The 56,931-nt window shown below is 68.7% G+C and carries 57 protein-coding genes (2 of these 57 only partly in view); 26 read left to right on the top strand and 31 right to left on the bottom strand.

The annotated features are described in order from the left end of the window. The 3 genes in view from CA951_RS05365 to CA951_RS05355 are tightly spaced (each overlapping or abutting the next) and all read left to right on the top strand, a layout consistent with a single transcriptional unit that may run on beyond the window. Positions 1-149, top strand: partial view of an ATP-binding cassette domain-containing protein gene (locus CA951_RS05365; RefSeq protein WP_087555850.1) — the 3' portion only. Its footprint begins 811 nt before the window's first position; only the last 149 of its 960 coding nucleotides appear in the window; its start codon lies off the left edge, out of view; it ends in the stop codon at positions 147-149. Next, entirely contained in the window at positions 146-985 is an 840-nt protein-coding gene (locus tag CA951_RS05360; protein WP_087555849.1) for an ABC transporter permease, read from the top strand. The genes CA951_RS05365 and CA951_RS05360 overlap by 4 nt, the downstream gene beginning before the upstream one ends. Continuing rightward, positions 982-1,644, top strand: coding sequence for an SIMPL domain-containing protein (locus CA951_RS05355; RefSeq protein ID WP_087555848.1), 663 nt, complete (start codon positions 982-984; stop codon positions 1,642-1,644). Before CA951_RS05360 ends, CA951_RS05355 begins: the two co-directional genes overlap by 4 nt. Here CA951_RS05355 and CA951_RS05350 read toward each other — a convergent pair. The 3 genes from CA951_RS05350 to CA951_RS05340 form a co-directional block, all read right to left on the bottom strand. After that, on the bottom strand, positions 1,641-2,099 hold the full coding sequence (locus tag CA951_RS05350; RefSeq protein ID WP_087555847.1) for a MarR family winged helix-turn-helix transcriptional regulator: 459 nt from the start codon (positions 2,097-2,099) through the stop codon (positions 1,641-1,643). The two genes, CA951_RS05355 and CA951_RS05350, sit on opposite strands and share 4 nt — an antisense overlap. 73 nt (positions 2,100-2,172) lie before the next feature. Beyond that, positions 2,173-3,441 (bottom strand): class I SAM-dependent RNA methyltransferase, encoded by a 1,269-nt coding sequence (locus tag CA951_RS05345; RefSeq protein WP_087555846.1) that lies wholly within the window; start codon positions 3,439-3,441, stop codon positions 2,173-2,175. Between the two features lie 13 nt (positions 3,442-3,454). Continuing rightward, the gene (locus tag CA951_RS05340) at positions 3,455-5,449 is read right to left on the bottom strand and encodes an APC family permease (protein ID WP_087555845.1); all 1,995 of its coding nucleotides are present in this window, start codon (positions 5,447-5,449) and stop codon (positions 3,455-3,457) included. Between the two features lie 162 nt (positions 5,450-5,611). Here CA951_RS05340 and CA951_RS05335 point away from each other — a divergent pair, with 162 nt between their 5' ends. Beyond that, complete coding sequence (locus tag CA951_RS05335; protein ID WP_087555844.1) at positions 5,612-6,277, top strand: TrkA family potassium uptake protein; 666 nt, start codon at positions 5,612-5,614, stop codon at positions 6,275-6,277. Between the two features lie 64 nt (positions 6,278-6,341). Further along, on the top strand, positions 6,342-7,001 hold the full coding sequence (locus CA951_RS05330; protein WP_087555843.1) for a TrkA family potassium uptake protein: 660 nt from the start codon (positions 6,342-6,344) through the stop codon (positions 6,999-7,001). A 76-nt stretch (positions 7,002-7,077) separates the two neighbouring features. On the opposite strand, the gene CA951_RS05325 is transcribed toward CA951_RS05330, so the two are convergent. Together CA951_RS05325 and CA951_RS05320 are read right to left on the bottom strand one after the other, a co-directional pair. Continuing rightward, positions 7,078-7,758, bottom strand: a complete 681-nt coding sequence (locus CA951_RS05325; protein WP_087555842.1) for a DUF3159 domain-containing protein — start codon at positions 7,756-7,758, stop codon at positions 7,078-7,080. 28 nt (positions 7,759-7,786) lie between these two features. Next, positions 7,787-8,164, bottom strand: a complete 378-nt coding sequence (locus tag CA951_RS05320; protein WP_043825920.1) for an OB-fold nucleic acid binding domain-containing protein — start codon at positions 8,162-8,164, stop codon at positions 7,787-7,789. 136 nt (positions 8,165-8,300) lie between these two features. Between CA951_RS05320 and CA951_RS05315 the strand changes: the two genes are divergently transcribed. Further along, complete coding sequence (locus tag CA951_RS05315) at positions 8,301-9,014, top strand: alpha/beta fold hydrolase (protein ID WP_087555841.1); 714 nt, start codon at positions 8,301-8,303, stop codon at positions 9,012-9,014. Between the two features lie 30 nt (positions 9,015-9,044). Here CA951_RS05315 and CA951_RS05310 read toward each other — a convergent pair whose 3' ends face one another. Further along, positions 9,045-9,908: a DUF3710 domain-containing protein gene (locus tag CA951_RS05310; protein WP_087555840.1), complete on the bottom strand. Its 864-nt coding sequence runs from the start codon at positions 9,906-9,908 to the stop codon at positions 9,045-9,047. A gap of 2 nt (positions 9,909-9,910) precedes the next feature. Beyond that, positions 9,911-10,432, bottom strand: a complete 522-nt coding sequence (dut, locus tag CA951_RS05305) for a dUTP diphosphatase (protein WP_179220117.1) — start codon at positions 10,430-10,432, stop codon at positions 9,911-9,913. A gap of 86 nt (positions 10,433-10,518) precedes the next feature. Here dut and CA951_RS05300 point away from each other — a divergent pair, with 86 nt between their 5' ends. Further along, on the top strand, positions 10,519-10,989 hold the full coding sequence (locus CA951_RS05300; protein WP_087555839.1) for a DUF3093 domain-containing protein: 471 nt from the start codon (positions 10,519-10,521) through the stop codon (positions 10,987-10,989). A 46-nt stretch (positions 10,990-11,035) separates the two neighbouring features. Here CA951_RS05300 and CA951_RS05295 read toward each other — a convergent pair whose 3' ends face one another. Further along, complete coding sequence (locus CA951_RS05295; RefSeq protein ID WP_087555838.1) at positions 11,036-11,338, bottom strand: DUF4193 domain-containing protein; 303 nt, start codon at positions 11,336-11,338, stop codon at positions 11,036-11,038. A gap of 482 nt (positions 11,339-11,820) precedes the next feature. Here CA951_RS05295 and cei point away from each other — a divergent pair, with 482 nt between their 5' ends. Then, a complete protein-coding gene (gene cei, locus CA951_RS05290; protein WP_087555837.1) occupies positions 11,821-12,510 on the top strand; it encodes an envelope integrity protein Cei in 690 nt (229 codons plus the stop codon). A gap of 7 nt (positions 12,511-12,517) precedes the next feature. Here the strand turns inward: cei and CA951_RS05285 are convergent, their stop codons facing one another. Then, a complete protein-coding gene (locus tag CA951_RS05285; RefSeq protein ID WP_373413483.1) occupies positions 12,518-13,420 on the bottom strand; it encodes an inositol monophosphatase family protein in 903 nt (300 codons plus the stop codon). A gap of 178 nt (positions 13,421-13,598) precedes the next feature. Here CA951_RS05285 and ppgK point away from each other — a divergent pair, with 178 nt between their 5' ends. Next, entirely contained in the window at positions 13,599-14,351 is a 753-nt protein-coding gene (gene ppgK / locus CA951_RS05280) for a polyphosphate--glucose phosphotransferase (protein WP_087555836.1), read from the top strand. A 121-nt stretch (positions 14,352-14,472) separates the two neighbouring features. Continuing rightward, entirely contained in the window at positions 14,473-15,846 is a 1,374-nt protein-coding gene (locus CA951_RS05275) for an RNA polymerase sigma factor (RefSeq protein WP_087555835.1), read from the top strand. 81 nt (positions 15,847-15,927) lie between these two features. Here CA951_RS05275 and CA951_RS05270 read toward each other — a convergent pair whose 3' ends face one another. From CA951_RS05270 to CA951_RS05260, 3 genes are read right to left on the bottom strand one after another with little or no spacing between them, the layout of a single operon-like run. After that, positions 15,928-17,100, bottom strand: coding sequence for a cation:proton antiporter (locus tag CA951_RS05270; protein WP_087555834.1), 1,173 nt, complete (start codon positions 17,098-17,100; stop codon positions 15,928-15,930). 7 nt (positions 17,101-17,107) lie between these two features. Further along, a complete protein-coding gene (locus CA951_RS05265; RefSeq protein WP_005240833.1) occupies positions 17,108-17,590 on the bottom strand; it encodes a cation:proton antiporter regulatory subunit in 483 nt (160 codons plus the stop codon). Between the two features lie 47 nt (positions 17,591-17,637). Then, positions 17,638-17,991 carry a DUF952 domain-containing protein gene (locus tag CA951_RS05260; RefSeq protein WP_087555833.1) on the bottom strand — a complete coding sequence of 118 codons (354 nt, stop codon included), beginning with the start codon at positions 17,989-17,991 and terminating at the stop codon, positions 17,638-17,640. Between the two features lie 262 nt (positions 17,992-18,253). On the opposite strand from CA951_RS05260, the gene CA951_RS05255 reads away from it, so the two are divergent. Beyond that, positions 18,254-18,448, top strand: coding sequence for a hypothetical protein (locus CA951_RS05255; protein ID WP_005240831.1), 195 nt, complete (start codon positions 18,254-18,256; stop codon positions 18,446-18,448). Between the two features lie 113 nt (positions 18,449-18,561). On the opposite strand, the gene CA951_RS05250 is transcribed toward CA951_RS05255, so the two are convergent. After that, positions 18,562-20,319 carry a DEAD/DEAH box helicase gene (locus tag CA951_RS05250; RefSeq protein ID WP_087555832.1) on the bottom strand — a complete coding sequence of 586 codons (1,758 nt, stop codon included), beginning with the start codon at positions 20,317-20,319 and terminating at the stop codon, positions 18,562-18,564. Between the two features lie 253 nt (positions 20,320-20,572). Between CA951_RS05250 and CA951_RS05245 the strand changes: the two genes are divergently transcribed. Next, the gene (locus CA951_RS05245) at positions 20,573-21,745 is read left to right on the top strand and encodes a YihY/virulence factor BrkB family protein (protein ID WP_179220116.1); all 1,173 of its coding nucleotides are present in this window, start codon (positions 20,573-20,575) and stop codon (positions 21,743-21,745) included. Here CA951_RS05245 and CA951_RS05240 read toward each other — a convergent pair. Then, positions 21,718-21,954, bottom strand: a complete 237-nt coding sequence (locus CA951_RS05240) for a DUF3039 domain-containing protein (RefSeq protein WP_005240826.1) — start codon at positions 21,952-21,954, stop codon at positions 21,718-21,720. The two genes, CA951_RS05245 and CA951_RS05240, sit on opposite strands and share 28 nt — an antisense overlap. A gap of 77 nt (positions 21,955-22,031) precedes the next feature. Here CA951_RS05240 and CA951_RS05235 point away from each other — a divergent pair, with 77 nt between their 5' ends. The 3 genes from CA951_RS05235 to CA951_RS05225 all read left to right on the top strand — a co-directional run bounded on the left by CA951_RS05235 (position 22,032) and on the right by CA951_RS05225 (position 25,038). Next, complete coding sequence (locus CA951_RS05235; RefSeq protein ID WP_087555831.1) at positions 22,032-22,391, top strand: DUF3099 domain-containing protein; 360 nt, start codon at positions 22,032-22,034, stop codon at positions 22,389-22,391. A gap of 30 nt (positions 22,392-22,421) precedes the next feature. Next, positions 22,422-23,900: a methyltransferase gene (locus CA951_RS05230; protein ID WP_087555830.1), complete on the top strand. Its 1,479-nt coding sequence runs from the start codon at positions 22,422-22,424 to the stop codon at positions 23,898-23,900. 166 nt (positions 23,901-24,066) lie between these two features. Then, positions 24,067-25,038 carry a sigma-70 family RNA polymerase sigma factor gene (locus tag CA951_RS05225; protein ID WP_005240812.1) on the top strand — a complete coding sequence of 324 codons (972 nt, stop codon included), beginning with the start codon at positions 24,067-24,069 and terminating at the stop codon, positions 25,036-25,038. A 114-nt stretch (positions 25,039-25,152) separates the two neighbouring features. Here CA951_RS05225 and CA951_RS05220 read toward each other — a convergent pair whose 3' ends face one another. Both CA951_RS05220 and CA951_RS05215 read right to left on the bottom strand, forming a co-directional pair. Further along, positions 25,153-27,933, bottom strand: a complete 2,781-nt coding sequence (locus tag CA951_RS05220) for a GNAT family N-acetyltransferase (RefSeq protein WP_087555829.1) — start codon at positions 27,931-27,933, stop codon at positions 25,153-25,155. After that, entirely contained in the window at positions 27,926-29,197 is a 1,272-nt protein-coding gene (locus CA951_RS05215; RefSeq protein WP_087555828.1) for an acetoin utilization protein AcuC, read from the bottom strand. Before CA951_RS05215 ends, CA951_RS05220 begins: the two co-directional genes overlap by 8 nt. 133 nt (positions 29,198-29,330) lie before the next feature. Here CA951_RS05215 and CA951_RS05210 point away from each other — a divergent pair, with 133 nt between their 5' ends. Together CA951_RS05210 and galE are read left to right on the top strand one after the other, a co-directional pair. Next, the gene (locus CA951_RS05210; protein ID WP_087555827.1) at positions 29,331-30,023 is read left to right on the top strand and encodes a metal-dependent transcriptional regulator; all 693 of its coding nucleotides are present in this window, start codon (positions 29,331-29,333) and stop codon (positions 30,021-30,023) included. Between the two features lie 3 nt (positions 30,024-30,026). Next, entirely contained in the window at positions 30,027-31,019 is a 993-nt protein-coding gene (galE, locus tag CA951_RS05205; protein WP_087555826.1) for a UDP-glucose 4-epimerase GalE, read from the top strand. A 7-nt stretch (positions 31,020-31,026) separates the two neighbouring features. Here the strand turns inward: galE and CA951_RS05200 are convergent, their stop codons facing one another. The 3 genes from CA951_RS05200 to CA951_RS05190 form a co-directional block, all read right to left on the bottom strand. Then, positions 31,027-32,175 (bottom strand): DUF4192 domain-containing protein, encoded by a 1,149-nt coding sequence (locus CA951_RS05200; protein ID WP_087555825.1) that lies wholly within the window; start codon positions 32,173-32,175, stop codon positions 31,027-31,029. A gap of 160 nt (positions 32,176-32,335) precedes the next feature. Then, positions 32,336-33,001: a sensor domain-containing protein gene (locus tag CA951_RS05195; RefSeq protein WP_087555824.1), complete on the bottom strand. Its 666-nt coding sequence runs from the start codon at positions 32,999-33,001 to the stop codon at positions 32,336-32,338. A 117-nt stretch (positions 33,002-33,118) separates the two neighbouring features. Then, positions 33,119-33,745 carry an MBL fold metallo-hydrolase gene (locus CA951_RS05190; protein ID WP_087555823.1) on the bottom strand — a complete coding sequence of 209 codons (627 nt, stop codon included), beginning with the start codon at positions 33,743-33,745 and terminating at the stop codon, positions 33,119-33,121. Positions 33,746-34,030: 285 nt separating this feature from the next. Here CA951_RS05190 and CA951_RS05185 point away from each other — a divergent pair, with 285 nt between their 5' ends. The 3 genes from CA951_RS05185 to CA951_RS05175 all read left to right on the top strand — a co-directional run bounded on the left by CA951_RS05185 (position 34,031) and on the right by CA951_RS05175 (position 38,727). Then, positions 34,031-34,999, top strand: a complete 969-nt coding sequence (locus CA951_RS05185) for a proteasome assembly chaperone family protein (RefSeq protein ID WP_087555822.1) — start codon at positions 34,031-34,033, stop codon at positions 34,997-34,999. 145 nt (positions 35,000-35,144) lie between these two features. Next, positions 35,145-36,182 carry an alpha/beta fold hydrolase gene (locus CA951_RS05180; protein WP_015890471.1) on the top strand — a complete coding sequence of 346 codons (1,038 nt, stop codon included), beginning with the start codon at positions 35,145-35,147 and terminating at the stop codon, positions 36,180-36,182. A gap of 40 nt (positions 36,183-36,222) precedes the next feature. Further along, complete coding sequence (locus tag CA951_RS05175) at positions 36,223-38,727, top strand: RNA helicase (RefSeq protein ID WP_087555821.1); 2,505 nt, start codon at positions 36,223-36,225, stop codon at positions 38,725-38,727. Between the two features lie 3 nt (positions 38,728-38,730). On the opposite strand, the gene CA951_RS05170 is transcribed toward CA951_RS05175, so the two are convergent. Further along, a complete protein-coding gene (locus tag CA951_RS05170) occupies positions 38,731-39,135 on the bottom strand; it encodes a DUF5997 family protein (RefSeq protein ID WP_087555820.1) in 405 nt (134 codons plus the stop codon). A 58-nt stretch (positions 39,136-39,193) separates the two neighbouring features. Between CA951_RS05170 and CA951_RS05165 the strand changes: the two genes are divergently transcribed. Beyond that, positions 39,194-39,955: a LysR family substrate-binding domain-containing protein gene (locus CA951_RS05165; RefSeq protein ID WP_087555819.1), complete on the top strand. Its 762-nt coding sequence runs from the start codon at positions 39,194-39,196 to the stop codon at positions 39,953-39,955. A gap of 13 nt (positions 39,956-39,968) precedes the next feature. Here CA951_RS05165 and CA951_RS05160 read toward each other — a convergent pair whose 3' ends face one another. After that, positions 39,969-40,892, bottom strand: a complete 924-nt coding sequence (locus CA951_RS05160; protein WP_087555818.1) for a hydrogen peroxide-inducible genes activator — start codon at positions 40,890-40,892, stop codon at positions 39,969-39,971. 88 nt (positions 40,893-40,980) lie between these two features. On the opposite strand from CA951_RS05160, the gene CA951_RS05155 reads away from it, so the two are divergent. Further along, entirely contained in the window at positions 40,981-41,661 is a 681-nt protein-coding gene (locus CA951_RS05155) for a PhzF family phenazine biosynthesis protein (protein WP_087555817.1), read from the top strand. On the opposite strand, the gene CA951_RS05150 is transcribed toward CA951_RS05155, so the two are convergent. Continuing rightward, positions 41,647-42,363 carry a hypothetical protein gene (locus tag CA951_RS05150; protein ID WP_087555816.1) on the bottom strand — a complete coding sequence of 239 codons (717 nt, stop codon included), beginning with the start codon at positions 42,361-42,363 and terminating at the stop codon, positions 41,647-41,649. The genes CA951_RS05155 and CA951_RS05150 overlap by 15 nt on opposite strands. 18 nt (positions 42,364-42,381) lie before the next feature. On the opposite strand from CA951_RS05150, the gene CA951_RS05145 reads away from it, so the two are divergent. Further along, complete coding sequence (locus CA951_RS05145; RefSeq protein ID WP_087555815.1) at positions 42,382-42,693, top strand: hypothetical protein; 312 nt, start codon at positions 42,382-42,384, stop codon at positions 42,691-42,693. Here the strand turns inward: CA951_RS05145 and CA951_RS05140 are convergent. Further along, the gene (locus CA951_RS05140) at positions 42,648-43,874 is read right to left on the bottom strand and encodes an aspartate aminotransferase family protein (RefSeq protein ID WP_087555814.1); all 1,227 of its coding nucleotides are present in this window, start codon (positions 43,872-43,874) and stop codon (positions 42,648-42,650) included. The genes CA951_RS05145 and CA951_RS05140 overlap by 46 nt on opposite strands. A 68-nt stretch (positions 43,875-43,942) precedes the next feature. Next, positions 43,943-45,307, bottom strand: a complete 1,365-nt coding sequence (locus CA951_RS05135) for an MFS transporter (RefSeq protein ID WP_087555813.1) — start codon at positions 45,305-45,307, stop codon at positions 43,943-43,945. Between the two features lie 154 nt (positions 45,308-45,461). Between CA951_RS05135 and CA951_RS05130 the strand changes: the two genes are divergently transcribed. Then, on the top strand, positions 45,462-45,845 hold the full coding sequence (locus tag CA951_RS05130; RefSeq protein ID WP_087555996.1) for a VOC family protein: 384 nt from the start codon (positions 45,462-45,464) through the stop codon (positions 45,843-45,845). On the opposite strand, the gene CA951_RS05125 is transcribed toward CA951_RS05130, so the two are convergent. Together CA951_RS05125 and CA951_RS05120 are read right to left on the bottom strand one after the other, a co-directional pair. Then, entirely contained in the window at positions 45,807-46,886 is a 1,080-nt protein-coding gene (locus CA951_RS05125; RefSeq protein WP_087555812.1) for an alpha/beta fold hydrolase, read from the bottom strand. The two genes, CA951_RS05130 and CA951_RS05125, sit on opposite strands and share 39 nt — an antisense overlap. A gap of 233 nt (positions 46,887-47,119) precedes the next feature. Next, positions 47,120-47,344, bottom strand: coding sequence for a hypothetical protein (locus CA951_RS05120; protein WP_256973338.1), 225 nt, complete (start codon positions 47,342-47,344; stop codon positions 47,120-47,122). Between CA951_RS05120 and hrpA the strand changes: the two genes are divergently transcribed. Further along, positions 47,343-51,230, top strand: coding sequence for an ATP-dependent RNA helicase HrpA (gene hrpA, locus CA951_RS05115; protein WP_087555811.1), 3,888 nt, complete (start codon positions 47,343-47,345; stop codon positions 51,228-51,230). The genes CA951_RS05120 and hrpA overlap by 2 nt on opposite strands. Before the next feature lie 37 nt (positions 51,231-51,267). Here the strand turns inward: hrpA and nrdR are convergent, their stop codons facing one another. Together nrdR and CA951_RS05105 are read right to left on the bottom strand one after the other, a co-directional pair. Further along, entirely contained in the window at positions 51,268-51,732 is a 465-nt protein-coding gene (nrdR, locus tag CA951_RS05110; RefSeq protein WP_015890458.1) for a transcriptional regulator NrdR, read from the bottom strand. 180 nt (positions 51,733-51,912) lie between these two features. Then, positions 51,913-52,410 carry a LysM peptidoglycan-binding domain-containing protein gene (locus CA951_RS05105; protein ID WP_087555810.1) on the bottom strand — a complete coding sequence of 166 codons (498 nt, stop codon included), beginning with the start codon at positions 52,408-52,410 and terminating at the stop codon, positions 51,913-51,915. A 281-nt stretch (positions 52,411-52,691) separates the two neighbouring features. On the opposite strand from CA951_RS05105, the gene lexA reads away from it, so the two are divergent. Further along, complete coding sequence (gene lexA, locus CA951_RS05100) at positions 52,692-53,423, top strand: transcriptional repressor LexA (RefSeq protein WP_087555809.1); 732 nt, start codon at positions 52,692-52,694, stop codon at positions 53,421-53,423. Positions 53,424-53,556: 133 nt separating this feature from the next. Here lexA and CA951_RS05095 read toward each other — a convergent pair whose 3' ends face one another. The 3 genes from CA951_RS05095 to ptsP form a co-directional block, all read right to left on the bottom strand. After that, on the bottom strand, positions 53,557-54,699 hold the full coding sequence (locus tag CA951_RS05095; RefSeq protein ID WP_043825891.1) for an acyl-CoA dehydrogenase family protein: 1,143 nt from the start codon (positions 54,697-54,699) through the stop codon (positions 53,557-53,559). Between the two features lie 126 nt (positions 54,700-54,825). Next, a complete protein-coding gene (locus CA951_RS05090) occupies positions 54,826-56,163 on the bottom strand; it encodes a uracil-xanthine permease family protein (protein ID WP_256973337.1) in 1,338 nt (445 codons plus the stop codon). Positions 56,164-56,244: 81 nt separating this feature from the next. Continuing rightward, on the bottom strand, positions 56,245-56,931 hold the 3' portion of the coding sequence (ptsP, locus tag CA951_RS05085; RefSeq protein ID WP_087555808.1) for a phosphoenolpyruvate--protein phosphotransferase. 984 nt of this gene lie beyond the right edge of the window; 687 of the gene's 1,671 nt are visible here — the last part of the coding sequence; its start codon lies off the right edge, out of view; it ends in the stop codon at positions 56,245-56,247.

Raw genomic sequence — 56,931 nt, 5'->3', positions numbered from 1 at the left:
CCCGCATCGACGACCCGGCCCGGGTCTCGCGGGCGCTGCCCGCCCTCGACGACGCCGGAATCGCCGTCAGCACATTCGCATTGGGGCAGCCGAGCCTCGACGAAGTCTTCCTCTCTCTCACGGGCCGACCCACCGAGGAGCACGCATGACCTCCACCACCGACCGGACCGCCGACACCGCAACCGCTGTCGCCGACGTCCTGAAGATGCCCGGCCCGAGGCCCGCGCGACCCACCGCATTGTCGACGTCGCTGTCGTTCGGCTGGCGGGCCCTGCTCAAGATCAAACACGTCCCCGAGCAACTGTTCGACGTGACGATGTTCCCGATCATGTTCACGTTGATGTTCACGTATCTGTTCGGAGGTGCGCTGGCCGGATCGACCAGCGCCTACGTGCAGTTCCTGCTGCCGGGCATCCTCGTGCAGACGGTCGTCATGATCACCATGTACACCGGTCTGACGCTCAACAAGGACATCGAGAAGGGTGTCTTCGACCGGTTCCGCTCGCTCCCGATCTGGCGTCCGTCGCCTCTCGTCGGCGCGCTGCTCGGTGACGTCGTCCGCTACACGATCGCCTCGATCATCGTCCTGATCCTCGGGCTGGTCCTGGGGTTCCGTCCGGACGGCGGGCTCGTCGGTGTGGTGGCGTCGATCGGACTGCTGCTGCTGTTCTCGTTCAGCCTGTCGTGGATCTGGACGATGTTCGCGATGCTGATGCGCACCGAGCAGGCGGTCATGGGCGTGTCGATGTTCATCCTGTTCCCGCTGACGTTCGCCAGCAACATCTTCGTCGACCCCGCGACCATGCCGGGCTGGCTCCAGGCGTTCGTCGGTGTCAACCCGATCAGCAAGCTGGTGACGTCCATTCGCGGGCTCATGGCCGGGACGGTGGAGATGGCGGACCTCGCCGTCGTGTTCGGGTGGTGCGCCGGGTTCATCGTGATCTTCGGACCGCTGACGATGCGCCTGTACAACCGCAAGTCGTGACGGTGCCGGTGTCCGATCCCGCCGAGCGGGCGGTGACCGTGCGCGGATCGGGAATCGTCTCCGCGGTTCCGGATCTCGTCCGCGCCGCCGTCACCGTGACGGCGACGCGCCCCGCGGTGGCCGATGCGTTCGAGGCCGTCGCCCGGTCGACCACTGCCGTCACCGATACCCTGCGCGGGTACGGCGTCTCGGGGCCCGACCTCGCGACCACGGGGCTGTCCGTGCACTCCGAGACCACATGGGCCGAGGGCCGGGGCAGCGAGGTGACGGGCTACACCGCGGCGACGACGCTGCAGATCACGGTCCGTGCGGCCGGGGCGTCCGCCCCGTCGCCGGCGCAGGTGGTCGCCGCCTGCGTGGGTGCGGGTGGTGACGACATCCGCCTCGGCGGACTTGAATTCGACTTCTCCGATCCGGCCGCGCTGACGGCGACCGCGCGGGAAGGGGCGTGGGCCGATGCCCTCGCCAAGGCGGAGCAGTACGCCACGCTGTCGGGGCGCGCACTCGGCGAGGTCCTCGACATCGCGGAGGTCGACGTCGGTGACGTGTCCCCGCGCCCGCTCGCGAAGGCGTTCGCGGCGGCCGACTCCGCGATCGCGATCGAACGCGGCGAGAAGCCGACGCGGGTGGACGTGCGCGTGCGGTGGCGGCTGGTCTAGGGCCGGGGGCCGCGCTGCTGCACCGAGGCGGCGAACGTGTCGGTGAGCTGAGTCAACGACGTCACCGCCGCCAGTGCCTGTTCCTGCGACCAGTCCTCGAGCATGCCGCGCAGCCGTTCGGCGCGGCGCGCGGTCGTCTCGGCGAGAATGTCCATCCCGTTCGGCGACACCCGGATCCGAGAGGCCCGCTTGTCGTGGGGATCCGCGGCGCGAGAAACATATCCCGCGTCGACGAGTTCGGAAATCTGCCTGCTCAGTGAGGACTGACTCACGCACAGGTCGGCGGCCAGTTCGTTCTGGCGGCACTCCCCTCGCGCGGCGAGCACGAAGAGCACGCTCGTCAGTGCGGGCGCGATCGGGGTCTCGCCGGTCGCGGAGACGACCGCCCGCAACGACCGCCCGAGCGCGAACACCGCATCGACGAGCGCCTGCGCCGTATCTGCCTGTACCGACATCCTGTCCCCGTCCCGAACACCCACTACTTGCGGGCTCGACTATACGTATTGTTGCGTTCGGTAAGGAACTTCGTCACCGCGTCAGCAACGCGATGCACTCCACGTGGTGGGTGAGAGGGAACGCGTCGAACGCACGCAACTCGTCGACATGATATCCCTGCCCGAGGTACAGACCGATATCGCGGGCGAACGACGCCGGGTCGCACCCCACGTGCACCACCCGTTCCGCGCCCGCGGCGGCGACCGCCTCGATCACCTCACGCCCCGCGCCCGCGCGCGGCGGATCGAGCACCACGACCCGTGGCGGGGAGGCCAACCCGGCGATCGCGCGCTCGACCCGGTCTGCGTGGAAACGCACCTGCGGGAGGTCGGAGAGGGCGGACTTCCCGTCCGCCACGGCCTGGCGCGCGGACTCCACGGAATCCACGTGCCCCGACGACCCGGCGCCCACGGCCAGGGCGGCGGCGAACACCCCGACTCCCCCGTACAGATCCCATGCCGTCTCACCTGCGGTGAGCCCGGCCCATTCGGAGACCACCGTCGAATACGCCTCGGCGGCCCCGCGATGCGCCTGCCAGAACCCGGTGGCGGCCAGTTCCCATTCCCGGTCACGTACCCGCTCCACCGGGCGACCCGATCCCACTACCACCCGCTCCGCGCGCGGCGCACCGCCTGCGGCCCGCCGCGCCATCGCACCGCGCCGCCCGGGACTCGTGCGGCCGGTCCGCGACACCTTCGGCGGCGCGATCTCGACCACGTGCCGCTCCCCCGCGCCGTCGAGAACGATCTGCACCTCGCTGCCGGGCTTCCAATCGTGTTCGCCCACACCGTCGTAGGCGGCGGCCTCGATCTGCGGGCACGCGAGGTCCGTGACGATCCCGGAACTGCGGTGCCGGTGATAGCCGGGACGGCCGTCCGGGTCCACGGCCAGCCGCACCCGGGTGCGCCAGCCGGTGCCGTCACTCGTGCCGGGCAGTTCCTCGACGTCCACGTCCCGCTGCACCCGCGCGAGCCGCACCAGCTGCTCCGACACGACCTGCGACTTCATGTCCCGCTGCAGGTGCAGGCTCGCGTGCGAGAAGTCGCAGCATCCCGCGCCGCCCGGACCCGACACCGGGCACACCGGGGCGACCCGCTCCGGGGACGCGTCGAGGATCTCGATCGCGTCGGCCCGGCAGTAGGACCCGCCGCGGTCCTCGGTGACCCGGGCGATCACCCGCTCACCCGGCAGCCCGTGCCGGACGAAGACCACCCGTCCCTCGTGGCGGGCGACGACGAACCCGCCGTGCCCGGGATTTCCCAACCGCAGTTCGAGGTGGCGGTCCGACCAGTTCTCACTCAACGCGTCTCGTCCGTCACTTGTCGTCGGGTTCGTAGCCGCGGCGCGAGGCCCCGGCCGTGTATTCGATGTTCAGCGTCTTCGCCTTCTCGGACGAGTTCAGCTGCCACGGAACACTGGTGACCATCACGCCCGGCTGGAACAGCAGCCGGCTCTTGAGCCGCAGCGCACTCTGGTTGTGCAGGATCTGCTCCCACCAGTGCCCCACCACGTACTCGGGAATGAACACGGTGACGACGTCCCGCGGCGAGTCCTTGCGGACGCGGCGCACGTAGTCGAGCACGGGTTTGGTGATCTCGCGGTACGGCGACTCGATCACCTTGAGCGGCACCGCGATGTCACTCTTCTCCCATTGCCGCACGAGCGCCCGGGTGTCGGGTTCGTCGACGTTGACCGTGATCGCCTCGAGTGTGTCCGGTCGTGTCGCCCGGGCGTAGGCCAGCGCGCGCATCGTCGGCATGTGCAGCTTGGAGACGAGGACGATGGAGTGCGTGCGGCTGGGCAGCACCCCGTCCCATTCCTGTTCCTCGAGTTCCCGCGCGACGCTGTCGTAATGCTTCCGGATCATCTTCATCACGACGAAGATCGCGACCATGGCCACGATCGCGATCCAGGCGCCCGCCGCGAACTTCGTGATGAGCACAATGATCAGGACGGCGCCGGTCATGGCCAGGCCGATGGAGTTGATCACCCGGGAGCGCTGCATCCGCCGGCGCGAAGCGGGATCGTTCTCGTTCTTCAGGTGCCGGGTCCAGTGCCGGATCATGCCCGTCTGGCTGAGCACGAACGAGACGAACACGCCGACGATGTACAGCTGGATCAGCTTGGTCACCTCGGCGCCGAACAGGACGACGAACGCGATCGCCGCCCCGGACAGGAACAGGATGCCGTTGCTGAACGCCAGGCGATCGCCGCGGGTGTGCAGCTGACGGGGCAGGTAGCGGTCCTGCGCGAGGATCGAGCCGAGCACGGGAAATCCGTTGAACGCGGTGTTGGCGGCCAGCACCAGGATCAGCGCGGTCACGATGGCGATGAAGTAGAACCCGATGGGGAACCCGCCGAACACCGTCTCGGCGATCTGCGCGATCAGTGTCTTCTGGTGGTAGCCGGCCGGGGCGCCGATCAGCTGCTCGGCCGGGCTGTGCGCGTACACGATCCCGATCTTCTGAGCCAGGATGATGATGCCCATCAGCAACACGATCGCAATAGACCCGAGCAGCAGCAGCGTGGTCGCCGCATTGCGGGACTTGGGCTTCTGGAACGCGGGAACACCGTTGCTGATCGCCTCGACACCGGTCAGTGCCGCACACCCGGACGAGAAGGCCCGGGCGATCAGGAACGCGAACGCGATCCCGTACAGGTGGGAATCCTCGGCCTCGAGCTGGAAACCGGACGATTCGGCATGCAGGTCGTTGCCCAGCACGTAGATCTGGAAGAACCCCCACAGCAGCATCAGCGCCATACCGACGATGAACGCGTACGTCGGGATTGCGAAGGCGGCACCGGATTCGCGGATGCCCCGCAGGTTGATGGCGGTCAGCAGGACGATGGCCGCGACCGCGAACAGCACCTTGTGCTGCGCCACGAACGGGACCGCCGAACCGATGTTGGACGCCGCCGACGAGATGGAGACGGCCACCGTCAGCACGTAGTCCACCAGCAGGGCGCTGCCGACGGTCAGACCGGCGGTGGGACCGAGATTGACGGTCGCGACCTCGTAGTCGCCGCCGCCCGACGGGTAGGCGTGCACGTTCTGCCGGTAGCTGGCGACCACCACCGCCATCACGGCGGCGACGGCGAGTCCGATCCAGGGGGTGTAGGCGTAGGCGGAGATGCCCGCCACCGACAGCACGAGGAAGATTTCCTCGGGCGCATAGGCGACCGACGACATCGCGTCGGACGCGAAGACGGGGAGGGCGATCCTCTTGGGAAGCAGCGTGTGCCCGAGCTTGTCGCTCCGGAAGGGTCTGCCTAGCAGTAGCCGCTTTGTGGCGGTCGAGAGCTTTGACACTGCCAAAGCGTAAGCCGTCCGCAGAAAACCTGGACCCTCACCCACCAATGTGTCCGGATTGCGATCTCTGTCCCGGTTGCTCTTCCGTCCGGGCACTGTACGGTTCGATTCGGTACGCACGTACTCGAGACGTGAAACCAGAGCCCAGAAACGGAGTACAAGGTGTATGTGGTCATCATGGGATGCGGCCGGGTCGGCTCATCCCTCGCCGGCTCGCTGACCCGGATCGGCCACGAGGTCGCGGTCATCGATCGCGACCCCGCCGCGTTCCTGCGTCTCGAGCCCGACTTCCCCGGACACACCGTCGTCGGCATGGGTTTCGACCGTGACGTGCTGGTCAAGGCCGGTATCGAGCGCGCGGAGGCGTTCGCCGCCGTGTCGTCCGGAGACAACTCCAACATCATTTCCGCGCGGGTCGCCCGCGAGACGTTCGGTGTGGAACGCGTCGTCGCCCGGATCTACGACGCGAAGCGCGCCGCCGTGTACGAGCGGCTGGGGATCCCCACCGTCGCCACCGTCCCGTGGTCGACGGACCGGTTCCTGCACACCCTCACCCGCGACAGCCAGACCGCCAAGTGGCGCGACCCGTCCGGAACGGTCGCGGTCACCGAGTTGTCCCTGCACGAGGATTGGATCGGCAGGCCCGTCGCCGAACTGGAGGCGGCGACCAATTCACGGGTCGCGTTCATCATCCGCTTCGGCACCGGCGTCCTGCCCGACCGCAAGACGGTCTTCCAGTCGGACGACCAGGTGTACATCGCGGCCGTGTCGGGAACGGTGGCCGAGGCCGTCGCACTCGCGGGCAATCCCCCGCCTTCGGACAATTGAGACGGCAGCGAGCTGAGACGGCAGTGAGAATGTTCACGATCGACCACCCGAACGGAAGCAATCGATGAGAGTCGCAATCGCAGGAGCCGGCGCAGTCGGACGCTCGATCGCGCGCGAACTTGTCCGCAGCGAACACGACGTCATGCTGGTCGAGCGCAAACTCGAGCACGTCGAGCAGGAGTCGGTACCCGAGGCGACCTGGGTCCACGCCGACGCGTGCGAGCTGAGCAGCCTCGAGGCGGCCTCCCTGGAAACCTACGAGGTCGTGATCGCGGCCACCGGTGACGACAAGGCCAACCTGGTCCTCAGCCTCCTCGCGAAGACCGAGTTCGGGGTCAGCCGCGTCGTCGCCCGCGTCAACGATCCGCGCAACGAGTGGTTGTTCGACGAGTCCTGGGGCGTCGACGTCGCCGTGTCCACCCCCCGCATGCTCGCCTCGCTGGTGGAGGAGGCGGTGTCGGTCGGCGATCTGGTGCGGCTGATGACGCTGCGCCAGGGGCAGGCCAACCTCGTCGAGGTCACGCTGCCCGACAACACGCCCCTCGCCGGGAAACCCGTCCGCAAACTGCAATTGCCCCGCGACGCCGCTCTGGTCACCATCCTCCGCGGTGGACGAGTCATCGTGCCGCAGCAGGACGATCCGCTCGAGGGTGGTGACGAACTGCTGTTCGTCGCCGCGGTGGACGTCGAGGACGACCTGCGCGCGGCGGTCGGTCTCTCGTAGCCGCCGGCGACCGCGCCGAATTCGTCTCCGCCGCAACCGGTCAGCCCTCAGGCGGTCCCGGATCGGAGGGCCGCGCTCAGGGGCGGTCGGGTTCCTCTCGGGGGCCGCCCGCTTCCGTGTCGTCCGTCGGTACGCCCGTGTCCTCGGCCGGGCCCGGCTCGACGATCCGGTCGGCCCGGCGCACGGCCCAGATCGTCACCAGCAGAGCCAATCCGGCCAACGGCCAGCCCATCGCGATGCGGGCGAACGCGAGCCAGCCGGTCTGGTCCGCATCGTAGAGTTGCGACTGCACGAGGTACCGCGCCGCGAACACCAGCGCCCAGGCGGCGGTGGCCACGTCGTAGGCACGTACCGCGCCGCGATGGCGCCGCCAGAGGTTGCCGTGGCCGTTGAGGAAGCCCCAGATCAGGCCGACGAGCGGCCGGCGCACCAGAATCGAGATCACGAAAACCGCCCCGTACGCGAGGCTGGTGTAGATGCCGAACAGGAAGTACCCCTTGGCATCGCCCGTACGGTAGGCGATGAACGCGGAGATACCGACGCCGAAAAACCCGGACACCGCGGGCTGGATGGGGCTGTGGCGGATGAGACGCCAGACGAGAATGGCGACGGCGACGCCGAGGGCTGCCCAGATCGCCGGGCCCAGACCCCACACACCGTTGACCGGAACGAAGACCAGGATGGGCAGGGTCGAATAGATCAGCCCGCTGATACCACCGAGCTGGTCGAGTATGGATTGCTGCTTCGTTTCGGTCACTCAACGAGAGTGCCACACGAGACGGACCCTACGAGTCGCCGCGCAGCTCGTAATACGGGTTGAAGATCACCTTCTGTCCGTCGCGCTCACCGACGCGTCCACGCACGAGCAGGGTCTTGCCCGGCTCGATACCCGGGATGCGCCGACGCCCGATCCACACCAACTTGATCTGTTCCGTGCCGTCGAAGAATTCCGCCTCGATGCTGGCGTTTCCGGACTTGGGACAGGCTTCGACACTGCGGAGCCGTCCGAGCATGGTGACCTCTTCACCGCGGCTGCAGTCGCAGGCACGTTGTGCGCCGGACGCCTGAGACGTCTCGGCCATTTCCTCGGCGTCCAGCTGCTCGAGGTCCTCGGTGAGCCTTCGAGTCAGCCGACGAAAATATCCTGCCGTGGCGGGTGCCATTGCGCGCTCCTGGAGCATGTGCGACGCGAGATCTTCGCGCCGCTCGTAGGGCTGTGTATTCGCCACTGTAGACCCATTGGTTCCCCGCAACCACACCACCGGAAGGCCGCTGTGACACACCAGGCAGGATCGACTCATGCCCTCTGATGACCGGCCGTCCGTGGCCGTCGTGCTCCCCGGTACGGGGTCCGATGCGGACTTCGTCGCCCGTGCCTTCACCGAGCCCCTGACCAGCCGTGGAGTGCGTACGGTCGCAGTCGAACCCGATCCCCGGCGGGTCGTCGGCAGCTACCTCGACGCGCTCGAGAGCGCCGCCGCGCAGCACGGAAGAATCCTCGTCGGCGGGGTCTCCATCGGCGCTGCGGTGGCGTTGCAGTGGGCAGGATCACACCCCGATCGTGTCGCGGGGGTACTCGCGGCGCTGCCCGCGTGGACCGGGACCGCCGCGGACGCCCCCGCCGCCGCCAGCGCCCGGTTCACCGCCGCCCGGCTGCGGGCGGACGGCCTCGAACAGGTCACCGCCGACATGATCGCCTCCAGCCCGCCGTGGCTGGGCCGGGAACTGGCGAAATCCTGGCGATCCCAGTGGCCGCACCTCCCCGCGGCGCTGGACGAGGCGTCGGAGTACCACGCGCCCGGTCTCGACGACCTCGCGCGCATCACGGCGCCGGTGGGCATCGCCGCAGCCACCGACGACGCCGTGCATCCCCTCGAGGTCGCCCGCACCTGGTCCGAACGACTACCACACGCCGGTCTCGTCACGGTGACACTGGACGAGATCGGCGCCGACCCGGCGGTTCTCGGCTACACGTGCCTCAGCGCGCTGGACTCGGTCCTGCACACGGCCTGAATCCCCCCGCGATCCCCACCGGACGCGGGCTCAGCGACCGAGTTGCTGCATCGCCGAACCCGATTCGCCGCGACGCTGCTGCGGCTGGGCCGGGGCCTGCGCCTGCGGCGGCTGCTGCTCGCCCTGCGGACCCGGTTCCGGCTGCTGCGCCGGTTGCTGAGGTGCCGGCTGCTGCGGGGCGCCACCCTGCTGCTGCGCCAGCTGCTGCTGGTGGGCGGCGGCCAGCTGCTGCGCGAGGGCCTCGGGCAGCACCACCGGCAGCGGCGTCCGTACCGGGTTCGGCTCGTTGCCCCGCTTCACCACGGTGTCGCGCAGGATCGCCCTGGCGGACGCGACCAACTCCGAATCGGCCGTGTTGCCACCGCTCGGTCCCGCGACCACGCAGCGCACCATCCACCGGTAACCGTCGGCGCCGATGAAACGCAGGTCGGCGTTCGGGGTGACGGCGAATACCTCACGTCCCCACGGTCCGCTCTCGACGCTCACCGTCGCGTTGTCGTTGCGCAACGATTCGGCAAGGTCGCCCGCGACCTCACGCCACTGACCGGGCGACTTCGGGGCCGCATATGCGGCCACCGTGATGCGTCCGTGCTGGGTGACGAGGTGCACGGCCTGCGGCGAACCGTCGGGCGCCATCTCGACCTGTAACTGCGCACCCTGCGGCATCGGCACGAGGACCGAACCGAGGTCGAGGCGGGTCCCGACGTCGCCGACGGTGAGGTCGGCGCCCGACTCGAGGTCGTCGGCGTCGTACGGACCGCCGTCCACCTCGGTCACGGCGTCGTAGTCGTCCTCGTAGTCCGCCGCGTCGGCGTCGGCGTCATCCGCCTCGGCGTCCTCGAAGAAACCGGCCGGGTCGGCCTCGGCTTCCGCCTTCTTACGACGTCCGAACATGATCAGGCTCCTTCACTGGCATTGCCGACGAGGCTGGCATGGCCTCCGCTCGACCCGTGTCCGTCGCTGCCGCGGGTGGTGCCGTCGAGTGACTCGACCTCGACGAACGACACGAGTTCGACCCGCTGCACGAGCAGTTGGGCGATCCGGTCGCCCCGCCGGATCTCGATCGGGGTGTCGAGGTCGTGATTGATCAGGCACACCTTGATCTCGCCCCGGTACCCGGCATCGATGGTGCCGGGGGTGTTGACCACCGACAATCCCGATTTGGCGGCCAGCCCGGAGCGGGGGTGGATCAGTCCGACGGTGCCCAGGGGCAACGCGACCGCGATGCCGGTTCCGACGAGGACGCGGCGCCCCGGCTCGATGGTCACATCGGTGGTGCTGCAGAGGTCGACACCTGCGTCGCCGTCGTGCGCACGCTGCGGAACCGGAATGCCCGGGTCCAGCCGCTGGAGGGCGACGGGCGGAATGGTGGGGGTTCCGGCGGGAGAATGGCCGGGAGATAGGTCGCTCACGTGCACCGAGCCTACTCTCAGACACCGACTATCCTGGTCGGGTGTCAGAAACGTCCCGGCCCGAAGTCGCGCCCACCGATAACGCCTCGCCCGTGCTGTACTCCGAGCGCCTGTGGGTGCCCGTCTGGTGGTGGGCAGTGGGCCTGTTCGTCGCCGGGCTGCTCGCCGCGGAGGTGCACATGGGTGCGCCCGGCCTGCGCGCGTGGCTGCCGTACGTCCTGCTGCTGCCGCTGCCCGTGTGGGGGCTCGTCTGGCTCAGCCGCCTGCGCGTCGAGGTCGTCGAGGAACCGAGCGGCGTCCACCTCCGGGTCGGACAGGCGCACCTGCCGGTGGACGTCATCGCGCGGGTCGCCGAGGTTCCGGGTTCGGCGAAGAGTGCAGCTCTCGGCCGTCAGCTCGACCCCGCCGCCTTCGTGCAACACCGGGTCTGGGTCAAGCCGATGGCACTGATCGTGCTCGACGACCCCGAGGACCCGACCCCCTACTGGTTGATCAGCACGCGTCGGCCTGCGGAGTTGCTGGCCGCGCTCGATCGTGCGCGCCCGCAGGCGGACGGAGACTGATCGGACGGTGGGCCTCCCACCGTCCGCCACTCGTACTCGCCGCCGCTCAGGCTGCGCAGTCCCTGCACACCAGCACTCCGCCCGCCTCACTGGCGAGCCGGCTGCGGTGGTGCACCAGGAAACAGCTCGAACACGTGAATTCGTCGGCCTGCTTCGGCACGACCCGTACCGAGAGTTCTTCGCCGGACAGATCCGCGCCGGGCAGTTCGAACGACTCCGCGGTGTCGGACTCGTCGACGTCGACGACAGCCGACTGAGCCTCGTTGCGTCGCGCCTTCAGTTCCTCCAGCGAATCCTCCGAAACCTCGTCGGACTCTGTTCGCCGCGGTGCGTCGTAGTCAGTTGCCATGTCGCCTTCCCCTCATCTTCTTCCGTGTATCCCGGCCCGTGCGGCACGTCGGACCGATTGCCGGTCGACCGTCCACCCGAAAAACCGCCTCGGCGCAGATCACACCCTGCGACTGCAGGGCGCTGCAGCGGATGGATACGTGCCCGGACACCAGGCTCCGGAAACATGATCTACGCCTCTTTTGTCATCTTCTGCCGACCCTCGTTCTGCATGCTTTGAACGACTGGGGCCGCCAGACAGTAGCCGAAGGAAGTACAAAAGACGTAACCGAATCGGCCGATCGCGCAAATTGTCTGCTAATCGTCACCAACACCACAGCAAGCTGTGACATTCCACAACGGGGACGGGTTCGGGGTTATGACGCCGTAGGGATCTAAGGTAGGTGCCGAACCTGCGCCACGACGTGTGGCCGGGGCCTGTATCGGTGCGCTGGACGGGCGAAACGTTCGAAGCGCAGTTCGTAGGAGAGGTCGAGGCACACTGTGGTTTCACTGATCACCGAAGGCAGCCCGCTCGACGACAAGGGTCGTCCGTTCCGGCGGCGGCGGGCGATGCCGATCCTCGTGGTGTTCGCGGTCCTCGCTCTGCTCGGAGCCGTCGTGTGGATGGGCGTCCTCGGCGACGACGAGGATCTGGCCGCAACGGTCGACTGCAATTCTCCGCAGCCGGCCGCACAACCGGTCGATCCCGCGGCCCCGCCGCCGCAGGCGCTGGGCGAGAGGGTCGACGGTTCCACGTTGCGGGACGTGGAGCCCGCCGCGCTGTCCGCCACGAAGGTGCGCGTCTTCAACGCCAACGGCGAGCACGGCCAGGCGGCGCAGGTGGCCGCACAGCTGAGCGACTACGGGTTCGCGAGCGCACCCGACGTCCAGGCCGGCAACGACCCGATCTACGTCGACCAGAACATGCAGTGCCAGGGGCAGCTGCGGTTCGGCCCGAACGGCGCCGCCGCCGCGAGCGCGCTCTGGCTGGTGGCACCGTGCGCCGAACTCATCCAGGACACCCGCACCGACGACACGGTCGACCTCGCCCTCGGAACCTATTTCCGCAAGATCTCGCCGAACGCCGACGCCGAGGAGGTTCTGCGGTCGCTGAAGGACCCGCCGCCCGGGACCCAGCCCGCACCTCTCGACATCGACCTCCTGAAGGCGGCGCGCACCGCCCGCTGCTGACCGCCGGTCACCCCTCCGGGATCGGGGCGTCCGCCCCGGTCTCGGTGAACAGGGCGTCCAGCGCGTCGGCGATGCCGGGGGCAGCGGCGACCACCACCTCACCGTCCGCACTCGACGTGTGCGGCGACGGGATCCGCACGCGGGCGCCTGCCTCGGTCGCGATCAGCGAGCCCGCCGCCCAGTCCCACGGGCTCAGCCCGTGTTCGAAATGGGCGTCGACACGGCCTGCCGCGACCATGCACAGGTCGAGGGCCGCCGAACCGATCCGGCGGATGTCCCGCACCCTCGGCAGGATGTCGGCGATGAGGGCGCCCTGCACCTTGCGCCGGGCCGCGCCGTATCCGAATCCGGTGGCGAGCAACGCCATCGACACGTCGGTGACGGGATTGCACCTCAGTGCGCTGACCCGCCCGTCGGCGTCGGTGAGGGTCGCCCCGCCGCCGCGTGCCGCCGCGTACGTCGACCGGGCCGCCACGTCGACCACGACCCCGGCGACGGACACTCCGTCGATCTGGGCGGCCACGGAGACGGCGTACGCGGGCACCCCGTACAGAAAGTTGACGGTGCCGTCGATCGGGTCGACGATCCAGCGCACCCCCGCGACGGAATCACCCTCTCCCCCACCTTCTTCGCCGAGGATCGCGTCTTCTGGACGAAGCTCCGCGAGGCGGTCGCGGATGACCTGCTCGCTCTCGGTGTCGACGACGGTGACCGGGTCGGTGGGAGTGCTCTTCGACGCCACGGAGTCACCGGATTCCGCTCGCGTCCCGACGATTCCGAATACCTCGGGCCGCCGTGCCCGGACGTGGGCGGCGGCCTCCTCGGCCACCGCGACGGCGACCTCGAGCAGTCGTCCGGGATCGATGCCGGCGTGGCCTTGCGCGGTGTCTGAACTCTGGGGTGCATGCACTCACCCATCGGAACACACTTTCACTGCCTCACACCACCGCTGACGTTCACGGTCCCCTTCCGGCGGCGCAGCGTCCTCGAGTGTCATCACCCACCGAACCCACCTCGACGCACTAGTGTGACGGGCAGCAGAAGCGCGCCCGAGAACACGTCGTCGTCGACACGGAGGAGCACACGCCATGGCCAAAACGGGGTTCGGTGTCGACGTCGGAGGCAGCGGCGTCAAGGGTGGCGTCGTGGATCTCGAGACCGGCGAGCTGATCGGCGACCGCATCAAGCTCCTCACCCCCCAGCCGTCCACCCCGGAGGCGGTCGCGGAGACCGTCGCGGAGATCATCCGCCAGGCGGAATGGGACGGACCGGTCGGTATCACTCTGCCGAGCGTCGTCACCGGCGGAGTCGCACGATCCGCCGCGAACATCGACAAGGGGTGGATCGGGACGGACGCGCGCGCGCTGTTCTCGGGCGCACTCGGCGGCAGGCGCGTCACCGTCCTCAACGACGCCGACGCGGCGGGGATAGCGGAGGACGCGCTCGGCGCGGGCAGGGACGCGAAGGGGGTCCTCATCCTCCTCACGTTCGGCACGGGCATCGGCTCGGCGATCCTCCACGACGGCGTGCTGCTCCCCAACACCGAGTTCGGGCACATGGAGGTGCACGGCAAGGAGGCCGAACACCGGGCGGCCTCCTCGGTGAAGGAGAAGAAGGATCTCTCGTACAAGGAGTGGGCCGCCGAGGTCAGCCGGGTCCTCACCCGGTTCGAGGACCTCCTGTGGCCGGATCTGTTCATCGCCGGTGGCGGAATCAGCCGCAAACACGAGAAGTGGATCCCCCATCTGACCAACAGGACACCCGTCGTACCTGCTGCGCTGCTCAACACGGCGGGAATCGTCGGTGCTGCGCTCGCGGTCGAAACGGGCATCGCTCCGTAACTATTTCGGATGGGTCGTTACAATGGAAGAGCCCGGCTGCGCGCCGGCGAAACCAGTAGACCTCTCCGCCGGATGACCACTCTGGCGTGACGCCGCACGACACCGTCACGAAAGGGCGTACGTGGCAGCCACCGATACACGTCAGACTGCTGATTCGACTTCAGAGTCAGGACCGGAAGCACCAGTCGCAGCGGCAGCCACCGGCACCGCTCCGGCAGCCGAGGCAGCTCCCGCGAAGAAGGCAGCGGCGAAGAAGGCCCCCGCCAAGAAGGCAGCAGCGAAGAAGGCCCCCGCCAAGAAGGCGGCGGCGAAGAAGGCGGGCGGCAAGAAGGCCACGGCCGGTAAGGGTGCGGACGGCGAGGACCTCGACGAGGATTCCGCCGACATGGAAGACATCGACATCACCGAGGGCGACCTCGCCGAGGTCGAGTCCGACGTCGTGGAGGTCGTCGCAGTCGGCGAGGACGAGGAGACCGAGGAGCCGTCCGAGAAGGACAAGGCGTCCGGCGACTTCGTGTGGGACGAGGAGGAGTCCGAGGCGCTCCGCCAGGCCCGCAAGGACGCCGAGCTGACCGCGTCCGCAGACTCCGTCCGCGCCTACCTCAAGCAGATCGGCAAGGTCGCCCTCCTCAACGCCGAAGAGGAGGTCGAGCTCGCCAAGCGGATCGAGGCCGGGCTGTACGCGACCCAGATCATGCAGGAGCTGTCCGACTCCGGTGAGAAGCTCCCCGCCGCCCAGCGCCGGGACATGAGCTGGATCTGCCGCGACGGAAACCGCGCCAAGAACCACCTCCTCGAGGCCAACCTCCGCCTCGTGGTGTCGCTGGCCAAGCGCTACACCGGCCGCGGTATGGCGTTCCTCGACCTGATCCAGGAAGGCAACCTGGGCCTCATCCGTGCCGTCGAGAAGTTCGACTACACCAAGGGCTACAAGTTCTCGACGTACGCCACGTGGTGGATCCGTCAGGCCATCACCCGCGCGATGGCCGACCAGGCCCGCACCATCCGCATCCCGGTGCACATGGTGGAGGTCATCAACAAGCTCGGCCGCATCCAGCGTGAACTCCTGCAGGACCTGGGTCGTGAGCCCACGCCCGAAGAGCTCGCCAAGGAAATGGACATCACGCCCGAGAAGGTGCTGGAGATCCAGCAGTACGCGCGTGAGCCCATCTCCCTCGACCAGACCATCGGCGACGAAGGCGACAGCCAGCTCGGCGACTTCATCGAGGACTCCGAGGCCGTCGTGGCCGTCGACGCCGTGTCCTTCACCCTGCTGCAGGACCAGCTGCAGTCGGTGCTCGAGACGCTCTCCGAGCGTGAAGCGGGCGTCGTGCGCCTGCGCTTCGGCCTGACCGACGGACAGCCCCGCACGCTCGACGAGATCGGACAGGTCTACGGCGTCACGCGTGAGCGCATCCGCCAGATCGAGTCCAAGACCATGTCGAAGCTGCGCCACCCGTCGCGGTCGCAGGTACTGCGCGACTACCTGGACTGACGCCCAGACTGCGATGCCCCCGGACTCCGAGCGAGTCCGGGGGCATCGTCGTCCGTGGCCGCGGCATCCGGCGGCCGCCCGTCAGGCGGTGGTGCGAACCCGGATCCAGGCGCCCGCCACCGGTTCGACCACCCGGGCCGCCACCGGGCCGATGACGGCCATCAGGAGCACGTACGCGGTGGCGAGTGCCACCAGTTCGCTCTCCACGGCGCCCGCCGACAACGCCAGGCCGGCGATGACGATGGAGAACTCGCCGCGCGCGATCAACGCGACCCCGGCGCGGGCCCGGCCCAGTCGCCCGACCCCCTGCTGTTTCGCCGCCCACGCACCGGTGATCATCTTGGTCAGCGCGGTGACGACGGCGAGCAGCACGGCCCAACCGAGGACCGGCGGAATCGCCCGGGGATCGGTGTTGAGGCCGAACACCACGAAGAACATCGCCGCGAACAGATCGCGGAGCGGCTCGAGGACGCGGCTGGCGTTGTGGGCGGTCGTGCCGGAGATCGCGATCCCCAGCAGGAACGCCCCGACGGCGGCCGAGACCTGCATCGCCGAGCTGATCCCCGCCACGAGGAGCGCGGCACCGAGCAGCTTCAGCAGCAGGGTCTCGCTGTCCGGGCTGTCCAGCAGGGCGGACACGTAGCGGCCGTACCGCAGCGCGATCACGAGGACGACGGAGATCACGACGAGGGAGATGGCCACCGCCTCGAGTCCACCGGCGAAACTGACGCCGGCGAGCAGGGCCGTCAGGATGGGCAGGTACACGGCCATCGCGAGGTCCTCGAACACCAGGATCGACAGCACGACCGGCGTTTCGCGGTTACCGAGCCGTCCCAGGTCGCTCAGCACCTTCGCGATGATGCCCGAGGACGAGATGTAGGTGACACCGGCCATCACGACGGCACCGGTGGGACCCCACCCCAGCATCAGGGCGACGACCGCTCCGGGCGCGGCGTTGAGGACGGCGTCCACGACACCGGCCATCCACGACCGTCGCAGTCCGGTGACGAGTTCCGACGCGGTGTACTCGAGCCCCAGCAGAAGCAGGAGGAGCACCACCCCGATCTCGCTCGCCAGGTGGCTGAACTCGCTGATGTCGCCGAGGTTGACGAATCCGCCGCTGCCGAAACAGAGACCGCCGAGGAGATAGAACGGGATCGGCGACATCCCGAATTGAGCTGCCAGACGGCCCAGCAGACCGAGCGCGAAGAACACCGCGCCCAGTTCGATGAGCGCGAGCGTGGTGGTGTTCACGGGTCTGTCAGCCGTTGGCCAGGAGCTTGGCTGACGCGTCCAGTCCGTCTGTGGTTCCGACGGCGACCAGCAGGTCGCCGGAGGTGAGCAAGAAGTCGGGCTTCGGTGACGGGTACACCTGACCCGCCCGCATGACCGCGACGATCGAGACCCCGGTGCGCGTGCGCATCGCGGTGTCGCCGAGCGGGCGGCCGTCGAACCGGGAATCTTCCTTGATGTACAGCTGCTTGGTGCGGATGCCGGGCAGGTCCCGGTGTTCCTCCTCCAGCTGCGCCACCAGTTGCGGTGCTCCGAGCAGATTGCTGAGCACGGCCGCTTCCTCGGTGGTGAGCGGCACGGACGCGGCGCAGGCGTCGGGGTCGTCGGCCTTCGACACGATGAGGTCCGTGCGGCCGTCGCGGTGGGTGATGACACCGATGCGGCGACCGGCGGCGAGTTCGAAGTCCTTACGCACCCCGATACCGGGTAGTGGCGTCACTTCAACGTTCATGCCTCCACGGTAGTCCGACGGTGGTGACCAACCGCGGAAGGCTCGCGTCAGCGCCGGGCCGGGAACGTGCCGTCCGCGTCGGGGCGGTACTCCGCGACGGCGGTGACCGCCGTGACGGGCAGCGGCCCGTACAGGTGCGGGAAGAGCATCGACGCCGGATCGGCCGGCACGCCCGGCTCCCACTTCACCGGCGCACCGAGCGCGTCGGGGTCGAGTCTGAGCAGGACGAGGTCCGTGCGGCCGGCGAACAACCGGTTGGCGGGCAGGTGCACCTGGGCGGGGGTGGAGAGGTGCACGAATCCGTCCGCGGCGTACGTGGCGGGCACGCGAGCGCCTTCGCGTTCGGCGGTGCGCCATTCGTCGCGGCTGCAGATGTGAACGAGCTGGTCTTCGGATTTCACACGGCGAGACTAGCGTCACGCCCGAAATCGAATCAGCTGTCAGCGAACTCGGACCGATCGGTCTGTTCGCATCGGCGCTCGTCACGCCGCTGTCCGCACGTTTCGGGCCGGTTTCGTGTGTGATGCAACACTGAGAAACGCCGTCGGGAACAACGCGTAAACCCCAAACGTCTGACAGAGTAGATCCACCGCGCCACCCCCGACGCGGCGGACCAAGGCCCCAGGCACTCGGCATCAGTCGAAAAGCCAGTACGGAGGAGTCATGCCCGGAACACTGACCAGCCCCCCGTTGACCGCAGCCGACCGGTGCGACCGGTGCGGTGCGGGAGCCCGCGTTCGCGCGGTCCTTCCGACCGGAGGAGAGTTGCTCTTCTGCGGTCACCACGCCAACGAGCACGCAGACCGTCTTCGCGAGATGAACGCCACGATCGTGTCCGAAGCCGAAGCTGCAATCTGATACGTCAGCCCGGGTGACCCGTCCCAGGCTCACCTCTTTCAGCAACAAGAGACCGGCGAGTGCACTGCACTCGCCGGTCTCTTGTTTGCGTTCGCGTCACGCGGCGACGACGGTCACCACTGCCGCAGGGTGGAGATCCGCTCGGTGAGCTGCTCGACGGTGGCGATCGCCGTGGGCGGTCCCCCGCAGACCCGCCGGAGTTCGCCGTGGATGGTGCCGTGCGGCTTGCCCGTCCGGTGGTGGTGCATCGCGACGAGACTGTTCAGTTCGCGGCGCAGTTGCGCGAGCTGACCGGCGGCAGCCACCCGGTCCGCGACCTGCGGAACCGGCGTGTGCACGGGCGCGGCGGGCTCCTGCTTGTCCAGTTGCTCCGACTGACGCTGCCGCAGCAGGGCGCGCATCTGATCGGCGTCGAGCAGACCGGGCAGACCCAGGTAGTCGGCCTCCTCGTCGGATCCCGAGAACGTGGCCGTCCCGAAAGACGAGCCGTCGTAGATCACCTGGTCGAGCTCGGCATCGGCACCGAGCGAGGTGAACGCCTTCTCCTCCTCGCCGAGTTCGTCCTTCTGCTTGTTCGCGTCGGCGAGCAGGTCGTCGTCGAAGCCGTCCTTCTCCCGGTGCGGCTTGCCGAGCACGTGGTCGCGCTGCGCCTCCAGCTGGCTGGCCAGGTCGAGCAGCACCGGCACCGACGGGAGGAACACGCTCGCGGTCTCCCCCTTGCGGCGGGACCGCACGAAACGACCGATCGCCTGCGCGAAATAGAGCGGGGTGGATGCACTGGTGGCGTACACGCCGACGGCCAGGCGGGGGACGTCCACGCCTTCCGACACCATACGGACGGCGACCATCCACTTCTGGGTACTCGCGCCGAACTCGGCGATCCGCTTGGACGCCGTCGGGTCGTCGGAGAGGACCACGACCGGATCCTCGCCGGTGACCACCTTCAGGGTCTGCGCGTAGGCGCGGGCGACGGTCTGGTCGGTCGCGATCACCAGGCCGCCCGCGTCGGGCATGCCGCCGGTGCGCAACTGGCCGAGGCGGGTGTCGGCGGCGTGCAGGACCGCGGGAATCCAGTCGCCCGACGGGTCCAGGGCCGTGCGCCACGCGCGGGCCGTCTGTTCCGCGCTGAGCGGCTCGCCGAGCCGCGCGGAGAACTCCTCGCCCGCGTTGTTCCGCCAGCGTGCCTCGCCGGAGTACGCGAGGAACACGACGGGCCGGACGACGCCGTCCGCGAGCGCGTCCGAGTACCCGTAGGAGTGATCCGCCTTCGAGCGCATCAGACCCTCGCGGTCGGGTTCGTACGTCACGAACGGGATCGCGCTGTCGTCGCTGCGGAACGGCGTACCGGTCAGAGCGAGACGGCGGGTTGCGTCCCCGAACGCCTCCCGGATGGCGTCACCCCAGCTCTTCGCGTCGCCGCCGTGGTGGATCTCGTCGAGGATGACCAGCGTGCGCCGGCTCTCGGTGCGGACCCGGTGCTTGAACGGGTGGGAGGCGACCTGCGCGTACGTCACCACGACACCCTGGTAGTCGCTGGACGTCTGCCCGGTCGAGTTCGAGAAGTACGAGTCCAGCGCGATGCCGTTGCGCGCCGCGGACTCCGCCCACTGGTGCTTGAGGTGCTCGGTCGGCGCGACCACCGTCACCTGGTCGACGGTGCGGTCGCGCAGCAGTTCCGACGCGACCCGCAGCGCGAAGGTGGTCTTACCGGCACCCGGCGTCGCGACCGCGAGGAAATCCTGCGGTCCGGTGGACAGATACTTGGTCAGCGCACGACGCTGCCAGGCGCGCAGCGATCCCGCGGGCCTGGCTGGTTCGGTCTGTGCGAGGTAGGCCTCGGTGCCCACGATCTGCGCGGCCTCGGTCTCCACTCTCGGCGCCGACTGGGAGCCCACTGTCTCAGCACTCACGGGCTGCCCTCCGCTGGCATGGCACTGTTTGCTCGCACTCCTCGGTATCGATCGACACGTCCGGTCCACACCCGAAGGCGCTGTCCGTCAAGGAGCCTAGCGCCCGGATCCGACGCGAACCGCATTCGCGAGTTCCGATAGTGACAGATTTGTCGCGACACGAGGACAGCAGCGGTGGGCAACCGGGCGTGTCGTCAGGGATGCTGGAAACATCATGACCGAAACACCCTCGACGACACCGCACAGTGGCGGTGATCCACCCCGGTCCGGGTGGCATCCGCTACGTCGCGCACTGAGCGTGATCGGTCGCACAGCGAGCAAGGCGTGGGACGATTCGATCTTCGGGAAGGCGGCGGCCGCGGCGTTCTGGCAGACGCTGTCGCTGCCCCCGCTCCTGCTCGGTCTGCTCGGAATGCTCGGCTACGTCGGCGGGTGGTTCGGACCCGACACCGTCGACATCATCCAGTCGAAGATCATCAACTTCAGCGGGACCGTGTTCAGCGACAGCGTCGTCGAACAGATCATCCGCCCGACGGTCGGGGACGTCCTCGAACGGGGACGCCCCGAGATCGTGTCCCTGAGCTTCCTGCTGTCCCTCTGGGCGGGCTCGTCGGCCATCTCCACGTTCGTGGACTCGATCGTCGAGGCTCACGGCCAGCAGGAGGCGCGGCACCCCGTGTGGCAGCGGGTGTTCGCGTTGCTGCTCTACGTGATGTTCCTGATCCTCGCCGTGTTCACCCTGCCGCTGGTCGCGCTGGGGCCGACGCTCGTCGGGAGAGTCCTGCCGGAGGCGTGGCGCACGATCGGGACGGAGATCGTCGACACGTTCTACTACCCCGGGGTGGGGCTGCTGCTCATCGTCGGCCTGACGACGCTGTACAAGGTGGCGCTCCCCCGGTCGCTGCCCTGGCACCGGATGCTCGGCGGCGCGCTCGTCGCGGGAGTGTTCTTCCTCGGCGCGAGCACCTGCCTGCGCCGCTACCTCTCGTGGGTCGCGGGCACCGGCTACACGTACGGGGCGCTGGCCACGCCGATCGCGTTCCTGCTGTTCACGTTCTTCCTGGGTTTCGCGGTGGTGCTCGGCGCCGAGTTCAACGCCACCGTGCAGGAGTTCTGGCCGGCCAGGGCGACCCGCATCGACCAGATGCGGGACTGGATCGCCGCGCAGGCCGAGAGTTCACCGTCGGCGGGTCCGGTGACCAGCCTCACGCGTCGCATCGCCACCGGCCCGATCAAGGTGGTCGGCGACCGCGCCCGTCCCGATCCGGACGGGCAGGGGTCCGGGAACGACGACAAGCCCGACGGCCCGGTACGAGAATCTCCCGAGCCCCCGGGTGTGCGGCGAGCGCCGGCGAAGCCTCAGTCGCCCTTGCGCAATCCTTCGTAGATCTTCTTGCAGTCGGGGCAGACCGGCGATCCCGGCTTCGCCGATTTCGTCACCGGAAACACCTCGCCGCACAACGCGACGACGTGAGTGCCCATGACGGCGCTCTCCGCGATCTTGTTCTTCTTCACGTAATGGAAGAACTTGGGAGTGTCGTCATCGGTCGACTCGTCGGTGGTGACGTCGGGCCGTTCCTTGGTTTGAGTGCTCACCCCTCAATAATGCCGCAACCGGCCGGTGATCCCACCCCCCGTGTGCATTTGCCGCCCGACAGTGGAACAGTGGAGTCATGGCACGAAGTGCAGGGTTCGGTGGGTCCCACGACGCCGGCTCACCGAATAATCCGGTTCTCATCACCGAGGCAGCGCGGTCCATCGAGGATCAGCACCGTGCCCGTGTCCGCAAGTATCTGCTCATCATGTCGTTCCGCTTCCCGGCGCTGATCTTCGCGGCGGTGGCGTACGGCATCTGGGAGAACCCGTGGATCTCGATGGCGATCATCGGCGTGTCGATCCCGTTGCCGTGGATCGCGGTCCTCATCGCGAACGACCGGCCGCCGCGCGCCAAGGACGAGCCCAGCCGGTACGACCACCGCGAGTCGCCGTCCACTGCCCTGCCCGCGCCGCCACACCACACGATCGAGGGATGACGCCGCGGGGCGTCCTGCAACAATGCACGGGTGAACCGTGACGAACTGCTGTCGATCTGCCCGTCCCTGCGTGCGGCCCTCCTCCGCAATCGGTACGACACGGACACCCTGCTCGATGCGCTGGGGCCCGAGGTCCATGCGGCGTTGAGCCGCAACGAACCGGTCCCGGTGCGCCGGGCCAGCGCGTCCTGCGGCGAACTCGGCACCATGATCCGGCTGTTCCTCCTCACCGACGACTGTCCCGCCGGCGAGGTGGCCGCGGCGCTGTCCCCGCTCGCTGTCGAGGACGCCGTCGCCGCGGGCCTGCTCGAATCCGACGGCGACGTCGTCCGGGCCGCACTCGACCTGCGGCCTCTGGACATCGGCGGGGGCAACCGCTGGGTGCTCTCCGACCTCGACGGTTCCCTGCGCCCCCGCGAGACCCCCGTCGATCACGTCATCGGCGTCGGGCACGCGTCGCTGTCGCTGCTGCAGGCCACCCCGACCGCGCCGGTCGGGACGCTGCTCGACATCGGGACCGGGTGCGGCATCCAGGCCCTGCACGGCGCCTCCTACGCCGACTCGGTCACGGCGACGGACCTGAACGTCCGGGCCGTGGACCTGGCGGCCGTCACGGCGGCGCTCAACGAGCAGGAGGTGGAACTGCTCGCCGGGTCGTGGTTCGAGCCGGTCGAGGGCCGCACGTTCGATCAGGTCGTGGCCAATCCGCCGTTCGTCGTGAGCCGCGCCGCGGTGGGCCACACCTACCGCGACTCCGGCCTCGACCTCGACGGCGCGAGCGAACTGATGATCTCGCGCGTGGCCGACTATCTCGCGCCCGGCGGCACGGCGGCCATGCTGGCGTCGTGGATCCACGTCGAGGGCGAGGACTGGCGTGCCCGGGTGGCGTCCTGGCTGCCCGCCCACGGGATCGACGCGTGGGTCGTGCAGCGGGATGTCGCGGACCCGGCCCTGTACGTCGGCACCTGGATGCGGGACGGCGGCCTCGACACCCGGGACCCGGCCACCGCGACGATCGCCGAGGACTGGCTCGATCACCTCGCGAGCGCGGACGTGGAGGGAGTCGGTTTCGGGTTCGTCTACCTGCGCCGGACCGACGCACCCACCGACCTCATGGCGGAAGACCTCACCCACGGCTTCACCGATCCGCTCGGCGCGGAGGCGCTCGCGTACTTCGAGCGGGTGGCCTGGCTTCGCGACCACGACGTGCTCACCGCCCGGTTCCGCGTCGAGGAGAGCACCGCCCTGGAGCGGGTGTTCCTGCCCGGCGACGAGGGATGGACGCAGGTGGTCGCCCGGTTGCACCGGGGGAACGGTCCGGCGTGGCAGCACGAGGTCGACGATCTCGTCGCCTCGCTCGTCGCGGGCATGCGCGGCGACGGCCTCGTGCTGGGCGAACTGATCGAACTCCTCGGCGCCGCGCACGGGGTCGACGCGGAAGAACTCGCACAGTCGGCGGTGCCGCTCGTGCACGCCCTCGTCCGGCACGGACTGGTGCTCCCCGCGTAGCCGCCGGGTTCCCGATCCGTCCCCCTTATACGTGTTCTCAGCAACTTCTCAGGACCGAATCGAGGAACCCGCAGGTCACAGCGTCTTCGTAAATTACCGGCCGGGAACTTTCCCGGGCCGTCGGTGCGTTGATCCATATGAGACACCACCGATGAGGAGGCAAGTCATGACAAGCCCCAGCACCACTACTCGCATTCGCCCCAGCGCTGCCGATCTGGACGCCCAGAGCCCCGCTGCCGACCTGGTCCGCGTCTACCTGAACGGAATCGGCCGCACAGCTCTGCTGACGGCCGCAGACGAGGTGGAACTGTCCAAGCGAATCGAGGCTGGGCTGTACGCCGCGCACATCCTGGAAACCGGGAAGCGCCTCTCCCCCGCGAAGAAGCGCGACCTCGCGACGGTCGTCCGGGAAGGACAGTCCGCCCGCGCGCACCTCCTCGAGGCCAACCTGCGGCTCGTCGTGTCGCTCGCGAAGCGGTACACCGGTCGCGGCATGCCCCTGCTGGACCTCATCCAGGAGGGCAACCTCGGCCTGATCCGCGCGATGGAGAAGTTCGACTACGCGAAGGGGTTCAAGTTCTCGACGTACGCCACCTGGTGGATTCGTCAGGCGATCACCCGCGGCATGGCCGACCAGAGCCGCACCATCCGGCTCCCAGTGCACCTCGTCGAGCAGGTCAACAAGCTGGCCCGCATCAAGCGTGAGCTGCATCAGCAACTCGGGCGGGAGGCGACCGACGACGAACTCGCCGAGGAGTCGGGAATCCCGGCGCACAAGATCGCGGATCTGCTCGACCACAGCCGCGACCCGGTGAGCCTCGACATGCCGGTCGGCAACGACGAGGAAGCCCCGCTGGGCGACTTCATCGAGGATTCCGAGGCCACGTCCGCGGAGAACGCCGTGATCGCGGGACTCCTGCACAGCGACGTGCGCACCGTGCTCGCCACGCTCGACGAACGTGAGCAGCAGGTCATCCGCCTGCGTTACGGACTCGACGACGGTCAGCCGCGCACCCTCGACCAGATCGGCAAGCTCTTCGGGCTCTCCCGCGAGCGTGTCCGTCAGATCGAGCGCGAGGTGATGGGCAAGCTGCGTCAGGGCGACCGCGCCGAGCGGCTGCGCTCCTACGCCAGCTGACCCGGGTCTCCCTCCGAATCAGCGCCGGTGCCGGTCGTACGCGACCGGCACCGGCGCTGTGCTGTCCGGGGTCCGTGCTGTCCGGGGACCGTTCCGTCTGGGTCTGCCGACCGCTCAGCGCAGCCGGCGGGGGCCGAGGTCCGCGACGCTGGGCTCCGGGCCGATCCGCACGCGCGAATCGGTGACCAGCGCACCCTCTGCGGACGCGAGCACCGGTTCGCAGGCCAACTCCCGCACCTCCGGCAGATCGTCGGCGAGCGCGGAGATCCGCTGCACGAGGTCGACGAGGGCCGACTTGTTCACCGGCACCGCGCTGCGGTAGCCGGACAGCAGCGGCGCGGCCTTCGGTGCGTCGATCAGCTCCGCTGCGGCGTCCTCGGTGAGGGGCAGCACCCGGTAGGCGCGGTCACCGAGCAGGTCGGAGATCACGCCGGCGAGCCCGAACGAGATGAGCGAACCGAACGACGGGTCGTCCTGCACGCCGACGACGCAGCCGATCCCCTTGGTGGCCATCCGCTGCACCTGGAGCAAAGGTTCACCGGAGGCGGCGGCGAGGTCGCGGTACGCCAAGCGGACCGAATCCGGTCCGACGAGGTCGAGGCGGACGCCGCCGAGGTCGGGCCGGTGCCGCCACTGCTCCCCCGTCGCCTTCACCGCCACCGGGTATCCCAGTTCCTCTGCGGCCTGCACGGCCTCCTCCTCGGTGGTAGCGGACCGGAATTCAACGACGTCCACGCCGTAGCACGCGAGGAGTTGCGACGCCTCGAAGTCCGACAGCCAGCGGCCGGACGACGTCGAGAGCCAGCCGTCGATCATCGCTTTCGCCCGTTCCGGATCGATCCCGTTGGGGCGCACCACTTTCGAGGACGGCTTGCTCTTCCAGGCCGAGTACCGCCAGGCCCGCGCCAGCGCCAGCGCCGCGCGTTCGGGACCGGGATAGGAGGGCACCGAACCGCGCGTCGGGTGCCCGTCCTCACCGCGGACCGCCAGGACGTCGGGCACGCCCTCCGCCGCGAGGAACGTCGTGAGGACGGGTTTGTCGGCCTCCCGCACCGCTTCCCGCAGCGCCTGGGCAAAGGGTTCGACGGGAACGGCAACCGGGGGAACGAACACGGCGATCACCGAATCGACGTCGGAGGACGCGAGTGCCGTCCGCACGGCCGTCGCGAATTCCTCGGGACCTGCCTGCGGGCCGAGGTCGACGGGGTCGCCGACCTGCAGACCCTCGCTGCGGGCCGCGTCGGCGGCGAGGACACCGAGTGCGGTGGAATTCCCGACCACGGCGAGCCGGGGGCCTGCGGGCAGCGGCTGGTACCCGAACAGCAGCGCACAGTCGAACAACTGGGAGATCGACCCGACCTGCACCACCCCGGCCTGCTCGAAGAGGGCGCGCACGATCGAATCGTCCATCTCGCCCCCGCTGGCCGCCAGCGCGGGGGGGACGGCGTGCCGCCCGCTCTTGACCGCGACGATCGGCTTGTTCCGCGCCACCCTCCGCGCGATGCGCGAGAACTTGCGGGGATTGCCGAAGCTCTCCAGGTACAGCAGCACGACCTCGGTGGCCGGGTCCGAATCCCAGTACTGCAGCAGGTCGTTGCCGGAGACGTCGGCGCGGTTGCCTGCGGAGACGAACGCGGACAACCCGATTCGGCTCCGCGCGGCCTCGTCGAGGATGGCGATGCCGAGTGCGCCGGACTGGCAGAAGAAGCCGACGTTGCCGGGGCTCGGCAGCACCGGCGCCAGGGTGGCGTTCAACGACACGTCGCGGTCGTTGTTGGCCACGCCGAGCGCGTTGGGACCGATCAGCCGCATCCCGTGTGCGCGGGCGGCGTGGACGAGGCGACGCTCGGACTGCCGTCCGTCCATTCCGGTTTCACTGAATCCCGAGGACACGACGACGAGGGCTTTGACTCCCTTGTCCAGGCAGTCGTCGAGGACGGCGTTGATCGATTCGGCGGGGACGGCGACGACCGCGAGGTCCACCTCGTCGGGGATGTCCCGGACCGTCGGGTACGCCCGCACCCCGTGGACCGAACGGTGCTCGGCGTTGACCGGGTACACCGGGCCGGTGAATCCGGCTCGCAGCAGGTTGGTCAGGACGGCGTTGCCGACCTTCGCCCGGTCGGTGGACGCGCCGATCACCGCGACCGAACGCGGACTGAGCACGTTGCGCATGCTCCGCGCCTCGGCGGCCCGCTCGCGGGAATTGCGCACGGACACCATCGCTTCGGTGGGGTCGATCGCGAACTCGAGCCTGAGCACGCCGCCCTCGAAGCTGCGACTCACCTGATATCCCGCCTCGCGGAAGACGGTCACCATGTTCCGGTTCTCGGCGAGGACCTCGGCGACGAACATCGTCAGACCGCTCTCCGCGGCCGCCGCGGCCAGGTGCTCGAGCAGGATCGGCCCGAGTCCGCGGCCCTGGTGCGCGTCGGCGACGACGAATGCCACCTCCGCGGATTTGCCGTCACCTTCGCCGGTGAGCCGCTCGTAGCGGCCGACGGCGATGATCTCGTCCCCCAGCAGCACCACGAACGCCACCCGGTCGTGGTGGTCGACCGTGGTGAAGTGGACGACGTCCCGTTGCGACATCGTCGGGTAGGGGCCGAAATACCGCAGATAGCGGGTGCGTTCGGACAGCTTGGAGTGGAACGCGACGAGTTTGTCGGCATCCTCGGGCACGATCGGCCGCAGCGCGACCGCCCCTCCGTCCGCCGCGAGCACGTCGGCTACCCAGTGCCGCGGGTAGTCGTGCGCGGGGTCGGGTTTCCCCGTCGCCCCGGCACTACCCGCCTTCTCCGTGCCGCCCGACGACTCCGCGCGGCCCGAGGACTCGGTGCCGCCCGAGGACTCCGTGGCGCCGGTCGATTCGTTGTCGTCCGCCTGCTCAGTCACGGGGATCCTCCGGGTCGAGTCCGAGTAGGGGGAAGCAGGCGCGGCGGGTGGCGATGACGGCGGAGTCGATCCGCGTCAACGCGCGGTCGACCGACGGAATCCCGGTTTCCGGTGTGCCACCGGGACCGTCCCAGGGCAGGTAGTCGACCTCCCCGCCGTCGCCCATCGTGTCCGGCAGGTCGACGCTGGGTGCGAGGGCGTGCGCCCGCTCCTGCCAGGCCTCGGGCACGGCACGGGCCGTGTCGATCTCGCGGTCCAGCGCCGCGGCGATCAGGTGGGTCCACGCGCGCGGGACGACCCGGACGAGGCCGTATCCGCCGCCGCCGACGGCGAGCCAGCGCCCCTCGGCGTAGCGGTCGGCGAGGTCGCGCATCGCCAGGAACGCGGCCCGCTGGCCGTCGACCGTCAGCGCGAGGTCGGCGAGCGGGTCCTCCCGGTGGCTGTCGACACCGCACTGGCTGATCACGATCTGCGGCCGGAACGCGGCGAGGGCGCCGGGCACGACGGCGTGGAAACCGCGCAGCCACAACGCATCGACGGTGCCGGGCAGCACGGGCAGGTTGATCGCCGTGCCCTCCGCCGAACCCTCGCCGACCTCGCTCGACCACCCCGTGTTGGGCCAGAGGGTGGCCGGGTGCTGGTGCAGCGAGACTGTCAGGACCCGCGGGTCGTGCGCGAACGCGTGCTGGACCCCGTCACCGTGGTGCGCGTCGACGTCGATGTAGGCGATCCGGTCGAAACCGTTGTCCAGCAGCCAGGAGATGGCAATGGCAACATCGTTGTACACACAGAAGCCGGAGGCCCAGTCGGGCATGGCGTGGTGCATGCCGCCGCCGATGCTCACGGCGCGGCGGGTGCGGCCCGCGGCGATCTCCTGCGCCGCGGCGAGGGACCCGCCGGCGAGGATCGCGCTCGCCTCGTGCATCTGGGGGAAGACGGGATTGTCCTCCGTGCCGAGCCCGTGCGGTGCCTCCGCGCCGAGCACACCGGACGTCGCGGAGTGACCGGCCTGTTTGACCGCTTCGATGTACGCGGGAGTGTGGATCCGCAACAGATCTGCGTCCGAGGCGGCGGCGGGCCGCAACAGTTCGACCCCCTCCAGAGTCCCGAGGCTGCGCGCGAGCGACATGGTCAGCTCGAGCCGCGTGGGATTCATCGGGTGGTCCGCACTCCACCGATAACTGAGATAGTCCGGACTCCACACGACTGCACGGTTCGATACCAGTGCAGCCGAATCCTCCCCGGAACTGAACGACGCGGTCATGGACTCACGCTACTGGTCCCCCGCGAAGGGTGTCAGCAGACCCCGCCGGACCGTCACCGACGCGCGGCGGGGACGGACGGCGCCGGTGCCGGGCAATCACCGGTAGAATCAACCGAGACGAAGGGGTGTGAGTGTGAAGGATCTGGTCGACACCACGGAGATGTACCTCCGGACGATCTATGACTTGGAAGAAGAGGGCGTCGTCCCACTTCGAGCACGTATTGCCGAACGACTCGAGCAGAGCGGCCCGACGGTCAGCCAGACCGTCGCCCGGATGGAACGGGACGGCCTTCTCCTGGTCGCTGGCGACCGCCACCTGGAACTGACGGAGAAGGGCCGCGAACTCGCGGTGTCCGTGATGCGGAAGCACCGCCTGGCCGAACGACTCCTCGTGGACGTCATCGGACTCCGGTGGGAAGATGTTCACGCGGAGGCGTGCCGGTGGGAGCACGTCATGAGCGAAGAAGTGGAGCGGCGCCTGGTGGAGGTGCTCAACAACCCCACCACCTCGCCGTACGGAAACCCGATTCCGGGACTCGCGCTGCTCGGACTCGATCGCCCGGTCGACCCCCCGGAGACGCTTATCCGCCTCACGGACGTGCCGCCCGGCAAGCCGACCGCGGTCGTCGTCCGCCGTCTCGCCGAGCACGTGCAATCGGATCCGGACGTCATCGGGCAGTTGCGTGAGGCGGGCGTCGTACCGGACGCGCGTGTCACCGTCGAGACGAAGCCCGGGTCGGTCACGATCACGGTGCCCGGCCACACCGGGTTCGATCTGTCCGAGGAGATGGCGCACGCCGTCCAGGTGAAGCAGGTTCAGGGATAGTCGATGAAACTTCTGGTCACCGGCGGCGCCGGCTATGTCGGCAGCGTCTGCAGTACGGTCCTGCTCGAACGAGGACACGAGGTCGTCGTCATCGACGACCTGTCGACGGGTAATGCCGACGCGGTGCCGCTCGGCGCCGAGTTCATCGAGGGTGACGTCGCGGAGGTGGTGACGGACGTGCTCGGCACGACCGGCACTCCGCGGTTCGACGGGGTCCTGCACTTCGCGGCGCAGTCGCTTGTCGGCGAATCCGTCGAGCACCCGGAGAAGTACTGGCGCGGCAACGTCGTCACCACGCTCGAACTCCTGGAGGCAATGCGGCATTCGGGGACGCAGAAACTCGTGTTCTCGTCGACGGCCGCGACGTACGGCGAGCCCGAGCACTCGCCGATCACGGAGGCCGATCCGACGCGTCCCACCAATCCGTACGGGGCGACGAAACTCGCGATCGACCATGCCATCACCTCGTACTCGGTGGCGCATTCGTTTGCGGCGACCAGCCTGCGGTATTTCAACGTCGCGGGAGCGTACAAGTCGGCCGGCGAGAACCGGGTCGTCGAAACGCATTTGATTCCTCTCGTGCTCCAGGTGGCGCTCGGCCAGCGGGAGAAGATCTCGATCTTCGGAACCGACTGGCCGACTCCGGACGGAACGGCGATCCGCGACTACATCCATGTACTCGACCTCGCCGAGGCACACGTGCTGGCACTGGAGTCGTCGATCGAGGGCAGGCACCGCATCTACAACCTCGGAAGCGGCGCGGGTTTCAGTGTGCGCGAAGTCATCTCGGCGTGCGCGCGGGTCACCGGGCTCCCCATCGCGGTCGAGGACGCACCGCGCCGGGCCGGCGATCCCGCCGTGCTCGTCGCGTCGAGTGATCGTGCGATCGCCGAACTCGGGTGGAGGCCGGAGCACACGGACCTCGACGAGATCGTTGCCGACGCCTGGGCCTACCTGCAGGAGTTGGGCGACCGGTCGCACGCGGCACGTCGCTGACGCCGGCTCAGCCGGCGAGGGGCGGGGGCAGCACGACACCGACCGCGCTCGCGTGTTCGTAACCGACGTCGGCCAGTCCCCGCACCTCGCCAGGCCGCATTCCGCTGTGCAGTGCACCGTCCAGCAGGGTGGCCAGCCTGTGCCCCGGCTCCGAGTCCAGGGCGGCGGCCAGCGCGATGCCCGCGAACGGTCCGTCTCCCCGCAGGTAGGCGCTGTAGCCGAGCAGCGCCGCCGGGTTCGCGCGTTCCGGGTCGGGGAGGTTGCGGGCCAGGAGAATCCAGAGTTGCTCGGCATCGTCGGCATACGGGCCGACGGCGAGCGCGAGAACGCTGTCCCGGACGGTGACATTGTCCAGTGCGAGGGCGAGTTCCGCGTACTCCGGCGCGAGGAGCCTCTCACCGGACGACACCCGTGCCACGTGTGTCAGCACCAGTTCGAGCTCGAGCCGGTGGCAGCGCTCCGGCATGGACGACCGTTCGGCCAGTTCCCTTCGCAGAAGCGACGATGGGCGGCCACGTTCGATGAGGGCGGCAATCTGCATCCGTTCGAGCACCGGCCCCACCTCGATCGTGGCCTCCATCTCCTCGCGCGAGGCGCGGATGGGCTTGCCCTCGAGGACCCGTGCGAGCGCGACGCGGGACGCCGCCGGATCGGACTGGATGCCGTAATTGCCGCCGAAGAAGCTGAACCATGCACCGCCCGAGGCGATCTCCGCCGTGACGAAGACGTCGAGAAGGCCGGTCGGCGTGAATTCGAGGAGCTCCTCGAATTCTTCGACGATCGCGGACATTTCGTCGAGGCAGAGCGCGGCCGGGCCGGTGAAGCGGTCGTCGACGAGAACCAGGATCACCCCGCCGGCGCGGTCGCGCTCACAGACGGTGGCGAACTGGCCGAGCGCCGCGCACATCGTCGGGGTCGGCCCTGCGGCTCCTCCGAGGACCAGGTCGTGTCTCATGACGGCGCCGACCGACGAGTTGCGCTTCCCGGTCAGGCACACCGCCACGATCGACCGGGCCGGCCGGAATCCGAGCAGTGCGGGAATCGAGGCGAGGAGGTCGTCCGGAGCGGACAGCGTGACCGTGTGCTGCTGCGGGGGCGGTTCCCCGCCGGGATCGTCGGAGAAGCCGGAACCGTGGGGGAATGCGGGTGTCGTCATGCCCCAGACTCTGTCGGGTCGACGTCGCGGGGGTCGGCGGGCGAACTGGGGAAACGCAGAGGGCTGTGGATGGGCGACGGGTTGTGGACAACCCGGCCGCCGCGCCGCGCGGACGCGCCGTTCGGCCGAGAAGTCGTCGGAGCCCTGTGCTAGGGCCTGCTCAGCTGTTCTGCACCTTCTGCACGGCGGCGGTGAACACTTCGTCGAGTGCGACGGTATCGGCCTTCGCCTCGCCGAACGACATGAAGGTCGCGGACACCCGCACGTCGCCCACCTGCGCGATCAGCGTCACCATCGACTGGGTGACCTGTTCGCTCCCGGTGCCGGATTTGACGGTCCGCCGGAGCGCGAGGGTGTCGTCCGCCCGGACGGGAGGGGGCGGAGTGATCTCGGTGATGACGGTGGACTCGGCCCCGCTGTCCGTCACGGTGACCTCACCGCACGTCTTCGTTTGTTCCGCCAGGTCGTCGAGGGGTGTATCGGTCCTGGTGAGCTCGACCGAGATCGTCGAACGGCTCGCATTGTCGGTACCGACCGCCATGACCGTGGCGGTCGGTCCGTAGTCCTGCGCAGGAGGCGCACAGTCCGTGGGGTCGACCACCGCGCCCTGTGGAACCCCCGTCAGGTCGGGCGCCGCCATCGACACGGCCTGGGCGGGCAGCACGATCGCCTCGTACGGGGCGGGGAAGTCGGCCGGATCGAGCAGGAGCTTCGACAGTCCCTTTCCGGACGGCGCACCCGCCGCGATGGTGGTGCTCGGCTGCGGTTCACCGGAGACGGTCGAGGTACACCCGGCGAGAATCGCCGCTGCGGCCAGCGCGGCCACCGGGGCGACGGCTGTCCGTACCGCTGTGCGCCGAGATGTCACCGTGGTCCTCCCGTGTCGGATGTGCCCTTCCGCCACTCTGCCACGTCGACGCACCGACGGCGGGGAGGCTGCGGCTCAGCTGCCGCGGGCGATCCATTCCTCCAGATGCGGGGCTTCGGTGCCGATGGTGGTGCCGTCGCCGTGCCCGGTGCGGACCGTCGTCGACGCCGGCAGCGCGAACAGGCGATCGCGAATGGATCCGATGATCGTCGGGAAGTCCGAGTAGGAGCGCCCGGTGGCTCCCGGACCGCCCGAGAACAGGGTGTCGCCGCTGAACAACTCCCCCGCCTCGGGCAGATACAGGCAGCAGGAACCGGGAGAATGCCCGGGCGTGTGGAGCACGCGGAGGTCGGTCCCGGCCACCGCGATCTCCTGCCCGTCCTCGATCGGCGTGTAGGCGACGGCGGGGTGCGTCTGCTGCCACAACACGTCGTCGGCGGCATGGAGGAAGAGCGGGGCGTCCAGTGCCGCGGACAGTTCGGGAGCCACGGTGACGTGGTCGTTGTGACCGTGTGTGCAGACGATCGCCCGGACGCGCCTGCCGCCGACGGCCTCGACGATCGGGGCGGCGGTATGAGCTGCGTCGATCACCACGACTTCGGCGTCGTCACCGACGATCCACACGTTGTTGTCGACGTCCCAGGTGCCGCCGTCGAGACTGAAGGTGCCCGACGTGACCACCCGGTCGATGCGCGCGCTCACGACCCGGCCTCCGATCGCCGTATCGCTCGCACCCGTATCGCTCGCACCCGTGTCGACATGCGCACCTCCAGGGTCATCCGTCTCGGATCGTGCCGTTCCTCACACTGCCACAGACCGTGCGCGGGATCTCGCTGTGGGCGAACACCGGAGGCGGTCCGGCGGGAATTATCGGTCGCGCGTGGCGTGTTCCCCCAGAGCAGGGCCTCCGAGAGCAAAGTCCGACGTATCGATGCCGGAGACGATAGGGGACACTGGAGGCCAGGCACGAAGGAGAAGAGGTCTGTAATGGACGAACAGTCGAAGATGTACGAGCTGGAGTTCCCGGCACCGCAGCTGTCCTCCGCGGACGGGCAGGGACCCGTGCTGATCCATGGACTCGAGGGCTTCTCCGACGCAGGCCACGCCGTCAAACTCGCCACGACGCATCTCCGTGAGAGTCTCGAGAGCGAACTCGTCGCGTCCTTCGCGGTCGACGAGCTCGTGGACTACCGCTCCCGTCGGCCCACGATGACGTTCAAGGCCGATCACTTCTCGGAATACGACCAGCCCGAGCTGAACCTGTATGCGCTGAAGGACACGGCGGGTACCCCGTTCCTGCTGCTGGCCGGCATGGAGCCCGATCTGCGCTGGGAGCGGTTCACGACGGCGGTGCGCCTGCTGGCCGAGCAGCTCGGTGTGCGCCGGACCGTGGGCATCAACGCCATCCCGATGGCCATCCCGCACACCCGTCCGCTCGGCGTGACCGCGCATTCCACCAACAAGGACCTGATCAAGGACCACCAGCGCTGGTCGGGTGAATTGCAGGTGCCGGGCAGCGCGTCCTCGCTGATCGAGTTGCGGATGGCGCAGCACGGGCACGAGTCGGTCGGATTCTCGGTTCACGTTCCCCACTACCTGGCGCAGACGGACTATCCGGGGGCGGCGGAAACCCTGCTGGAGAATGTGAGTGACGTCACCGACCTGGATCTGCCGCTGGCCGCGCTCGGCGAGGCCGCCGCCCGCGTCCGCGAACAGGTCGACGAGCACATCGCAGGTAACGACGAGGTACAAACCGTCGTCCACGCCCTGGAACGTCAGTACGATGCCTACGTAACGGCTCAAGAGCAGCAGTCCACGCTCCTGGCCAGCGAGGAAGACCTGCCGAGTGGCGACGAACTCGGTGCGGAATTCGAGCGTTTCCTCGCCGAACAGGCGCTGCAGGACGGTGAAGGCGGCAACTCCGAGGAGGAGGGGGGATCACAGAGCGGGGCCTGATCGGGTAGCGGTTGTGCGGTCGCCCTCTCGGCACTGTGCGACCGCACGGTCCAGTTGTTCGGCCGGGACCGGTGCAATAGCGTCGAGACCAAGCGGATGATTGAGCTGTCAACATTCGGGAAATGCACCTAGTTCAGGAGGCGACATGAGCGACAACCGCATTCGTAAGCTCAGGCCTGTTCCGAACGCCGAAACCCGTATGATGTTCCGCACGATCCACGGCTACCGTCGCGCGTTCCGCATGGCGGGTGAGGGTCCGGCACTGCTGCTGATCCACGGCATCGGCGACAACTCGTCCACGTGGACCGAGATCATCCCGCATCTCGCCAAGAACTACACCGTCATCGCCCCCGACCTGCTGGGGCACGGACGCTCCGACAAGCCGCGGGCCGACTACTCGGTCGCGGCGTACGCCAACGGCATGCGCGACCTGCTGTCCACCCTGGGCATCGACAAGGTCACCGTCGTCGGTCACTCGCTCGGCGGCGGCGTCGCCATGCAGTTCTCCTACCAGTTCCCGCAGATGGTCGACCGCCTCGTCCTGGTATCGGCAGGCGGCGTCACCAAGGACGTCCACCCGCTGCTGCGGCTCGCGTCCGTCCCGGTGGTCAACGAGGCCCTGAAACTGCTGCGCATTCCCGGCGCGATGCCCACCGTGCGACTGGTGGGGAACGTGCTGAGTCAGCTGAACGGCACGCGCCTGCGCCCCGGGGCGATGCTCCACGACACTCCCGACCTGGTGCGGGTGCTCGCGGAGCTGTACGACCCCACCGCGTACGAGGCGTACCTGCGTACCCTCCGCGCGGTCGTCGACTGGCGCGGGCAGGTCGTCACGATGCTCGACCGATGTTATCTGACCGAGAACCTCCCGGTGCAGCTCATCTGGGGCGATCAGGACGCCGTCATTCCGGTGAGCCACGCCCACCTCGCGCACGCGGCGATGCCCGGATCTCACCTCGAGATCTTCCGCGGCGCAGGACATTTCCCGTTCCGCGACGACCCGATGCGGTTCCTGCGCACCATCGAGAAGTTCCTGTCCGGCACCCATCCCCTGCAGTTCGACGAAGCGAAGTGGCGGCAGATGCTCGTCACCGGCGTCGGTGAGAGCACCATCACCGGCAGCGCGTCCACCCGCATGGCGGTTCTCGACGCGATGGGATCGGACGAACGTAGCGCGACATAGGCCCGGCAACGGCGCACGGCCGTCCGGCTAGCCTGTAGCAGTGCTTCTCTCCGACCTGCTCCCCGAGAACGCGGATTCCGATTCCGTTTTCGACGCCTTCACCTCCTGGACCGAAGAGCGGGGACTGACGCTCTATCCCGCCCAGGAAGAATCCGTCATGGAGCTGGTGTCCGGGGCCAATGTGATCCTGGCGACGCCCACCGGATCCGGTAAGTCGATGGTGGCGGTCGGCGCCCACTTCTACGCCATGGCCACCGGCAAGCGCACCTTCTACACGGCCCCGATCAAAGCCCTTGTCAGCGAGAAGTTCTTCGCCCTGTGCGAGGTGTTCGGCGCCGAGAACGTCGGCATGATGACCGGCGACGCCGCCGTCAACTCGCGGGCACCGATCATCTGCGCGACCGCCGAGATCGTCGCGAATCTCGCGCTGCGCGAGGGCCCCGACTCCGACATCGGCCAGGTCGTGATGGACGAGTTCCACTTCTACTCCGAACCCGATCGCGGCTGGGCGTGGCAGGTCCCCCTCGTCGAACTCCCCCACGCCCAGTTCCTGCTCATGTCGGCCACCCTCGGGGAGGTCGACTTCTTCTCGACCGACCTCACCCGCCGGACCGGGCGGCCCACCACCGTCGTGGCGGGCACCGAGCGTCCCGTTCCGCTGATGTTCTCGTACGCGACGACACCGGTGAGCGAGACGATCGAGGAACTGGTGACCACCAATCAGGCTCCGGTGTACGTCGTCCACTTCACCCAGGCCGCCGCCCTGGAACGCGCGCAGGCCCTGACGAGTGTCAACTTCTGTTCGCGCGAGGAGAAGGACGCCATCGCCGACGCCATCGGCGGTTTCCGGTTCACCACCGGTTTCGGCAAGACGCTCTCGCGCCTGGTCCGGCACGGGATCGGCGTCCACCACGCGGGCATGCTGCCGAAGTACCGGCGCCTCATCGAGAAACTGGCGCAGGACGGTCTCCTGAAGGTCATCTGCGGCACCGACACGCTCGGCGTGGGGATCAACGTTCCCATCCGCACCGTGCTGCTGACCGGGCTGACCAAGTTCGACGGCACCCGCACGCGGCACCTGCGGGCCCGCGAGTTCCACCAGATCGCGGGCCGCGCGGGACGCGCCGGCTACGACACCCTGGGCACCGTGGTGGTGCAGGCCCCCGAGCACGAGGTCGAGAATCTGCGGGCACTGGCCAAGGCGGGCGACGATCCGAAGAAGCGCCGGAAGGTGCAGCGCAAGAAGGCGCCGGACGGATTCGTGTCGTGGGGGGAGGCCACGTTCGATCGCCTCGTCGCCGCATCGCCGGAGCCGCTCGTCTCGAGGTTCTCCGTGTCGAACTCGATGCTGCTCAACGTCATCGCACGACCGGGCAACTGCTTCGAGTCCATGCGGCACCTCCTCGAGGACAACCACGAGCCGCGGCCGGCGCAGCGCAAGCACATCCTCAAGGCGCTCTCGCTGTATCGGGGGCTGATCGACGCCGGCGTGGTGCAGCGACTCGACGAACCCGACGCCGACGGCCGCATGGCCCGGCTCACGATGGAACTCCAGCGTGACTTCGCCCTCAACCAGCCGCTGTCGCCGTTCGCGCTGGCCGCGCTCGAACTCCTCGACGTCGAATCCGATTCCTATGCACTGGATGTGGTGTCGGTGATCGAGTCGACCCTCGACGACCCGCGGCAGGTGCTCATGGCGCAGCAGCACTTCGCGCGCGGCGAGGCGGTCTCGCAGATGAAGGCCGACGGGATCGAATACGAGGAACGTATGGAGTTGCTCGAGGAGGTCACCTGGCCCAAGCCTCTCGCGGACCTGTTGTTCCCGGCGTTCGAGATGTACCGGGGTGGGCATCCGTGGATCACGGAGTTCGCGCTGTCGCCCAAGTCGGTCGTGCGGGACATGGTCGAGCGGGCCATGACGTTCGCCGAAATGGTCAGCCACTACGGTCTGGCCCGTTCGGAAGGGCTCGTCCTGCGGTATCTCGCGGACGCGTATCGCGCACTGCGCCAGACCGTTCCGACCGAGGCCCGGACGGAGGAACTCGACGACCTCATCGAGTGGCTGGGTGAGCTGATCCGCCAGGTCGATTCGAGCCTGCTCGACGAATGGGAATCACTCACCGACCCCGGCGCCGAGGGTGACGACCAGCAGGTCGCGTTCGGCGCCGACGTGCCGCGCCCGATCTCCGCGAACACGCGGGCATTCCGGGTGATGGTGCGCAATGCCATGTTCCGGCGTATCGACCTTGCGTCGCGGCGGCGGTGGGCCGAACTGGAGGGGCTGGACGACGGCATCGACGCGGAGGAGTGGGAGGACCAGCTCCAGCCGTACTTCGACGAATACGACTCCCTCGGCACCGGCCCCTCGGCGCGCGGCCCCCAGTTGTTCCAGGTGGAGACCGCGCCCGAGCTGTGGCGGGTCCGGCAGGTCCTCGAGGACCCGCAGGGTGATCACGGGTGGGCGTTGACGGCGGTGGTGGACCTCCCCGAGTCCGACGCGGCCGGTGAAGTGATCTTCGACGAGCTCAGCATCGTCGAGGGGTAGCGGTCAGGAACGCGGCCGGCGGGGCTGATCACGCCGGGCCGCGTTCTTCTCCTTGATGCGCACGGTCTCCTTGCGGACCTCGGCCTGGGTGGCGCGTTCCTGCTGCAGCCACTCGGGGCGATCCGCCATGAGGGCGTCGATCTGCTCGGTGGTGAGCGCGTCGGTGATGCCGCCGCGCGCGAGGCCCGCGATGGACACCCCCAGCTTCGCCGCGACCACGGGACGCGGGTGCGGGCCGTTGCGGCGCAGCTCGAGCAGCCACTCCGGCGGGTCGCTCTGCAGTGCGCCGAGCTCGTCGCGGGAGACGACACCCTCCTGGAACTCCGCGGGGGTGGCCTCGAGGTACACACCCAGCTTCTTCGCCGCGGTGGCGGGCTTCATAGTCTGAGGGCTCTTGTGCGACGTCATGATGTCAAGAGTAACGAGCGTGTGCGGTGCCGTTGACCACGCCCGGTAGCCTGGCGGAGTGACAGACGCGGATGCATCCCCTCCCTTCCGGCTCGCGTATGTCCCGGGCGTGACCCCCACCAAGTGGGTTCGGATCTGGGCCGAACGGCTTCCCGACGTCCCCCTCACGCTCGTCCCGGTGTCCGCCGCGGACGCACCCGATCAGCTGCGGGGCCGGAGTGCGGACGTGGGCCTGGTGCGGCTGCCGATCGACCGGACCGGTCTCAGTGCGATCCCCCTGTACACCGAGATCCCGGTGGTCGTGGCACCGAAGGATCACGTCGTGGCGGCGGTCGACGAGGTGTCGATCGCGGATCTGGCCGACGAGATCATCCAGCACCCCCTCGACGACGTCCTCGTGTGGGACCGCGTGCCGGGACTGCCCGCCGCGGACCGTCCGGCCACGACGGCCGACGCGATCGAACTGGTCGCCGCGGGGGTCGGGCTGCTCGTCGTCCCGCAGTCCCTCGCCCGGCTCCACCACCGCAAGGACCTCGTCTACCGGACCGTGTCGGACGGCCCGGAGTCGCGGATCGCGCTGTCGTGGCCCGAGGACGAGACCACCGAACTGGTGGAGGAGTTCATCGGCATCGTCCGGGGTCGCACCGTCAACAGTTCCCGGGGCCGCACCCCGGCGGCCGAGCCGAAGAAGAAGCGTCCCGCCGCGGCGGCCGCACGCCAGAAGCCGGCCGCGGGGGCGCGGACGCCGCGGTCCGGCACCGGTGCCAAGGGCGGCAAACCGAAAGGCGGCAAGAAGGGCAAACCGCGTCGGCGGTCCTGACACTCTCCGCCCGTCAGGCGGGGGTGCCCACCGGCGCCGTCTTCGTGAACAGGCGCGCGAGTTGCCCGTAGTCGTCCGCGCGGGCACTGGACGACCGGAACACGAGGCCGATCGTGCGACCGGGCGCGGGGGCGGCGAAGCGGGCGGTCGCGAGCGGCCCCCGTCCGGTCTCCACCTGGACGGCGGATTCCGGCACCAGGGTCACGCCGAGTCCGCCGGCGACGCACTGCACCACCGTCGACAGCGACGTGGCGCGGGTGTCGCCCGCCACCGGATGCGCGTCCACCGAGCGACACAGATCGAGGGTCTGGTCGCGCAGGCAGTGTCCCTCGTCGAGCAGCAGGAGGGGAAGCTCGTCCAGCATGGGCGGGGAGATGTCGGTGCGACCGGCCAGCGGGTGCCCCTCCGGGACGACCATCACGAAATCTTCTGTGTACAAGGGGATGTCGACGAGACCGCCGACACCGCTCGGCAGGGCCAGCACCGCGACGTCGAGTGAGCCCACACGCAGTGCCTCGAGGAGTCGCGCCGTCTGGTCCTCGATGACCTGCGGCTCCAGTGCGGGCATCTCCTCGCGCAGCGCCGGCAGCAGAGCAGGCAGCACGTAAGGGGCGACGGTGGGAATGAGTCCGATCCGCAGGGGGCCGGCCAACCGGTCGCCGACACCCGCGGCCGTCGCGACGAAACCGTCCGCGGCCTCGAGGATGACCTTGGCCTGACCGAGGAGCCGCTCCCCCGCCGCGGTGACGAGGACGCGCCGGGTGCTGCGCTCGATGAGCTGCACACCGAGCCCGTTCTCCAGTGCGGCCAGCGACTGCGACAGTGTGGGTTGGCTCACACTCAATCGTGCTGCCGCCGTGCCGAAGTGGCGGTACTCCGCGACTGCCACGAACGCACGCAGCTGCGACAGTGTGGGTTGATAACTCTGATCGGCCATGCCTATCAGCCTAATGCCGTCCATCGCCTCGGCCTGTCGGACGGGTTCCTGCACAATGCAGGAACGCCGGGGGCGATAGGGTGCGTCAATGCCCATCCACGTAGACGTCGTACGCGTGTTCACCGACGACAAAGGACGCCACGGCAATCCGCTCGGCATCGTCGACTCCTCGGCCGTCCCGCCGGAGGATCGGCAGTCCGTCGCCCGCACGCTCGGATACAGCGAGACGATCTTCGTCGACATTCCCGGGCCCGGCGACGAGCACGCGCGCGCCCAGATCTTCACCCCGACCACCGAACTGCCCTTCGCCGGACATCCCACCGTCGGACTGTCCTGGTGGTTGCACGAGCGCGGCGCCGCCGTCAAGACTCTCGACGTCCCCGCGGGCCCCGTCGCCACCCGGCGTTCCGGCGCGATCACCTGGGTGCGGGCCCGGCCCGAGTGGGCGCCGGAGTTCTCGCTGTACCCGATGGGCAGCGTGCGCGAGGTTCAGGCCGCCGACCCGAAGAAGTTCGGTGCCGGGCACCACTACCTGTGGGCGTGGACCGACAAGGTCGAGCATTCGATCCGGTCGCGAATGTTCGCCCCCGACATGGGCATCACCGAGGACGAGGCCACCGGAGCCGCTGCCGTCCGGATCACCGCGCACCTGCGGCACGCCCTCCTGATCACCCAGGGCAAAGGGTCCGAACTGCGCACCACGTACGACCCCGCCGGCTGGATCGAGGTCGGCGGACGGGTACACCCCGAGAAGTCACGCACCCTCTGACGACGGGCGCCTGCCCCGGCCCGCGGCGAGGTCGGCCTCGCTCAGGCTCACCTCGATCTCCCAGCCCAGCGTCACACCGGGCGCGAGGGGAAGCCGGTCACCGCTCCAGAACTTGCCGGGGTCGTACCAGTTGGTGCGCCTGCGACCGCTGATCAGACCCATCTCCTCGTACGTCTGCGCGACCACCTCTGCGCAATAGGCGCTTTCGAGGCTCGCCGACTGCTCCCGGCGACGGCGCGACCCGGGCAGGCGCCCGCCGAACCACCGCGACGCGAGTTTCGCGGTGGACGGGAACGGCGTGCCGTCGAGCCGCGCGATCGCCCGCAGCAACGCGTCCTCCTGCTGCGGCGTCGCCGGTTCGGCGAGCTGACGCAGCCATCCCCGCTGCCCGTACCGCGCACCCCATACCTGGACCGCGGCGCGCAGGTCGTGGAGTTGCACACCACGCTGGAAGCGGCCCGTCCACATGTCCTGCAACGAATGACCGAGCTCGGCGTGCCACATCAGCGGCGGAAGGTCCTCGAGCACCACCGACATGCCGACGTGGTTGACCGGACTGTTCGTCAGCGTCTGGATGGCCCTGTCGGCCGGGGATTCTCCGCGGAAGATCCAGATGTCGCCGGTGCGGGTGACGTCGACCGCGGTGTCGAGGTCGATGGTGGAACCGTGTCGTCGTGCGTCCGTGTGCCGTGGCGCGTCCATGGGCCCTAGCCTAGAAGGATGCGACCCCGTGGCAGGCAATGGTGGAAACTTCTCGGACTCGCCGGTGTGGTGGGTGTCGCCGCGACCGGGGTCGTCGCGGTCCGCGCCGATCGGCAACGCAAGGCGTACACGCCCGACGAGGTGCGGGCCCGTCTGCACGAGCGCTACACCCGGGCCTACGCCGCGCACGACGGGCAGCAGGAGATCGCGCTGTCGGCGCCGACGTGGCGGGACCGGGTCACCGGCGCCCTGCACCGCCTCCGCGGGCGGGGCGCCGGCCCGGATCAGCCCAGCGCCCGGCGGAACCCGTCCGCGAGCTCAGCGACCTGATCGTCCGTCATCACGAACGACGGCGAGATCTGCATGGCGCCCTGACCGGCGGCGCGGCCCGAGATGCCGAACTCACGCAACGTGTTCACGAACGGGAGCGCTTCCGCCGGATCGGCCAACTGCACGGCGGCGACCGCACCGAGACCGCTGCGTACCTCCTCGACCCGCGGGTGGTCGGCGAGGGGCGCGAGGTGCTCGTGCAACGAGGATTCGAGCCGCTTCGACTCTGCCAGCAGGTTCTCGCGCTCGATGATGTCGAGGTTGGCGAGCGCGGCCGCGGCGGCACCCGCATGCCCACCGTAGGTGTAGCCGTGCCGCCACCACACCCCGCCGGCGAAGAACGGCTCGGCCACCCGCGGGGCGATGAACACCGCACCCATCGGGACGTACCCGGAGGTGAGGCCCTTCGCGGTCGTCATCATGTCGGGCTGCAGGTCGAATCGCGTGGACGCGAACCACTCGCCGCCGATGCGGCCGAATCCCGTGACCACTTCGTCGACCACGAACAGGATGTCGTGCTCGCGGCAAATGTCGCGGACCTCCGCGAGGTAGCCCTCCGGGGGCAGATACACGCCGCCCGCACCGATGACCGGTTCGCAGAAGAACGCGGCGATCGTGTCGGCGCCGACCTTCTCGATCAGCTCGAGCAGGCCCTTGGCGTCGTTCCACGCGACGGTGGCGCTGTCGGGCATCAACTCGCCGTAGCCCTCGCGGTTGGCGGGGATTCCCGCCAGCGCAGTGCCCGCCACGTGCATCCCGTGGTAGGCCTTCTGACGGCCGACCACGATCGTCTTGGACGGCTTACCCATTTCGTGCCAGTAGCGGCGGGCGAGCTTGGCCGCCGTGTCCACGGAGTCCGAACCACCCGAGGTGAGAAAGATCTTGCTGCCCGGCACCGGGGCGATGGTCGCGAGCCGATCGGCCAGCGTCGCGGTGGTCTCGGGAACGAAGTCACCGAAGTTCGAGAAATGGGCCACGGTCCGCAACTGTTCCGCGACGGCGTCCGCGATCTCCGCGCGGCCGTGCCCCACGTTGGTGAACCACAGGCCCGCCGTCGCGTCGAGATAACGGTTGCCGCGATCGTCCCAGATGTACGCGCCCTCGCCGCGGGACACCACGAAGGCGCCCTTCTGTTCCACCGCGCCCATGTCCGCGAATCCGTGCCACAGTGCCGACGCCATGCTGATCCCTTCGTGAAACCCCGCCCGAGCCGACTATGCCACGGAGCGCCGGGAAGGATCGTGGCGCATCACTTGTGCGCGAGGGCGGTGGGGTGAGCCTCCGTGTCGACGCCCGGGATCCCGCGACCGCGGATGGACGCGCCGGCGGTCTCCGCCACGAAGTACAGCGCGACGAGACCGATCCCGCACGCGGCCATCATGTAGAACGCCGGCATGAGAGTGTTGCCGGTCCATTCGATGAGCAGTTCGTTCACGGCGGGGGCCGTGCCACCGAACAGCGACGTCGACACGTTGTACGCGATGGCGAACCCCGCGAACCGCACGTGTGTCGGGAACATCGCCGGGAACGTCGCCGAGATCGTGGACAGCTGCAGGACGTACAGCAACCCGAGCACCGCGAAGGCGACGATCGCCCATCCGAAACCCTGACGCATCAGCAGGTACATGGGGACGGCGAGCACGATCAGACCCACCAGCGAGCCGTACCACAACGGCTTGCGGCCCACCCGGTCCGACAACCCGCCCGCGAACGGAATGACCGCCATCATCACGATCTGCCCGACGATGAACAAGGTCAGCGACGCGGTGGACGTCAGCCCGATCTGTGTCTCCAGATACGTCGGCATGTAACTGAGCAGGGTGTAGTTGGTGACGTTCAACGCGATGACGAGTCCGCCGAGGAGCAGCAGCGGCTTCCAGTACTCGGTGATCAGGTCCTTGAACTCGTGGGTCGTCCCCGACTCCACCGCGCCTTCCGCATCCAGTTCCCGGAAGACGGGTGTCTCCTCGAGCTTGGTCCGCAGGTAGAGGCCGATCAAGCCCATCGGCCCGGCGATCAGGAACGGGATACGCCAGCCCCAGGTGGACATGAAAGGATCGCTGGAGAACAACTCCACCACCAGAACCACGATCGCGCCGAGCGCGTACCCGCCGAGGGTGCCGAACTCGAGGAAACTTCCGCAGAAGCCGCGCTTGCGGTCCGGCGAGTACTCGGCCATGAACGTTGCCGCGCCGCCGTATTCGCCGCCGGTCGAGAAGCCCTGGATCATGCGCAGCAGCACCAGCAGCAGGGGCGCCCAGAAACCGATGGCGTCGTAGCTCGGCACGAGGCCGACGCAGAACGTCGCGCCCGCCATCAGGATGATCGTCAGCGCCAGAACCTGACGGCGTCCGAGCCGGTCACCCAGCGGACCCCACACCAGGCCGCCGAGCGGTCGCACAACGAAGGACACCGCGAACACGAGCAGCGCGTAGAGGGTGGCCGAACCGGTGTCGCCGGGGAAGAACGCGGCCGAGATGTACGACACCGTGAACGCGTACACGCCGTAGTCGAACCATTCGGTGGCGTTGCCCATCGCCGACGCCGCGATCGCGCGCCGGAGAACACCTGGTGGGAGGGTTTCCTGCTCGTCTGAAGAATTCGCCGATGCCATAGATCCCGCCTCCTCGGGCCGGTTTTCGCGTTCCCTCATTGTGTCCCGAGTGGCACGTGTTGTCGCGAGTTTGCCATTTACGGACGCGCAGCCGAGGCCCGCCGGCGCCGTGACGGCGGGCCTCGGCTGCGCGTCGCCCGGGTATCCGCAACCCATGACCAGCCGAATCATCGCCATCGCCGTCGACTGCCGGGACGCGGAGGCACTGGCACGATTCTGGTGCGAGGCCCTGGGCTATCCGTCGACCCGCCGGTGGTCGGACGCGTACGGGCGCGAGTACGTCGAAGCGGGCGCGCCGGGGTCCACGACCCTGGTGTTCCAGCCGGTCGACGACCGGAAGACCGGGAAGAACCGCCTGCACCTCGACATCGCACCGTCGTCCGGAACCCGGGACGAGGAGGTGCAGCGGCTCCTCGCCCTCGGCGCCCGGAGGCTCGGCGACGACCCGAAGGTGCCGTGGGTGGTCCTCGCCGACCCCGAGGACAACGAATTCTGCGTGCTACCGCAACGTGGGTCCAGCGACGGGACCACCGCGTAGCCCCCGCCACCAGGCGGCGGGCCCGCCGTGGGCGACCCAGTGCCGCACGTGGTCGACGTAGTCCGTGGCCACCCGCACCCACTCGCTCCAGGCGCTCGGTGTGGGCAGGGTTTCGACGGAACGGATCAGGAGACGATCGATCGCGTCCGTGACCAGCTGCGCGCGCTCCAGCTGCACCATGTGTCCCGCGCCGGGCACCTTCACCAGTTCTACGTCCGGCAGATGACCGGCGATGGCCTTCGAATACCGGAACGGGGTCAGCAGGTCGCGGTCGCCGCACACCACGAGCGTCTCGATCGGCGCGAGCAATGGCACCGCGGCCGTCTCGTCGTGATTCTTGAACGACGGCAGGAAGTCGACGAGCGTCTTGAGGGATGTGTCGTTGATCATCTGCTCGGAGTGCCACATGATCGCCGGGCTGATGGTGCGGTCACCGAACGACGCCGACCTCAGGATCGGCGCCAGCACCCGCTTGCTCGCGCCGCGACCGCTCTGGACCACCCGGGGCAGGTGACGGGCCGCGGTGCTGAATCCGGCGACGACGGGCGTGTTGAGGGTGCGCGCGAGCCCCACGTCACCCAGTTTCTCCGCAGCGGTGGCGATCAGACCCACCCCGACGATGCGGGAACCGATCAGATCGGGATTCCGGCCGATGTACGAGAGGACTGCCATACCGCCCATCGAGTGGCCGACCAGCACGATCGGCCCCTCCGGCACCAGCGCCCGGATCACTGCGTCGATGTCCTGCGCGAGATGCGGGATCGTGCACGTGTCCCGCCGCGGCACTCCGGAGTTGCCGTGCCCCCGCAGGTCGAAGAACACCATGCGGATCGTCGAGCCCCACGCCTCCTCGAGCTGAACCCGCTGGAAGTGCCAGCCCGTCATCCGGTTGCAGAATCCGTGGACGAACACCACGGTCAACGGCGCGAACGCCGGACCCACCTCGCGCACCGCGAGGGGCACCCCGTCGTCGGCGGCGACGACACTGCCGCGGTCGCGGGTGAGCAGGTCGAAGGTCTCCCCTGCGAACTCGTCGAACATAGTCTCCCAGACGTTGCCGAAGTCACGGATGATCGCGTGGACGCCTGTCGTGTGGAGGATAGCGCGGCCTACGAATCGGCTGCGCGAGGCTACAACACGACCGCGGTGACGGCCAGCTGAAGGTACCCCTGATCGCGGGGGTCCAGGAACGGATACCAGCGCCGCGACTGCGGATCCCGGATCGCGCCGATCAGGAGGACGACGACGGCGAGGATGTTGCTCTCGATGGTGAACTAGCTGAGGTAGTCGGCCGTCGAGAAGTCGTCGCTGCCGACGTTGCGGAGGGGAATCCACAGCAACGCGATCAGCCCGTAGACCGCGAACACCGCCCGCAGAACCCGAACGATCCTCCGACCGCGCAGCTCCGTGACGACGGCGGCGTCCATCCGCCGATATTCGCACACGGGCGGGCGCGGCACCGGGTGATCCACCGGGTTGGCTAGGCTGGGGTCCAGCATGTCCACCACAGCACCCAGCCGGCGGGAACTGAAGAACAGCCTCGGCGAACTCACTCTGCGCGACGAACACCGGCTCCGCCGGCGACTCGACCGTGCCCGCACCCCCGACGCCCTCGCCTCCCTGTCCGACGAGATCGACGCCGCACGCGGCCGCATCACCCGGAGACTCGACAGCGTTCCCGCCATCGAGTACCCCGACGCACTGCCGGTCAGCCGGCGCCGCGACGACATCGCGAAGGCGATCGCCGAGAATCAGGTCGTCATCGTGGCCGGCGAGACGGGGTCCGGCAAGACGACGCAGATCCCGAAGATCTGCCTCGAACTCGGCCGCGGCGTCCGCGGTCTCATCGGACACACCCAGCCCCGCCGTCTCGCGGCGCGGACGGTCGCCGAGCGCATCGCCGAGGAACTCCACAGCGAACTCGGTGAGACCGTCGGCTACACCGTGCGATTCACCGACCAGGTGTCGGACGGCACGCTGGTGAAGCTGATGACCGACGGAATCCTGCTCGCCGAGATCCAGCGCGACCGGATGCTCCGCCGGTACGACACCCTCATCATCGACGAGGCGCACGAACGCAGCCTCAACATCGACTTCATCCTCGGATACCTGCGCCAGCTGCTCCCCCGCAGGCCCGATCTGAAGGTGATCATCACGTCGGCGACGATCGACCCGGAACGCTTCGCGGAACACTTCGCCGCCGACGGCGTGCCCGCGCCGATCGTCGAGGTGTCCGGGCGCACGTTCCCCGTCGAGATGCGGTATCGACCGCTCACGGTGGACGTCGGCGAGCAGACGTTCGACCGCGACCCCGTCGACGCGGTGTGCGAGGCGGTCGAAGAGCTCTCCGGCGAGGGCGACGGCGACATCCTCGTCTTCCTCTCCGGCGAACGGGAGATCCGCGACACCGCCGACGCCCTCCGCGACCGCAGACTGCGAAGCACCGAGATCGTGCCCCTGTACGCGCGACTGTCGGCAGCGGAACAGCACAAGGTGTTCACCCCGCACACCGGGCGGCGGGTCGTGCTGTCGACGAACGTCGCGGAGACCTCGCTCACCGTGCCCGGCATCCGGTACGTCGTGGACCCGGGCACCGCCCGCATCTCCCGCTACTCGGTGCGCACCAAGGTGCAACGCCTGCCGATCGAACCGATCTCGCAGGCGTCCGCCCGCCAGCGGTCCGGTCGTTGCGGCCGTGTCGCCGAGGGCATCTGCATCCGCCTGTACTCCGAGGAGGACTTCGAGTCGAGGCCCGCGTTCACCGAGCCGGAGATCCTGCGCACCAACCTCGCGTCCGTCATCCTGCAGATGACGGCGCTCGGCCTCGGCGACGTCGCCGCGTTCCCGTTCGTGCAGCCGCCGGACCCGCGGGCCGTCCGCGACGGCATCGGCCTGCTCGAGGAACTCGGCGCGATCGAACGGAAGGCCCAGAACGAGCAGCCCGTCCTCACCCCGGTCGGACGGGAACTCGCGCAGATCCCCGTCGATCCGCGCATGGCGCGGATGCTCGTCGAGGCACACCGGAACGGCTGCCTGTCCGAGGTGCTCGTGATCGTCGCCGCCCTCTCCATCCAGGACGTGCGGGAACGTCCCGCCGAGTACCAGCAGGCGGCCGACGAGAAGCACGCCCGGTTCGCCGTGGAGAATTCCGACTTCCTCGCCTACCTCGAACTGTGGAAGTACCTGCGCGAGCAGCGGAACGAGTTGTCGTCCAACCAGTTCCGCAAGATGTGCCGAAACGAGTTCCTGCACTGGCTGCGGATCCGCGAATGGCAGGACCTGCACGGTCAGCTCCGCCAGATCACCCGGGGCCTCGGCTGGGACACCACCGGCACCCCGGCGGGCGAGGCGGCGATCCACCAGTCCCTGCTCGCCGGACTGCTGTCACACATCGGGCTGCGCGAGGGTGACAAACGAGACTTCCTCGGCGCCCGCGGAAGCCGATTCGCGGTGTTCCCCGGTTCGAGCCTGTTCAAGAAGCCGCCGCGATGGGTGATGGCCGCCGAACTGGTCGAGACGTCCCGGCTGTGGGCGCGGATGTCGGCGAGGATCGAACCCGAATGGGCCGAGAAGCTGGCGCCGCACCTCGTGAAACGCACGTACTCCGAACCGCACTGGTCGTCGAAACGCGGCGCCGCCATGGCCTACGAACGCGTGACGCTGTACGGGATCCCCCTCGTCGCCCGGCGTGCGGTGACCTACAGCACCATCGACCCCGAGACGTCCCGGGACCTGTTCATCCGCCATGCCCTGGTGCAGGGCGAATGGCAGACGCAGCACAAGTTCTTCCACGCCAACCGCGCACTCCTCGAAGACGTCGAGGAACTCGAGCACCGCGCCCGCAGGCGCGACATCCTCGTCGACGACGACACTCTCTACGACTTCTACGACCAGCGCGTCGGCCCGGAGGCGGTCTCCGCCCGGCATTTCGACTCGTGGTGGAAGGTCGCCCGCCGCACGAATCCGGACCTGCTCACGTTCACGCAGTCGACGGTCGTCAACGCCGATTCGGCCGCGGTACTCGGCGGCGAATACCCCGATGCGTGGCGTCAGGGCGACATGCAGGTCCCGCTCACCTACCAGTTCGAGCCCGGGAACGAAGACGACGGCGTCTCCGCCCGCATCCCGATCGCGCTGCTCGCAGGGCTGCGCGCCGTCGGCTTCGACTGGCTGGTCCCCGGCATGCGCGTCGAACTGGTCACCGCACTGATCAAGACGCTCCCGAAGACCCTTCGCCGACAGGTGGTTCCGGCACCGGACTTCGCGGCCGCCGCACTGGCCGCGGTGAAACCCCGCTCCGAACCGCTCACCACGGCGATGGCGCGCGAACTGTCGCGGCTCGGTGCCTGCCGCATCGACCCGAAGGACTTCGACGTCACCGCACTTCCCGACCACCTGCGCATGACGTTCGTCGCCGTGGACGAGAAGGGCGCCGTCCTCGGCCGGGACAAGGACCTCGCGTCGCTGCGCAAGTCGCTCGCTCCCCGCGTCCAGGTGGAAGTGGCGAAGGCGGCGTCGAACTCGGAGCGACCGCCCGCACTCACGTGGACCCCCGCCACCCTCGGTTCCCTCGAGGCCACCGTCACCCGCGAACTCGGCGGGCAGAAGGTCACCGGTTACCCCGCCCTGGTCCCGGAGGGTGACGGTGTCGCCGTCCGCGTCCTCAGCACCGCCGCCGCCCAGCGAACCGCGATGCGCGACGGAACGCGCCGGCTGCTGCTGGCCGCCGTTCCCACCCAGGCGAAGACGGTGACGTCCGGTCTGGGCAACGCACAGCGGCTGGCGCTCGGGCAGAACCCCGACGGCAGCCTCGACGCGTTGATCGACGACTGTCGCACCGCCGCCGCGAACCAGTTGATCGCCGCCCACGGCACCCCCGTGCGCACACCGCAGGAATTCGACGCCCTGGTGGTGAAGGCGCGTGCGGAGATGGCACGGAACGTGGCGGTACTCGTGCGACTGGTGTCGCCGGTCCTCGAAGCGGACCACCGGCTCGCAGTCGTGCTGGAACGCGCCACCGGTGAGGCCGCCGACGACGTGCGGGAACAACGGCAGTCGCTGCTGTTTCCCGGATTCGTCGCCGACATCGGCGCCACCCGCCTCCGCGAACTGCCCCGCTACCTCGCGGCCGCCGTCGCACGACTCGAAGCCCTGCCCGGGAGCGCACCGCGCGACCAGAAGGGGATGGATGCCCTCGACCGGGTGTACGCCGGCTACGAACGGATGCTCGCCGGCCTGCCGGAAGAACGGCAGCACTCACCCGAGGTCGACGCGATCCACTGGATGATCGAGGAACTGCGCGTCAGCCTGTTCGCTCAAACACTCGGAACACCGGTCCCGGTGTCCGAGAAGCGGGTACTGAGCGCTATGCAGAAGGTGCGCTGACGCGCGGGCGAAGCAAGAAATGCGCGGACGCGCAGGCTCAGGCGTCGTCGCGGGATTCGCGGTGTTCGCGTAGCTCTTTGATTTCGCGCGCGAAGTCCTCTGCGGAGCTGAACGACCGGTACACGGACGCGAAACGCAGATACGCGACCTCGTCGAGGTCACGAAGCGGACCGAGGATGGCGAGACCCACCTCGTTGCTCGGGATCTCCGCGGAACCCGACGCGCGGACCGCGTCCTCGACCTGCTGGGCAAGGAGATTCAGTGCGTCGTTGTCGACCTGCCGGCCCTGGCAGGCGCGACGGACACCCCGCACCACCTTCTCCCGGCTGAACGGTTCGGTGACCCCACTGCGCTTGACGACCGACAGGACGGCGGTCTCGACGGTGGTGAACCGTCGACCACACTCGGGGCACGAGCGGCGACGGCGGATGGCCTGTCCCTCGTCGGCTTCGCGCGAATCGACCACACGTGAATCGGGGTGCCGGCAGAACGGGCAGTGCATGGCGATTCCTTCGTCGTAGCCGTCGTGGCCGCAACTGTTCGCCTCCCCCGATGGCGAACCGACGAAAACGGATTCACGCAGCGGATGCACGATCTCGACGCGACCACACGCGGTGGTGGGACTGACAGCCTCCGAGACTACTCGGCCGTCCGGCGGGACAGTCATGCAGAGCCACCCCCGTCATCGGGTCGCGGACGACGGGACGATCAGATTCTGGCCCGGGTGCAGCGCCGAATTGGACATGGCATTGAGCTCCATGATCCGCTCGATCACCTGCGCCACCGGCATTTCCGGTGCGATCCGCGCAGCGACCGCGGCCAGACTCTCGCCCTGCTGCACCTGCACGACCTCGGTGGCCGCCGAATTGCTCACACTGCCGCCGGTCGCGAGCTGCGCTACTCCGGCCAGCCCGCACAACACACCGGCGGTGATCACGACACCGGCGAGCACCGTCCGCCAGCTCACGTCGTTCGCTCCGCGTTCGTGGTCGGCGCGGGAGATGCCGGTGTGGGTGGGCCGGTACGCGACGGCGCCGGACGACGGACGGCGCAACTCCCCGTCGGTGCGCCGGCGCCCCGGTTCGGTGCGGTACGACCGCGTGGCGCCGGAACGGACGACACCCCGCTCGAGTGCCTGCCGGTTCAGCACTGCCTGCCGATGGAGAACTGCGTTGCTCATCGGTACCTCCGCTGCTCGTATCCGTGTCGGACTTTGATGTCGGACTATTGATGGCGAACTTTGATGTCGATTCGATCCGGGACAAGTGTTCGATCACGCGTTCGAAAGAACACATGTTCGATTTCTACCACGACCCTCCGACAAAGTCTCTACTTCTCGCGACACGTGTCGAACAGATGTTTGAAACTCCGAGGAAAGCGGGATAGATTCGTGTCACGCGGCACAGCAGTCACATGCGACCCATACCGAGAAGATCGACACACAGACGGAGGCACCTCGCCATGAAGGACGACAGCTCGACCGACGGTTCGACTCCACGTGTGAGCGGTGGCTCCGCCGCCGGGTTGACCGACCGGCAGCGCCGTGTCCTCGAGGTGATCCGCACGTCGGTCAACGAGCGCGGTTACCCGCCGAGCATCCGCGAGATCGGCGACGCGGTGGGGCTCACCTCCACGTCGTCCGTCGCCCATCAGTTGCGGACGCTGGAGCGGAAGGGCTTCCTGCGCCGGGACCCGAACCGTCCGCGCGCCGTCGACGTGCGCGGTCTCGACGAGGTCGCGGCGGGCGCCGCTGCGAACGCCGGCGCCGCGGCCGGGTTGGCCACGGTCAAGTCCGGGACCGACAGCACAACCCTGCCGGAGCCCACGTTCGTACCCGTCCTCGGCCGGATCGCCGCAGGTGGCCCGATCCTCGCCGAGGAAGCCGTCGAGGACGTCTTCCCTCTCCCCCGTGAACTCGTGGGCCAGGGTTCGCTGTTCCTGCTCAAGGTCGTCGGCGAATCGATGATCGACGCCGCGATCTGTGACGGCGACTGGGTGGTGGTCCGGCAGCAGAACGTGGCGGACAACGGCGACATCGTGGCAGCGATGATCGACGGCGAAGCCACCGTCAAGACGTTCAAGCGCACCGACAACGAGGTGTGGCTGATGCCGCACAATCCGCTGTTCGATCCGATCCCCGGCAACGACGCCGCCATTCTCGGCAAGGTCGTCACCGTCATGCGCAAGATCTAGACCTGCCGTATCCAATCCTGCCGTCGGCAGACACGAGTGGGGCCCCACGGCGATCGCCGTGGGGCCCCACTCGCATCCATCCGGGTACGGCCGGAGGCCGAAGTTCGCCTGCAGATACGCAGGTCGTGCGGCGTCAGAGATTGAGTCCGCGACCGATGATTTCCTTCATGATCTCGGTGGTCCCGCCGTAGATGGTCTGGACCCGAGAATCCATGTACGCCTTCGCAATCGGATACTCCTTCATGTAGCCGTAGCCGCCGTGCAGCTGCAGGCACCGGTCGATCAGCCGGACCTGCGCCTCGGTGGTCCACCACTTGGCCATCGCCGCTTCCTGCACCGACAGCTTCTCGTCGTTGAGCAGTTCGATGAACTTGTCGACGAGGACCCGGACGGCCGTCGCCTCCGTGGCGAGTTCGGCGAGCACGAAGCGCGTGTTCTGGAAGCTGCCGATCGACTTTCCGAAGGCCTTCCGGTCGCGGCAGTACTGGATCGTCATGTCCAGCGCCGATTCCATAGCGGCGGCGGCCACCACGGCGATCGACAACCGCTCCTGCGGGAGGTTCTTCATCAGATAGAGGAATCCCATGCCTTCCTCACCGAGGAGGTTGGCGGCAGGGACGCGGACGTCGGTGAAGCTCAACTCAGCGGTGTCCTGGGCTTTCATCCCGATCTTGTCGAGGTTGCGGCCGCGTTCGAAGCCCGGCATGTCCCGTTCGACCACGAGGAGGCTGAATCCCTGCGCTCCCTTGTCGGGATCGGTACATGCGACGACGATCACGAGGTCGGCGTTGATGCCGTTGGTGATGAACGTCTTGGAACCGTTGAGGACCCAGTCGTCGCCGTCGCGCACGGCGCGCGTCTTGATGCCCTGCAGGTCGCTGCCGGTTCCCGGTTCGGTCATAGCGATCGCCGTGATCAGCTCACCGGACGCGAAGCCGGGCAGCCACCGCTGCTTCTGCTCGTCGTTGCTCAGTTCGAGCAGGTACGGCGCGACGACGTCGTTGTGGAGCGTGAAGCCGATGCCGCTGTACCCGCCGCGGGTGGTCTCCTCGGTGATGATCGCGTTGTACCGGAAGTCGCGCACGCCGCCGCCGCCGAATTCCTCCGGCACGGCCATGCCGAGGAAGCCCTGCTTTCCGGCCTCGACCCAGAGGCTGCGGTCGACGATGTTCTGCTCTTCCCACTTGGCGTGGTTCGGCTCGGCGTGCTGTGCGAGAAACTTGCGGTACGACTCCCGGAACAGTTCGTGCTCCGGTTCGAACAGGGTGCGCTCCACGCCGACTCCTCGTATCAACTGTCTGTTACGTCTCGTTCGAGATACGTCTCGTTCGACGGTAGAGGCGAGGACCTACGGGGTGAATGACCCAGGTGATCGGGATTCGTGACCCATCCGGTCACCGTGTCAGGGTTTGCGGAACCGCGCGAGCCGGCGCATCACCGGGTAGGCGACGAGGATGCCCACCGAACCCCAGGCGATGCCGCCGAGTTCCACCGATCCGACCGTCAAGGTCAGGTCGCCGATGCCGGCGACGAGCGCCGCGGCGACCACGGTGAGGTTGACGGGGTCGGTGAAGTCGACCTCGGCGTCCATCCAGATCCGCACGCCGAGGACGCCGATCAGGCCGTACAGCACGAGGGTGGCGCCGCCGATGACACCGTTCGGCACGGTGAAGACGAGGGCCCCGAACTTCGGTGAGAACGCGAGCACCACGGCCGTGGCGGCCGCGACCCAGTAGGCAGCGGTGGAGTACACCCGCGTCGCGGCCATCACGCCGATGTTCTCGGCGTAGGTGGTGGTTCCGGACCCTCCGCCGAACCCGGCGAGGGTGGTGGCAAGTCCGTCCGCGACGAGGGCGTTGCCGGCGACGTCGTCGAGGGAGCGACCCGTCATGGCCGACACTGCCTTGACGTGGCCGACGTTCTCGGCGATCAGGACGATGACCACCGGCAGGGTCAGTGCGATCACGGACCATTCGAACGTCGGTCCCCGCAGTTCGGGCACACCGAACCAGGCCGCGTCCCGCAACGCCGTCACCCGCTCTTCCGCGAGACCGCCGGTCACCGCGGCGAACACCCAGCCGACGACGACGCCGACGAGGATGCCGAGTCGGCCCAGCAACCCCGGGCCGAGGACGGTCACGAGCAGGATCGCGAGCAGGGTGACCCCGGCGATCAGCGGTTGCGACTCGAACGAATCCACCGCGGTGGGTGCGAGATTGAGCCCGATCAGCGCCACCACGGCACCGGTGACGACTGGCGGCATCACCGCGTCGATGACCTGCGACCCGGCCAGTTTCACCGCGACACCGATGACGAGCAGCAGCAGACCCGCGGCCGCGACGCCGCCGAGTTGCGCTGCGGGACCAGAACTCTGCGACGCCGTCAGCGGCGCGATGAATGCGAACGACGACCCCAGGTAGCTGGGGATGCGGCCGCGGGTGATGAGCAGGAACAGGACGGTCCCGATCCCCGAGAACAGCAGCGTCGTGGTGACCGGGAACCCGGTGATGGTCGGCACCAGGAGGGTGGCGCCGAACATCGCGATGACGTGCTGCATCCCGATTCCGACCGTGCGCGGCCAGGTGAGGCGCTCGCCGGGAGCGACCACCTCGCCTTCGCCGATCCGCCTGCCGTCGCCGTGCAGTGTCCACCCGAAGGCCCTTGTGGGGGCGGACACCTCGGCAGAGCCGCCGACCGGACCGTCGGGGGTGCCGGGTGCGCCGGTTTCTCGTTTCGTCACAGTTGGCCAATCGTAGGCACGATCTGCGAGTTTCGCGCCCTCGGGACCGAATCCCGCCGAAAATCGTGCCGGGAACCGGGACTACGTGCCGAGCACCCGCACCGCCGCGGCGCGCGCTTCCGCGGGATCGCTCGTGGCGAGCACGTCCTCGGCGGCCCGGCGGCAGTCGTCGAGCGTGACCGATCCCACCTTCGCCCCCACTCCGGAGACGGCGGCACCCGCGCAGGACAGCGACGTGACGCCGAGTCCGATCAGTACGCAGGCGAGCAGCGGGTCGGCGGCGGCCTCGCCGCAGACGCCGACCGGTTTGCCTGCCGCGACGCCGGCCTCGGCCGTGCGCGCGACGAGCGCGAGAACGGCCGGCTGCCAGGGGTCGGTGAGCGAGGCCAGGTCGGAGGACATCCGGTCGGCGGCCATCGTGTACTGCGCGAGGTCGTTCGTGCCGATGGACAGGAAGTCGACGTGGCGCAGGAGGCGGTCCGCCAGCAGCGCCGCGGCAGGCACCTCGACCATCACACCGGGCACGAGGCCGCGGGCGCGGACTTCGGCGGCGAAGGATTCGGCTTCGGCGGGAGTCGAAATCATCGGTGCCATCACCCACGGCTGCGACTGCGTCTGCTTGGCCGCGGCGGCGACGGCGTCGAGTTGCCTGCTGAGGATGCCCGGGTTCTGTTCGGCGATGCGGATACCGCGAACGCCGAGCGCGGGGTTCGCCTCGTCGGCGTGATTGGCGAAGCGCAGCGGTTTGTCCGATCCCGCGTCGAGGGT

This window comes from Rhodococcus sp. NCIMB 12038 (assembly GCF_002165735.1).
In the GTDB taxonomy this organism is placed as follows: domain Bacteria; phylum Actinomycetota; class Actinomycetes; order Mycobacteriales; family Mycobacteriaceae; genus Rhodococcus_F.
Note: the sequence above shows the minus strand (reverse complement) of the source record. Positions and strands in the feature narration are given on the sequence as shown.

Coding starts and splice junctions, on each gene's coding strand:
- CA951_RS05360 (WP_087555849.1), top strand. CDS start 146: ATGACCTCCACCACCGACCGGACCGCCGACACCGCAACCGCTGTCGCC.
- CA951_RS05350 (WP_087555847.1), bottom strand. CDS start 2,099: ATGTCGGTACAGGCAGATACGGCGCAGGCGCTCGTCGATGCGGTGTTC.
- CA951_RS05330 (WP_087555843.1), top strand. CDS start 6,342: ATGAGAGTCGCAATCGCAGGAGCCGGCGCAGTCGGACGCTCGATCGCG.
- CA951_RS05320 (WP_043825920.1), bottom strand. CDS start 8,164: ATGGCACCCGCCACGGCAGGATATTTTCGTCGGCTGACTCGAAGGCTC.
- CA951_RS05315 (WP_087555841.1), top strand. CDS start 8,301: ATGCCCTCTGATGACCGGCCGTCCGTGGCCGTCGTGCTCCCCGGTACG.
- CA951_RS05310 (WP_087555840.1), bottom strand. CDS start 9,908: ATGTTCGGACGTCGTAAGAAGGCGGAAGCCGAGGCCGACCCGGCCGGT.
- CA951_RS05295 (WP_087555838.1), bottom strand. CDS start 11,338: ATGGCAACTGACTACGACGCACCGCGGCGAACAGAGTCCGACGAGGTT.
- ppgK (WP_087555836.1), top strand. CDS start 13,599: ATGGCCAAAACGGGGTTCGGTGTCGACGTCGGAGGCAGCGGCGTCAAG.
- CA951_RS05265 (WP_005240833.1), bottom strand. CDS start 17,590: ATGAACGTTGAAGTGACGCCACTACCCGGTATCGGGGTGCGTAAGGAC.
- CA951_RS05255 (WP_005240831.1), top strand. CDS start 18,254: ATGCCCGGAACACTGACCAGCCCCCCGTTGACCGCAGCCGACCGGTGC.
- CA951_RS05245 (WP_179220116.1), top strand. CDS start 20,573: ATGACCGAAACACCCTCGACGACACCGCACAGTGGCGGTGATCCACCC.
- CA951_RS05235 (WP_087555831.1), top strand. CDS start 22,032: ATGGCACGAAGTGCAGGGTTCGGTGGGTCCCACGACGCCGGCTCACCG.
- CA951_RS05225 (WP_005240812.1), top strand. CDS start 24,067: ATGACAAGCCCCAGCACCACTACTCGCATTCGCCCCAGCGCTGCCGAT.
- CA951_RS05215 (WP_087555828.1), bottom strand. CDS start 29,197: ATGACCGCGTCGTTCAGTTCCGGGGAGGATTCGGCTGCACTGGTATCG.
- galE (WP_087555826.1), top strand. CDS start 30,027: ATGAAACTTCTGGTCACCGGCGGCGCCGGCTATGTCGGCAGCGTCTGC.
- CA951_RS05200 (WP_087555825.1), bottom strand. CDS start 32,175: ATGACGACACCCGCATTCCCCCACGGTTCCGGCTTCTCCGACGATCCC.
- CA951_RS05185 (WP_087555822.1), top strand. CDS start 34,031: ATGGACGAACAGTCGAAGATGTACGAGCTGGAGTTCCCGGCACCGCAG.
- CA951_RS05180 (WP_015890471.1), top strand. CDS start 35,145: ATGAGCGACAACCGCATTCGTAAGCTCAGGCCTGTTCCGAACGCCGAA.
- CA951_RS05170 (WP_087555820.1), bottom strand. CDS start 39,135: ATGACGTCGCACAAGAGCCCTCAGACTATGAAGCCCGCCACCGCGGCG.
- CA951_RS05160 (WP_087555818.1), bottom strand. CDS start 40,892: ATGGCCGATCAGAGTTATCAACCCACACTGTCGCAGCTGCGTGCGTTC.
- CA951_RS05155 (WP_087555817.1), top strand. CDS start 40,981: ATGCCCATCCACGTAGACGTCGTACGCGTGTTCACCGACGACAAAGGA.
- CA951_RS05150 (WP_087555816.1), bottom strand. CDS start 42,363: ATGGACGCGCCACGGCACACGGACGCACGACGACACGGTTCCACCATC.
- CA951_RS05145 (WP_087555815.1), top strand. CDS start 42,382: ATGCGACCCCGTGGCAGGCAATGGTGGAAACTTCTCGGACTCGCCGGT.
- CA951_RS05140 (WP_087555814.1), bottom strand. CDS start 43,874: ATGGCGTCGGCACTGTGGCACGGATTCGCGGACATGGGCGCGGTGGAA.
- CA951_RS05135 (WP_087555813.1), bottom strand. CDS start 45,307: ATGGCATCGGCGAATTCTTCAGACGAGCAGGAAACCCTCCCACCAGGT.
- CA951_RS05130 (WP_087555996.1), top strand. CDS start 45,462: ATGACCAGCCGAATCATCGCCATCGCCGTCGACTGCCGGGACGCGGAG.
- CA951_RS05125 (WP_087555812.1), bottom strand. CDS start 46,886: ATGTTCGACGAGTTCGCAGGGGAGACCTTCGACCTGCTCACCCGCGAC.
- hrpA (WP_087555811.1), top strand. CDS start 47,343: ATGTCCACCACAGCACCCAGCCGGCGGGAACTGAAGAACAGCCTCGGC.
- CA951_RS05120 (WP_256973338.1), bottom strand. CDS start 47,344: ATGCTGGACCCCAGCCTAGCCAACCCGGTGGATCACCCGGTGCCGCGC.
- nrdR (WP_015890458.1), bottom strand. CDS start 51,732: ATGCACTGCCCGTTCTGCCGGCACCCCGATTCACGTGTGGTCGATTCG.
- CA951_RS05105 (WP_087555810.1), bottom strand. CDS start 52,410: ATGAGCAACGCAGTTCTCCATCGGCAGGCAGTGCTGAACCGGCAGGCA.
- lexA (WP_087555809.1), top strand. CDS start 52,692: ATGAAGGACGACAGCTCGACCGACGGTTCGACTCCACGTGTGAGCGGT.